General features: G+C 69.3%; 39 protein-coding genes. 21 read left to right on the plus strand and 18 right to left on the minus strand.

From position 1 onward, the window contains the following. Both AC6LJ5_RS17270 and AC6LJ5_RS17275 read left to right on the plus strand, forming a co-directional pair. The coding region (locus AC6LJ5_RS17270) for a M24 family metallopeptidase (protein WP_498141116.1) at window positions 1-1,252 on the plus strand (1,252 nt) is incomplete at its 5' end. A gap of 61 nt (window positions 1,253-1,313) precedes the next feature. Beyond that, window positions 1,314-1,961 carry a CerR family C-terminal domain-containing protein gene (locus AC6LJ5_RS17275; protein ID WP_498141117.1) on the plus strand — a complete coding sequence of 216 codons (648 nt, stop codon included), beginning with the start codon at window positions 1,314-1,316 and terminating at the stop codon, window positions 1,959-1,961. A 16-nt stretch (window positions 1,962-1,977) separates the two neighbouring features. Here the strand turns inward: AC6LJ5_RS17275 and AC6LJ5_RS17280 are convergent, their stop codons facing one another. After that, window positions 1,978-2,790, minus strand: a complete 813-nt coding sequence (locus tag AC6LJ5_RS17280) for an AraC family transcriptional regulator (protein WP_392412360.1) — start codon at window positions 2,788-2,790, stop codon at window positions 1,978-1,980. Between the two features lie 88 nt (window positions 2,791-2,878). Here AC6LJ5_RS17280 and AC6LJ5_RS17285 point away from each other — a divergent pair, with 88 nt between their 5' ends. Together AC6LJ5_RS17285 and AC6LJ5_RS17290 are read left to right on the plus strand one after the other, a co-directional pair. After that, window positions 2,879-4,039: an FAD-dependent oxidoreductase gene (locus tag AC6LJ5_RS17285; RefSeq protein WP_498141118.1), complete on the plus strand. Its 1,161-nt coding sequence runs from the start codon at window positions 2,879-2,881 to the stop codon at window positions 4,037-4,039. A gap of 131 nt (window positions 4,040-4,170) precedes the next feature. Next, on the plus strand, window positions 4,171-4,806 hold the full coding sequence (locus tag AC6LJ5_RS17290) for a DUF2625 domain-containing protein (RefSeq protein WP_498141119.1): 636 nt from the start codon (window positions 4,171-4,173) through the stop codon (window positions 4,804-4,806). A gap of 46 nt (window positions 4,807-4,852) precedes the next feature. Here the strand turns inward: AC6LJ5_RS17290 and AC6LJ5_RS17295 are convergent, their stop codons facing one another. From AC6LJ5_RS17295 to AC6LJ5_RS17325, 7 genes are all read right to left on the minus strand, one after another. After that, window positions 4,853-6,394 (minus strand): hypothetical protein, encoded by a 1,542-nt coding sequence (locus AC6LJ5_RS17295; RefSeq protein WP_498141120.1) that lies wholly within the window; start codon window positions 6,392-6,394, stop codon window positions 4,853-4,855. A gap of 190 nt (window positions 6,395-6,584) precedes the next feature. Next, complete coding sequence (locus tag AC6LJ5_RS17300) at window positions 6,585-7,403, minus strand: ABC transporter ATP-binding protein (RefSeq protein WP_392412354.1); 819 nt, start codon at window positions 7,401-7,403, stop codon at window positions 6,585-6,587. Beyond that, complete coding sequence (locus AC6LJ5_RS17305) at window positions 7,400-8,257, minus strand: ABC transporter ATP-binding protein (RefSeq protein WP_498141121.1); 858 nt, start codon at window positions 8,255-8,257, stop codon at window positions 7,400-7,402. Before AC6LJ5_RS17305 ends, AC6LJ5_RS17300 begins: the two co-directional genes overlap by 4 nt. Next, window positions 8,254-9,117 (minus strand): ABC transporter permease, encoded by an 864-nt coding sequence (locus AC6LJ5_RS17310; RefSeq protein ID WP_233772559.1) that lies wholly within the window; start codon window positions 9,115-9,117, stop codon window positions 8,254-8,256. The genes AC6LJ5_RS17305 and AC6LJ5_RS17310 overlap by 4 nt, the downstream gene beginning before the upstream one ends. Continuing rightward, window positions 9,114-10,070 (minus strand): ABC transporter permease, encoded by a 957-nt coding sequence (locus AC6LJ5_RS17315; protein WP_498141122.1) that lies wholly within the window; start codon window positions 10,068-10,070, stop codon window positions 9,114-9,116. The genes AC6LJ5_RS17310 and AC6LJ5_RS17315 overlap by 4 nt, the downstream gene beginning before the upstream one ends. Window positions 10,071-10,080: 10 nt before the next feature. Further along, the gene (locus AC6LJ5_RS17320) at window positions 10,081-11,634 is read right to left on the minus strand and encodes an ABC transporter substrate-binding protein (RefSeq protein ID WP_392412348.1); all 1,554 of its coding nucleotides are present in this window, start codon (window positions 11,632-11,634) and stop codon (window positions 10,081-10,083) included. Between the two features lie 46 nt (window positions 11,635-11,680). Beyond that, entirely contained in the window at window positions 11,681-12,886 is a 1,206-nt protein-coding gene (locus tag AC6LJ5_RS17325; protein WP_392412346.1) for an aminotransferase class V-fold PLP-dependent enzyme, read from the minus strand. 209 nt (window positions 12,887-13,095) lie between these two features. Between AC6LJ5_RS17325 and AC6LJ5_RS17330 the strand changes: the two genes are divergently transcribed. Together AC6LJ5_RS17330 and AC6LJ5_RS17335 are read left to right on the plus strand one after the other, a co-directional pair. Further along, the gene (locus AC6LJ5_RS17330) at window positions 13,096-14,025 is read left to right on the plus strand and encodes a LysR family transcriptional regulator (protein WP_233772561.1); all 930 of its coding nucleotides are present in this window, start codon (window positions 13,096-13,098) and stop codon (window positions 14,023-14,025) included. 332 nt (window positions 14,026-14,357) lie between these two features. Further along, on the plus strand, window positions 14,358-19,724 hold the full coding sequence (locus AC6LJ5_RS17335; protein ID WP_498141123.1) for an autotransporter domain-containing protein: 5,367 nt from the start codon (window positions 14,358-14,360) through the stop codon (window positions 19,722-19,724). A gap of 69 nt (window positions 19,725-19,793) precedes the next feature. Here the strand turns inward: AC6LJ5_RS17335 and AC6LJ5_RS17340 are convergent, their stop codons facing one another. Genes AC6LJ5_RS17340 through AC6LJ5_RS17360 form a run of 5 tightly spaced genes read right to left on the minus strand, consistent with a single transcriptional unit; the run spans window position 19,794 to window position 24,844 of the window. After that, window positions 19,794-20,867 (minus strand): alpha/beta hydrolase family protein, encoded by a 1,074-nt coding sequence (locus AC6LJ5_RS17340; RefSeq protein ID WP_498141124.1) that lies wholly within the window; start codon window positions 20,865-20,867, stop codon window positions 19,794-19,796. A gap of 14 nt (window positions 20,868-20,881) precedes the next feature. Further along, a complete protein-coding gene (gene mhpA / locus AC6LJ5_RS17345; protein ID WP_103276120.1) occupies window positions 20,882-22,531 on the minus strand; it encodes a bifunctional 3-(3-hydroxy-phenyl)propionate/3-hydroxycinnamic acid hydroxylase MhpA in 1,650 nt (549 codons plus the stop codon). 56 nt (window positions 22,532-22,587) lie between these two features. Beyond that, the gene (locus tag AC6LJ5_RS17350; protein ID WP_498141125.1) at window positions 22,588-23,649 is read right to left on the minus strand and encodes a maleylacetate reductase; all 1,062 of its coding nucleotides are present in this window, start codon (window positions 23,647-23,649) and stop codon (window positions 22,588-22,590) included. A gap of 11 nt (window positions 23,650-23,660) precedes the next feature. Continuing rightward, on the minus strand, window positions 23,661-23,963 hold the full coding sequence (locus AC6LJ5_RS17355) for a Dabb family protein (protein ID WP_103276122.1): 303 nt from the start codon (window positions 23,961-23,963) through the stop codon (window positions 23,661-23,663). Then, window positions 23,960-24,844, minus strand: a complete 885-nt coding sequence (locus AC6LJ5_RS17360; protein WP_498141126.1) for an intradiol ring-cleavage dioxygenase — start codon at window positions 24,842-24,844, stop codon at window positions 23,960-23,962. Before AC6LJ5_RS17360 ends, AC6LJ5_RS17355 begins: the two co-directional genes overlap by 4 nt. A gap of 118 nt (window positions 24,845-24,962) precedes the next feature. On the opposite strand from AC6LJ5_RS17360, the gene AC6LJ5_RS17365 reads away from it, so the two are divergent. The 6 genes from AC6LJ5_RS17365 to AC6LJ5_RS17390 all read left to right on the plus strand — a co-directional run bounded on the left by AC6LJ5_RS17365 (window position 24,963) and on the right by AC6LJ5_RS17390 (window position 30,871). Continuing rightward, complete coding sequence (locus tag AC6LJ5_RS17365; RefSeq protein WP_103276124.1) at window positions 24,963-25,886, plus strand: LysR family transcriptional regulator; 924 nt, start codon at window positions 24,963-24,965, stop codon at window positions 25,884-25,886. Between the two features lie 178 nt (window positions 25,887-26,064). Then, entirely contained in the window at window positions 26,065-26,973 is a 909-nt protein-coding gene (locus tag AC6LJ5_RS17370; protein ID WP_498141127.1) for a SphA family protein, read from the plus strand. A 127-nt stretch (window positions 26,974-27,100) separates the two neighbouring features. After that, window positions 27,101-28,012 (plus strand): DUF4261 domain-containing protein, encoded by a 912-nt coding sequence (locus AC6LJ5_RS17375; protein WP_498141128.1) that lies wholly within the window; start codon window positions 27,101-27,103, stop codon window positions 28,010-28,012. A gap of 80 nt (window positions 28,013-28,092) precedes the next feature. Next, window positions 28,093-28,599 (plus strand): hypothetical protein, encoded by a 507-nt coding sequence (locus AC6LJ5_RS17380; RefSeq protein WP_498141129.1) that lies wholly within the window; start codon window positions 28,093-28,095, stop codon window positions 28,597-28,599. Window positions 28,600-28,629: 30 nt separating this feature from the next. Beyond that, window positions 28,630-29,517: a LysR family transcriptional regulator gene (locus AC6LJ5_RS17385; protein ID WP_103276128.1), complete on the plus strand. Its 888-nt coding sequence runs from the start codon at window positions 28,630-28,632 to the stop codon at window positions 29,515-29,517. 148 nt (window positions 29,518-29,665) lie between these two features. Continuing rightward, window positions 29,666-30,871, plus strand: coding sequence for an MFS transporter (locus AC6LJ5_RS17390; RefSeq protein WP_498141130.1), 1,206 nt, complete (start codon window positions 29,666-29,668; stop codon window positions 30,869-30,871). A gap of 17 nt (window positions 30,872-30,888) precedes the next feature. Here the strand turns inward: AC6LJ5_RS17390 and AC6LJ5_RS17395 are convergent, their stop codons facing one another. After that, a complete protein-coding gene (locus AC6LJ5_RS17395) occupies window positions 30,889-31,380 on the minus strand; it encodes a winged helix-turn-helix transcriptional regulator (protein ID WP_103276130.1) in 492 nt (163 codons plus the stop codon). Window positions 31,381-31,536: 156 nt separating this feature from the next. On the opposite strand from AC6LJ5_RS17395, the gene AC6LJ5_RS17400 reads away from it, so the two are divergent. From AC6LJ5_RS17400 to AC6LJ5_RS17415, 4 genes are all read left to right on the plus strand, one after another. Then, the gene (locus tag AC6LJ5_RS17400; RefSeq protein ID WP_498141131.1) at window positions 31,537-32,331 is read left to right on the plus strand and encodes an SDR family NAD(P)-dependent oxidoreductase; all 795 of its coding nucleotides are present in this window, start codon (window positions 31,537-31,539) and stop codon (window positions 32,329-32,331) included. A 38-nt stretch (window positions 32,332-32,369) separates the two neighbouring features. Beyond that, entirely contained in the window at window positions 32,370-32,786 is a 417-nt protein-coding gene (locus AC6LJ5_RS17405) for a tautomerase family protein (protein WP_103276132.1), read from the plus strand. Between the two features lie 213 nt (window positions 32,787-32,999). Then, window positions 33,000-33,686, plus strand: a complete 687-nt coding sequence (locus AC6LJ5_RS17410) for an NUDIX hydrolase (RefSeq protein WP_498141132.1) — start codon at window positions 33,000-33,002, stop codon at window positions 33,684-33,686. 144 nt (window positions 33,687-33,830) lie between these two features. Further along, the gene (locus AC6LJ5_RS17415; RefSeq protein ID WP_498141133.1) at window positions 33,831-34,454 is read left to right on the plus strand and encodes an FMN-dependent NADH-azoreductase; all 624 of its coding nucleotides are present in this window, start codon (window positions 33,831-33,833) and stop codon (window positions 34,452-34,454) included. Between the two features lie 12 nt (window positions 34,455-34,466). On the opposite strand, the gene AC6LJ5_RS17420 is transcribed toward AC6LJ5_RS17415, so the two are convergent. Beyond that, window positions 34,467-35,120, minus strand: a complete 654-nt coding sequence (locus AC6LJ5_RS17420; protein WP_498141134.1) for a response regulator transcription factor — start codon at window positions 35,118-35,120, stop codon at window positions 34,467-34,469. Beyond that, the gene (locus tag AC6LJ5_RS17425; protein ID WP_498141135.1) at window positions 35,117-36,946 is read right to left on the minus strand and encodes an ATP-binding response regulator; all 1,830 of its coding nucleotides are present in this window, start codon (window positions 36,944-36,946) and stop codon (window positions 35,117-35,119) included. The genes AC6LJ5_RS17420 and AC6LJ5_RS17425 overlap by 4 nt, the downstream gene beginning before the upstream one ends. Window positions 36,947-37,335: 389 nt before the next feature. Here AC6LJ5_RS17425 and AC6LJ5_RS17430 point away from each other — a divergent pair, with 389 nt between their 5' ends. Both AC6LJ5_RS17430 and AC6LJ5_RS17435 read left to right on the plus strand, forming a co-directional pair. Then, window positions 37,336-38,553, plus strand: coding sequence for an MFS transporter (locus AC6LJ5_RS17430; RefSeq protein ID WP_498141140.1), 1,218 nt, complete (start codon window positions 37,336-37,338; stop codon window positions 38,551-38,553). Window positions 38,554-38,608: 55 nt separating this feature from the next. Further along, entirely contained in the window at window positions 38,609-39,649 is a 1,041-nt protein-coding gene (locus tag AC6LJ5_RS17435) for a hypothetical protein (RefSeq protein WP_498141136.1), read from the plus strand. Window positions 39,650-39,677: 28 nt separating this feature from the next. On the opposite strand, the gene AC6LJ5_RS17440 is transcribed toward AC6LJ5_RS17435, so the two are convergent. Then, window positions 39,678-40,451, minus strand: a complete 774-nt coding sequence (locus AC6LJ5_RS17440) for a Crp/Fnr family transcriptional regulator (protein WP_498141137.1) — start codon at window positions 40,449-40,451, stop codon at window positions 39,678-39,680. A 147-nt stretch (window positions 40,452-40,598) separates the two neighbouring features. Here AC6LJ5_RS17440 and AC6LJ5_RS17445 point away from each other — a divergent pair, with 147 nt between their 5' ends. The 3 genes from AC6LJ5_RS17445 to AC6LJ5_RS17455 are packed head-to-tail and all read left to right on the plus strand — an operon-like array spanning window position 40,599 to window position 43,556. Further along, window positions 40,599-41,804 (plus strand): ABC transporter substrate-binding protein, encoded by a 1,206-nt coding sequence (locus AC6LJ5_RS17445; protein WP_498141141.1) that lies wholly within the window; start codon window positions 40,599-40,601, stop codon window positions 41,802-41,804. A gap of 28 nt (window positions 41,805-41,832) precedes the next feature. Further along, entirely contained in the window at window positions 41,833-42,747 is a 915-nt protein-coding gene (locus AC6LJ5_RS17450) for a beta-keto acid cleavage family enzyme (protein ID WP_392412072.1), read from the plus strand. A gap of 32 nt (window positions 42,748-42,779) precedes the next feature. Then, a complete protein-coding gene (locus tag AC6LJ5_RS17455; RefSeq protein WP_498141138.1) occupies window positions 42,780-43,556 on the plus strand; it encodes an SDR family oxidoreductase in 777 nt (258 codons plus the stop codon). A 96-nt stretch (window positions 43,557-43,652) separates the two neighbouring features. On the opposite strand, the gene AC6LJ5_RS17460 is transcribed toward AC6LJ5_RS17455, so the two are convergent. After that, window positions 43,653-44,369 (minus strand): autotransporter outer membrane beta-barrel domain-containing protein (locus AC6LJ5_RS17460; RefSeq protein ID WP_498141139.1); only part of this gene is annotated, 717 nt, incomplete at its 5' end.

Genomic DNA, 44,369 nt, shown 5'->3' on the forward strand with positions numbered 1-44,369 from the left:
CACCCCTCCCGCCCCCCTGTCGATGGCGGAAAGAAGCCGGCGCTGGGACCTGGCCCGCGACATCATGCAGGCCGAGGGCCTGCGGGCCCTGGTTGTCTACGGCGACCGCGAAGCGGCCGCGCCGGCTGGTTTTTCCCCCGATTGCTACTTCAGCAACGACCGCCCCGGATCCATCGTGGTCTTCATCGGCGACGAAGCGCCCAGGGTCTATACCTTCGCCTCGCTGATGATCGCGGACCACATCCAGGCCGCGTTGCGCGGCGACCAGCAATGGATCGCGCCGGAACAGCTGTACGTGGGCAAGACCGGCCGCGACGTCGGCGCCTGGCTGGCCGAGCGGGGGCTGGATGGCAGCCGCATCGGCATCATCGGGCTGGAGCCCTATCCGCCCTTCTACTTCGACGGCGCCGTGCCCGCTCGCACGCTGCAGGGCATGGCGCAGGCCCTGCCCAAGGCGGAATTCGTGCCGGTGTACAAGGCCTTCTTCCGCCGCGCCTCGGTCAAGAGCGAGGAAGAGCTGGGCCTGGTCCGTTACGCGGCCGCCATCGGCGAAGCCATGAGCGAAACCCTGCGAGCCACGGCCAGGCCGGGCGTGAGCGAGGCCGAGCTGGTGGCCGCCGTCACCGCCACCTGCTTCGCCATGGGCGGCTACACCGCCGAGGTCCTGCTGGGCACGGGCCCGGAATATGTGGGCTGGGGGCCTCCGGCCTGGCAGTACCGCTCGCAAGCGCCCAGGATCCTGCGCGAAGGCGACATCGTGCTGTCGGAAATCTTCGCCCTCTACGGCCTGATGGAAACCCAGCACCAGGCGGCCGTCGCGGTCGGCGACGTACATCCTGACATCCTGCGCGCCGCCGACGTCGCCCGCGCGAGCTATGAGGCCGGCGTGGCCGCGTTGCGCGCCGGCAATACCTTCGGCGACCTGGTCGACGCCATGGAAGCTCCCCTGCTGGCATCCGGCGGCTGGCATGTGCATCCGCTGGTCCACAGCATCAACCCCTACGGTCCGGTAGGCTTCGGCACCGCGCCCGGCATAGAATCGCTGCCTGAGGCCGCCCGCTATCCGCAGCTCAGGCCGCTGCCGACCGTCGGACGGGAACTGCCCCTGCAGCCCGGCATGTGCTTTGCGTTCGAACCCAATTGCGGCTTCGGGCGCCATCTGGCCAATATCGGCGGCACGGTGATCGTGGGCGAACAGACCGGCATCGCGCTGAACGAGAACTCGACCCGGCTGATGCGCGCCGACGGCTGAGGACACGGCCGGGCCGCCCCACGGCGCCCGGCCCATGACGTAGCAGGAAACGAGACCGACCATGAAAACATCGACGACAGAACCCGCCAGCCCCGACCGCGCCGCCGACACGCGCGAGCGGCTGCTGCTGGCCGGACTGACGCTGTTCAGCCAACTGGGGCTGGAAGGCGTGCGCACGCGCCAGCTGTCGGAGGCGGCGGGCGTGAATCAATCCGCCATTCCCTATCATTTCGGCGGCAAGGAAGGCGTCTATGCGGCCGTGCTGGAACAGACCGCGCAGGACATCGCCGCGCGCCTGGACCTGCCCGACGCGCCGCCCGCCACGGCCCGTGTAGCGGCGACGCAGCTGGAGGCGCTCATGCGCGGTTTCGCCACCGCCCTGCTGGATTCCGAGGCCTCCGCCGCGCGCAGCCTGCTGCTGGCGCGCGAACAGCTGCAACCCACGCCGAAGTTCGAGGCGATCCACGCCGGCCTGTTCATGCCCCTGCACGAAGCCGTGACGGAGCGGGTCGCGGCCAGCCGGCGGTTCCCGGCGGACAGCCGCGACAGCATCCTGCGGGCCCATGCCATCCTGGGACAGGCCATAGTCTTCGCCGTCGCGCGCGAGGCGCTGCTGCGGCGCCTGGGCGCCAAGCGCCTGACGCGCGCCATGGTCGGAGAGATCGCCGACATGGTCGGCAAGACGGCGCTGGCCGCGGCCCGCGATTGAGCAATCCGCGCGGCGCTCATTCCTGCCGCTGCGCGAAGTACCTGCCCGGCGATGCGCCGAACGCGCGCCGGAACATGGCGATGAAACCGCTGGGCGAGGCATAGCCCAGCGCGTCGGCCACCGTCGCCACCGCCTCGCCTTGCGCCAGGCGCTCCAGCGCGTGGATCAATCCCGCCTGCTGCCGCCAGCGGCCGAAACTCATGCCGGTCTCCGCCGCCATCAGGCGTCGCAGCGTGCGCGGCGAGACCGCGCCCCATCGCGCCCAGTCCTCCAGCGAACGGGGATCGTCCGGCCGTTCGTAGACCGCGCGCGCGATGCGCGCCAGGCGCGGGTCCGACGGCATGGGCAGGTGCAGCGGCTCGCGCGGCGCGCGCTGGATCTCGTCCAGCAGGACGTCGGCGATGCGGGCCTCGGGCGGCGCCAGTTCGCGCCGGTCGGTCCACGTCACGGCCCGGCGCACCAGCGCCTGCATCAGCTCGCTGATGCCGATCACGCAGGGCCGCGCCGGCAGCGCCGCGCAGGCGGCGGGCGCGACGATGACGCTCCAGCCGCTGGCCGCGCCGCTGACGCCGGCCCAATGGCGCTCCCCCGGCGGAATCCAGCCCGCGCGCTGCGGCGGCAGCAGCCAGGACCCATGCGAGGTGCGCACATGCACCAGCCCGCTCTCCACGCAGAACAGCTGGCCGCGCACATGGCTGTGCCAGTCGTACTCGCGCGAGCCCAGCCGATAAGGGCTGTCCGGATCGTCGCCGCCGCGCAGCGCGATCAGCGCCGGCCCGCCGGCGTCTTCGATGGGCTCGATGGAAGGAGGAATGCGAGATTTGGCCATTTCTCGCTATTTTAAGGCTCAATAGCATTACCGTGATTCCGGCGGCCGGACCTACGCTGTCTCCATCGACATCCACTGGAATCCCCCCATGACCCCTTCCCCCTTCCACATCGCCATCGCCGGCGCCGGCCTGGGCGGCCTGTGCCTGGCGCAGGCCCTGAAACGACGGGGCATCGCCTTCGACGTCTATGAACAGGACGCCGCGCCCGACAGCCGCACCCAGGGCTACCGCATCCGCATTGACCGGACCGGCCAGGCCGCGCTGGCCGACAGCCTGCCGCCCGCGCAATATCAGCTGTTCCTGCAGACCTGCTCGCGCTCGCAGTCGGCCGGACAGTTCCTGGATCCGAGGCTGTCGCCGGTCGCGGGTCGCCCATCCGACACCTGGAGCGATACGGACGCCGGTGACGACGGCGACGATGGCGACCGCAGCGCGCACCGCCAGACGCTGCGCCAGATCCTCATGCTCGGCATCGAGGACCGCGTGCATTTCGGCCAAGGCGTGAACGGCTATCGGGAACCGGACGACGGCGGCGTCCTGCTGACGCTGGCGGACGGCGCCACGCGGCGGACCGATGCGCTGGTCGGCGCCGACGGCGTGAATTCGGCGATCCGCCGTCTGCGCCTGCCCCACGCCGCGCCGGCCGACACCGGCTCGGCCTGCATCTACGGCAAGACGCCGCTCGACGCCGCCCTGGACAGCCGGCTGACAAGCGCCACAAGCGTGATCTTCGGCCCGGACTACGCCATCGTCGTGGACCCGATGCGATTCCGCTTTCCGACCCAGGCCGGCGCGCTGACGCCGGTGGCCGACTACCTGTACTGGGCCGTCATCGGCGGGCGGGACGCGCTCGGCCCGGACAGCCGCGACGGCGCGGCGCTGCTGCGGCGCATGGGCGCGATGCAGGAACCCGGCGCCGATGGACTGAGCGCCATGTTCAGCCAGGCCGACGCCGCGTCGGTCTCCATGCTGCCGGTGCGCAGCGCGCCGGAACTTGCGCCCTGGCCCGCCAGCCGCGTGACCCTGCTGGGCGACGCCATCCACGCCATGAGCCCCGCCGGTGGCGTCGGCGCCAACACGGCGCTGGACGACGCGGCCAGGCTGGCCCGGCATCTGGCTCGCGCGGCGCGGGACGGCGATCTGCCGGCCGCGCTGGCCGCCTACGAGACGGACATGCGCGCCCGCGCCAACGCCGCCGTCGCGGCCTCGTCGCAAGGCGCGCGCAAGCTGGCCGGCGTTCAATCCTGAACCAACGGCCCCGAAGGCCGGTTGAGCTGGCAAGGCGTAAGGGCTATCCTGCGCCCCAACCCCATTCACCGGCCCGGCTTGCGCGCCTGCCCGCAAGCAACCGGGCCCACACGACAAGCCCGCCTCCATCGATGAAACCCCTGCAAGCATTGATCAACCACGAAGAATCCGCCCTGCCGCTGGTCCAATCCTGGGTCGCCGAGGCGAGAACAAGCTGCGAGATCCTGCCGCCCTCCGAACGCAGCGGCGACGTGCTGCATCGCCTGCAAGTCACCACCCGCTCGCCCATGGGCGCGGTCGCCCACGGCACGGGCGGCCTGCTCATCGATGGCGGCTGGCTGCGCGTGCTGGGGTCCGGGCATCCCCGGCTCACGCGCGACATCGCCAGTTGGAATTCCGGCCGCTCGAACGGCTTCCTGCTGATCGCCGACGATGCCGTCGGCGGTTTTTTCGCCATCAATGGCGGCGGCCTGGGCGCGGACGCGGGCGCCCTGTACTACCGGGCGCCCGACACCCTGGAATGGGAACCGCTGGAACTGAGCTACACCGACTTCCTGCGCTGGGCGCTGGGCGGCGGACTGGAGGAGTTCTACGAAGGGCTGCGCTGGCCCGGCTGGCAGACCGATGCGCAGGCCCTGGCGGGGGACCAGGGCTTCAGCTTCTATCCATTCCTGTGGACGCGCGAAGGCTCGCCGTCGACCAGTTCGCGCAAGGCGGTGGACGTGGCGGAGCTGTATGCCATGAATGTGGAGCAGGCCGGCGCTTGAGACCGCCGGCCTGCCCCGCTGGAAAGGGCCTTGCGCCCCTCCATGATTACGCCGCCTTGGCTCCCTTGGCGTCCTTCGTCCCCTTGGACGAGTCCGCCTGGCCCTTGCGCTGCGCCTCGCTCGCCGCGGCGAGCAGTTCCGACATCAGGCTCTTCGTCTGCGACGTCACCGTGGGCAGCGTGTCGTCGCTGACCAGCTTGCCCTTCGCGTAGGTCTTGACGCGGGTGGACAGGACGCTGGATTCCGTGCGGTTGGCCTGGCTCAGGTTGCCCAGGCGGTCATAGGCCAGGTCGGTCTTGCTGTTCTCCACATCCTCGATCAGGAAATACCGGTAATTCTGCGTCTCCGGATCCAGCGTCAGGTTCAGATCCTTCACGCCCGGCAGCGGCTTGTGGAAGCTGGCGACCAGGTTGGTCTCGCTTTCCTGCGACACATTCACGCCCAGGCCCTGCACACCGCTGATGCTGGTGCGTTGCGTGGCCAGGAAGGAGAAACTGTCCTGCTCGCCCGTCCGGTAGGGATTGCTCGCCACCGGGCCCTGCGTGATCGAGGCCGAGAAGTCCGCCATGCCCGACAGCGCGCCGCGATGCGACAGGGGCACCGCGTCCTTGCTCTTGCCGATAAGGCTCAGCGGCGACGGTGCGGCCGTCTCGTAGCTCTGGTGCAGAGCCGAGAACGCTTCCTTGAAGAAGGACATCAGGGTCTGGTCGCCTTCGCCACGGCTGCGGGCGGCGTCGAACTTCTGCAGATAGCTGGCGACCGCGGCGTCGCGCTGCTGGGCGCTGCCGACCACCGTGGGCTGGCTGGCGTCCACATTCACCGTGACCACGCCGGTGGCGTTCTTGATCGTCAAGGAACGCTGCGCGGCGTCGGCCTGGAAGCTGATCGAGGCCATGCCCGAATCTCGGGTGGCGATGGCGGTTTCCAGCGACACCGAGGCCAGCAGCTTGGAATCGAACTTGGCCAGTCCGGCGACAGCCAGGCGCGGCGGCACCGAGCCCAGGCCGTCGACCGCATCCTGGAAGGACTTGGCCAGGCCGGCGATGGCCAGGCGCTCGTCTTCCGACAGCTCGCCCTCGCTGACGCCGATGTCCACGGCAATGCCGTCGGCGCTGGCGCCCAGCTTCACGTCGACCTGCGTGCCGCTGGCGGTCATGATGCGCAGCGACACGCCGGTGCCCGGCGCGCCGCGCAGCTGGCTGCTCAGGGCGGACGCCGACACGCCTTCGGTCGCGGCGGACGGCAGGATCAAGGATTGCGAGTAGCTGCCGCCTTCCGTGCGGAAGCGGCTCAGCACGGCGTCGGCCAGCCCATTGAAACGGCTGCTGACTGAATTGCGGCCATTGGTCGCCATCGTCGCGGAGATCGCGTCGTTGGCTTCGCGCTGCCAGATGGCGCCGGACGGCGCCATCTCCGCGATGCTGTCGCGGGTATAGGTCAGAGGCTCCTGCTTGCCACCCAGCGTCACCGTGGTGGACGGCTGCGGCGGATCGACCGGCTGGTTGGCCATTCTCACGCGCGACAGCGCCGGCGACGGCGTCTGGGGCGCGATGACCATCGGCAGGGAGCCCGAGGAAATCGTAGTCATGTCGACAATTCCGGCAAGCCAGGGGGCCAGGGTTGCCCGCTGCCGCCTCCGGAGGCCTCTCGCCTGCTAACGGCAGGCCGGAACCAGAACTTAAGCCCGCGCCGCCGATCCCGCCCCTTTTTTTGACACCCCTTTTTAGCTGGTCCCCAGCCTCCTGCCTGCCGGGAAGACGGCGCCAGCGCGCGCCGCGTCACCCCCGCCGCAGACGCCTGCGCGCCGGGTCCGGCCGGGGCACGGCGGCGATCAGCTGCCGCGTATAAGCCTGCGCGGGACTCTCGAAGATCTGGTCGCAGTCGCCTTCCTCGACGATTTCGCCGGCGGCCATGACGGCCACCCGGTCGGCGAAATGCCGCACCACGCCCAGATCATGCGAAATGAACAGATAGGTCAGGCCATGCTCGGCCTGCAGATCGGCCAGCAGGTCCAGCACCTGGGCCTTGACCGACACGTCCAGCGCCGACACGGCCTCGTCGGCCACGATGAAGCGCGGCTCCAACGCCAGCGCGCGCGCGATGGCGATGCGCTGGCGCTGCCCGCCGGAAAACTGGTGCGGATAGCGCCGCGCGTGATCCGGCTGCAAGCCGACCCGCGACAGCAGCGCCAGCATGCGCGCCTGGCGTTCCTCGGCGCCGCAAAGCTTGTGGATGACCATGCCGTCCATGATGGCGTCGCCCACCGTGCGACGCGGGTTCAAGCTGGAATAGGGATCCTGGAAGATGGTCTGCACCTGGCGGCGGAACGCCAGCAGCGCGGCGCCGGACAGGCGCTGCACGTCATGGCCGGCCAGCTCGACGCTGCCGGACGTGGGCCGCAGCAGGCCGGCGATGCAGCGGCCCAGCGTGCTCTTGCCCGAGCCCGATTCGCCGACCAGCGCCAGCGTGGCGCCGCGCTCGATCGACAGGCTGACGCCGCGCACGGCCTGCAGCACGCGCGTCGGCCGGCCCAGCAGGTTGCGGGCCAGCACGAATTCCTTGGACACCGCGTCCGCGCGCAGGATGGCGTCGCTCATCGGGTAGCCTGCGCGGCTGTCCCGCGTCCCAGCCGCCGCGCCGGATCGCGCGGCGCGTCCACATCGGGCACGGCCGCGAGCAGGGCCTGCGTATAGGGGTCGCGCGGCTGCGCGTAGATCTGCCCGACCGCGCCCTCCTCCACGATCCGGCCCGCCTGCATCACCACCACGCGGTCGGCGATCTCGGCCACCACGCCCAGGTCGTGCGTGATGAACAGCACCGCCGCACCACTCTGCGCCTGCAGGGTGAACAACAGTTCCAGCACCTGCGCCTGCACGGTCACATCCAGCGCGGTGGTGGGTTCGTCGGCGATGATGAGCCTGGGCGTCAGCGCGCAGGCGATGGCGATCATCACCCGCTGGCGCATGCCGCCGGACAACTCATGCGGATAGGCCCGGGCGCGCTGCGCCGGCTCGCGGATGCCGACGCGTTCCATCAGGTCCACCGCCCGGGCCCAGGCCTGACGGCGGCTGATGCGCTCGTGGATCAGGAAGACCTCGGCGATCTGCGCGCCCACCGTGCGCCCGGGGTTGAGCGCCGTCATCGGCTCCTGGAACACCATGGAGATGTCCCTGCCCCGCAGCGCGTCGCGCTCGCGTTCCGTCGCGCGCAACAGGTCGCGGCCGTCGAAGCGCAGCTCATCGGCGCTGACGCGGCCGGGAGGATCGATCAGCCCCATCAGCGAAAAGCCGGTGACCGACTTGCCCGAACCGGACTCGCCGACCAGGCACACGACCTCGCCGCGCCGCACGCTCAGATCCACGCCCCGCACCGCGTGCACGGGGCCGTCGCGACCATCGAAGCTGACGGCCAGGTTGCGCACGGTGAGCAGCGCGTCGGCGTGGTGGCTCATCGCCGCAGCTCCGGATTGAGCGCGTCCTGCAACCAGTCGCCCAGCACGTTGACGGCCAGCACCGTGAAGAACAGCGCCAGCGCCGGCACCAGCACGGGCCAGGGATTGGTGTAGAGATAGTCCTTCAGCGAGCCGACCATCTGGCCCCAGGATGGCACCGGCGGACGCACGCCCAGCCCCAGGAAGCTCAGCCCGGCCTCCAGCAGCATGGCGAAGGAAAACGTGAACGAGGCCTGCACCGCGATGATGGAACGCATGTTGGGCAGCACCTCGTGCCAGATGATCCAGGCCGGCCCCGCCCCGAGCGAGCGCGCCGCCTGCACATGCTCGCGCGCGCGGATGCCGCGCGCCACGCCCCAGGCCACGCGCGCGAACTGCGGCGCGTACAGGATGCCGATGGTGGCGACCAGCGTCGGCAGATTGCCGCCGATGAAGGCCAGCACCACCAGCGCGACGAAGATCTCGGGCAGGGACACGAACACATCCACCACGCGGATGGCGGCGGCCTCGGCGCGGCGACCCAGGAAGGCCACGCCCACGCCGACGGCCACGCCCAGCACGCCGGCCAGCGCCACGGCGGCGGCCGCCACCGTCAGCGAAACGCGCGCGCCATGCACGGCGCGCGACAGCAGGTCGCGGCCCAGTTCGTCGGTGCCCAGCCAGTGCTTCCAGGTGGGCGAGGACAACAGATTGGCCGCGTCGATCTGGTACGGATCCTGCAGGCCCAGCATGGGACCGAAGGCGGCGGCCAGCGCCACCAGCAGCAGGAAGGCCGCCGCCAGCCAGGCCGGCAGCGCGGCGGACAGCCAGCGCGGCGAACGGCGCGGAGCGGCGTCGACGGAAACGGGACGGGCACTCATGCCGGCGGCCTGCGGATGCGGGGATCGACCAGCCCCTGGGCCAGATCGATGGCCAGGCTGATCAGGATGAAGATGGCGAAGATGGCCAGCAGGCTGCCCTGGATGACGGGGTAGTCGCGCGCGAAGGCCGCGCTGACCAGCAGCGAGCTGAGGCCGGGCCAGTCGAACAGCGCCTCGATGATGACGGTGCCGCCCAACAGATTGCCGGCGCGGATGCCGACGATGGCGATCACGGGCACCAGCGCGTTGGGCAGCGCGTGCCGCAGGATGGCGCGGCCGCGCGTCAGGCCCTTGGCGCGCGCCAGCTTCACGTAGTCCTTGCCCATCACGTCGGTCAGGCTGGCGCGCGTCATGCGCGCGACCACGCCCATGAAGTTCAGGCCAATGGTCATGGCCGGCAGGATCAGCGACAGGCAATGCTGCAACGGATCGTCGGCGAACGCGACAAAGCCCGAGGACGGCAGCCAGCCCAGCCCCAGGCTGAACACCAGCACCAGCAGGATACCCAGCACGAACACCGGCGCCGAGAATCCCGCCACCGCCAGCATGCCCGCCGCCATGCCGGCCAGCCGGCCGCGCGCCCGCGCGGCGATCACGCCCAGCGGCACTCCCAGCGCCACGGCGGCCAGCAGGCCGGCGCCGATCAGTTCCAGGCTGCGCGGAATGCGTCGGGCCAGCTCGTCGGCCACCGGTTCGCCCGTGCGCAGCGAGACGCCCAGGTCGCCATGCGCCAGCGCGCCGATCCAGCGCGCGAACTGCGCGCCCAGCGGCTGGTCCAGTCCCAGCTGCGCGCGCACTTTCGAGACCGCCAGCGGATCGCTGCCAGCCTGCTCGCCCAGCATGATGGCGACGGGATCGCCCGGCAGCAGATGGATGGCGATGAACACCACCCCGGTCGCCAGGGCCAGGGTGATGAAGGCCGAGGTCAGCCGCCGGGCCAGGAATGGCAGCATCCGTGGCCGCTCAATCCAGCCACATGGTGGGCAGGGAAATGCCCGGGCTGCTTTCGCTCAGCGCGCCGCCCAGCTGCGTGTAGCCGTGCACCTTGCGCAGATAGGCCTGCGCCTGCTCGCGCCAGTTCACGAACAGCCAGGGACTGGTTTCCAGGATGCGTTTTTCGGCCTCGTGGTAAATCGGCTGGCGCGCCTTGACGTCGGTCTGCGCGCGACCGGCGGCCAGCAGCTTTTCCAGCTCGGCGTCGCGGTAGCCGATGGGCTTGGCCCAGTAGCTGGAATCACCGCCCAGGTAATAGGCGTAGGCGTCGGGATCCGGCAGCTTGACCGACACGCCGTAGATCATCGATTCATAGTCGCCGCGATTCTTGCGCTCGACCAGCGTGGCCCACTCCACCGGCTCCAGCTTCAGGTTGATGCCGGCTTCCTTGAGGTTCGCCTGTATCACCTGCGCCATCGTGGTGTAGATGCCCAGGCCCTGGAACACCACCATGCTCGCGTCCACGCCGTTGGCGTGGCCGGCCTCGGCCAGCAGCGCGCGGGCGCGCGCCAGGTCGCGCTTGTAGGTGCCGTCCAGGTCCTTGTTGAAGTAAGGCGAATCGGCGGCCGTCGGCGCGCCGTAGATGGGCTGACCATGGCCGAAGAAGGCGGCCTTGGACACGGCCTCGCGGTCGATCGCGTAGGACACGGCGCGGCGCACGCGCGCATCGTCGAAGGGCTTCTTGGACGTGTTGAACCAGACGCTCATGAAGGCGCCTCCGGCCATGTCGACCTTCATGCCGGCGTTGCGGCGCAGCGCGTCGATGTCCTTCCAGGGCACGAAGTCGATCATGTCCAGCGACTGACTGCGCAGCGCGTTCACGCGCGCGTCGTCGCTCTTGATCATGCGGAAGTCCACGCCGTCCAGATAGGGCTGGGCGTCGACGAAATAGGCGGGATTGCGGACCAGGCTGGCGCGCACGGCAGGCTCGTAGCTCTTGAGCACGAAGGGGCCGGTGCCGTTGGCGCTGAGCTTCAGATTGGCGCCGCTTTCCACCCACTTGCGCGACACGATGGCCGCCTCGGGCATGGCCAGCACGGCCAGCAGGGTCGCGTCCGGCGAGGGCTTCTCGACCTTGACGGTGGCCGCGTCGACCACCGTCACCGTGGCGCCCAGCAGGTTCGAGCGCAGCGTGGCGCCGGCGGCGGGATCCAGGATGCGGTCGAGCGAGAATTTCACGTCGTCGGCCGTGACCGGCGTGCCGTCATGGAACTTCGCGCCGGCGCGCAGATGGAAGACGATGCTGCGGGCGTCGGGCTGCTCCCAGCTCTGCGCCAGGCGCGGCACCACCGCGCCGGTCTTGTCGTAGCCGACCAGCGGGCTGTACAGCGCCTCGATCAGCACCTTCCAGGCATTGCCGCCGTAGACGTGCGGATCCAGCGACACGATCTCGGACACGGTGCCGTAGCGCAGCGTGCCCCCCTTCTTCGGCGCGCCGGCGGCGTGGACGCCGCTGGAAACCGCCACCAACGCGCTCACGCCCAGGCCCAGCGCCAGGCGGCGCATCGTATGCAACATCGTCATCACATTCCTCTCGCTCTGATAGGTCCGCCGGCGCGCGGCCCGGCCGTCAGGACGGCAGGGCTTCGACCAGGCGGTCGATTTCACTGGTGTCGTTGTAGTACGTGGGCGAGATGCGCAGATTGCCGCCGCGCACCGCCAGGTCCACCCCGGCGTTGCGCAGGCGGACGGCGATTTCCTGCGCGTCATAGCCAGCATGCTTGAACGACAGGTTCCCCGAGGCCTCGCCCTGCGCCCGCGAGCTGACGATCTGCCAGCCCTTGCGTTGCAGCGCGGCGCCAGCATAGCCTGTCAGCTCCAGAATGTGCGATTCGATGCTCTTGGGCGTCAGCGCCAGCTGGATGCGGACGGCGGCGTCCAGGCCCCAGATGCCGGTGAAATTCGCCAGCGCCTCCTCGAAACGGCCCGCGTTCTGGCGGTATTCGAGCAGGTAATGCATATGGTCCTCGGTGCTGTCGACGCTGTGATAGCCCACGTTGGGAGGATCCAGCACGCCCAGCACGCTCTTGCGGCAATAGAAGAAGCCGGTGCCCACCGGCGCCAGCATCCATTTGTGGCCGCCGACCGACAGGAAGTGGATGCCCAGCTTTTCCACGTTCAGCTGCAAGGCGCCGGCCCACTGGATCGCGTCCAGGTTGAGGTACACGCCGCGCTCGTTGCACAGGTTGGAGGTGGCCTCCAGGTCATGGCGGAAACCGTTGGAGAACTGCACGGCGCTCAGCGACACCAGCCGCGTGCGGTCGTCCATGAGCTTGCGGATGTCGTCCACCAGGATGCGGCCATTGCGGTTCTTGACCCAGCGGATGGTGACGCCGCGCGCGGCCAGCTTCATCCAGCAGTACACGTTGGACGGGTACTCGATGTCGGGCAGGATCAGGTTGTCGCCGTCGCGCCAGGGAAAACCATTAGCGACGTTGACCAGGCCCTCGGTGGTGTTCTTGACGAAGGCGATCTCGTCGCGATGCGCGCCGATCAGGCGGCCGATGCGGGCCTTGATGGTCTCGTCGGCGTAGCGGCACCACTCGGGATAGGAATTGCGTCCATGGTCGCGCACGTCTTCCATGTACCGGTTCACCGCGGCCACCACCGGCAGGCTCAGGGCGCCGATGGACGCGTTGTTCAGGTACGCGCGCTTGTGCTTGATGGGGAACGCCAGGCCGATATTGCTCCAGTCGAGCAGTTCGATGCCGTTGCGTTCATCGGGGAACAACGCCGCGGGGCTGCCCACGGATACCTCTTTCTCTTGGATATTCACGCCGCGCCTCTTTCATCGAAAGTTGAGCCGATCCTAAGATCGCGTGAATTCATGCGTCAATTTCGTTCGGAGTATTGATTCATGCGGATTTGTAATGGATCATCGTCGCGCTGCCTGCTTGCCCAATCAGGGCAAGGCTTTGCGCTTTTTTGCGTTCACGCCTGATTCGCGCCTGATTCACACCTGACCACGGGTTTTCCCCTATGCGAATGAACCGCCTGCAAGCCCTGCGCGCCGTGATGGAGACCGGCAGCGTGACCGAAGCCTCACGGCGCATCCACCGTACCCAGCCCCAGATCAGCCGGCTGATCTCGGCGCTGGAAGCCGAGGTCGGCTTCACGCTGTTCCTGCGCCAGGGGCGCGGCCTGGTTCCCACCCAGGAATGCCTGCGCTTCTATGAAGGCACGCGCCATATCCTGGCGGGCTTCGAAGAGGTGTCGCGTATCGCCAGCAGCATCCGCAACCAGCAGGACGCCTGGCTGCGCATCCTGACGCAGCCCTATCTGGCCTACAGCGTCACGCCCGCCGCCATCGCCGAGTTCTCGCGCCTGCATCCGCGCGTGAAGGTATCGCTGGAAGTTCGTTCGCGCGTGGAGGTCGGCCTGTGGATGTCCGGCCAGCAGTTCGACCTGGGACTGGCTGCCCTGCCCATCGATTTTCCCGGCATCCGCTCGCGCAGTTTCGCCGACGTGCGGCTGGTCATCGCCATGCCCGAGCGCCACCGGCTGGCGGCCAAGTCCGTGGTCACGGTGGACGACATCAAGGACGAACCCTTCATCGCGCTGCGCCCTTACACGCTGCTGCGCAAGCACATCGACGACCTGATGGAGCAGCGGCGCCTGCCGCTGCACATGGTGATGGAGACTTCGTCCGGCCAGTCGGCCTGCCAGCTGGCCGCGCTGGGCGTGGGCGTGGCGCTGGCCGACCCGGTGCTGGCCGCCAACGTGCCCGGCATCGTGCTGCGGGATTTCGAGCCCAAGCTGACCCTGCCCTACGGGTTCCTGCTGCCCAACGCCTATGCGCCATCGGAACAGGCGCGCGAGTTCGCTCGGATCTTCGTGCGGCTGGTGAAGGAAACCGCGCCGCAGCGGGTGGAACTGGGCGAATGCAGCCTGGATGGGAACGCGCTGCTGCCCTGAGGCGGGCGATCGAAGCGCGGGCTTGTCGACGATCGACTGTCTCCAGGCCACAACATACGGCTCGCGCGGGATGGAACCGACGGCGCCACCGGGCGCGGTGTTTGCCGGCGATTTGCCCGACATCTTCTTCTTATATCCGCCTATCGCACGGCAATCCGTTCATGCCCGCCCGGGCTTGACGATTTGACGAAAGAATTCGTCAGAATCATCCTTAATCCGCTAATTACAATTTTTAATAATTTTTGCAACCTGCCGTCAACCATGGCGGGCAACACGGCCAGCACCTCATTCTGCGGCAGCGGCCAACATTATTAAAACTTGGGAGCGGGGTCTTGAATCACATCTACCGGCTGGTATGGAACAACGCTGTGCGCGCATGGCAGCCAGTTTCGGAATTCGCCGCGCAAGCGCGCGGCGGCATGTCTTCGGCGGGGCTGTTTGCCCCGGTGCGCTGGCAACGCCATGCGCTGGCCGTGGCGCTGGCGCTGGGGCTGACAGGCTGGAATGGAACGGCATCCGCTCAGGTTGCCTGTACTCCGTCCGGGCCGAACAACGTCACCTGCAACCTGCGCGGCTCGCCCATGACGCCGGGCTACACCAACAGCGCCAATGATCTCACGGTAACGTTGACCTCCAACGGCACGGTGAGCTCCCCGGTATCCACGGGCGGCCCCGCCATGAGCCTGGGCGGCCACAACATCACGGTGGACAACAGCGGCACGATCGATCCCTACGCGCTGAGTTCCCTCCTGCCCGCCCCGTCGACCGGCCTGGAACTCACCGGTAGCACCGCCGGCACGAACACGATCACCAACAGGACCGGCGGCTTCATCGGCGGCGCGAGCGGCGAGTTCGCCGCGGCGATGCCCTCGCTGAACGGCCTCGCCCTGGTGGTGCGCAACGGCACTGGCGGCGTCACCACGATCACCAACGAGCAAGGCGCCGTCATACGCGCGCAGCTCAATCCCGGCACCACCCGGACCCAATGGGATGCGCCCGTCATCGTCACGTATGGCGGCGCCAACGCGACCATCACCAACTCCGGCCAGATCGTGGGCCGGGTCGCGATGGCGGCATCTGGCACGCCCGGCGGCGGCAGCACCTTCATCAACGCGGGCTCCATCAACGGCAGCGTCTGGATGGGCGCCAGCCCGTTCGCCAGAAACACCTTCATCGTCCGATCTGGTTCGTCGGTGACGGGCACCGGCAATGCGGCGCAAACCGTCACCGGCGAGCCCAGCCTGCTGTTCGCCCAGCCGGGCGTGGTCGACGGCGGTGGCGGCTTCGGCGGCACCCTGGTGCTGGAAGATCCGGCGAATGTCGGCAGCAACACCGACGTCTCGAACAAGACCTATCTCAACTTCAAGACCCTGAACATCAACAGCGGTAACTGGACCTTGAAGGACGGCTCCCTGGTGCAGCCGGGCGGCTTCGTCACGATCAGCGGCGGCAAAACGCTCCTGGAGGTCGGCAACGCATTCGGCAATGGCGCCATCGATGTGGCGGGCGGCGCCATCGGCTCGACCACCGCGCTGACCATAAGCAACAACATCACGATGGGCACCGGCGGCCTGACCACGGTCGGCAGCAACGCCCTGACCCTGAGCGGCGTCCTGTCCGGCGCCGGCGGCCTGACGGTGGACGATACCAGCATCCTCACGCTGACCAACGCCGGCAATAACTACAACGGCACCACCACGATCAAGCACGGCGCGACGCTCGTCGGCTCCGCGAACACCCTGCGCGGCGATATCGTCAACAATGGCGCGCTGACGTTCGACCAGGACACCGACGGCACCTTTTCCGGCATGACCGTCGGCAACGGCGCCACCATCAAGGCCGGCACCGGCAAGCTGACGCTGACCGGCACGCAATCCACCACCGGCCCCATCCAGATCAACAGCGGCACGCTGGCCATCGGCTCGGGCGGCATCCTGTCCGGCAACGCCGACGTGATGCTCGCGTCCAGCGGCACCCTGGACATCAGCGCGAGCGGCCCACAGGCCATCAGCTCGCTGTCCGGCGCAGGCGCCGTTGAACTGGGCAGCAGCTCCCTGGCCCTGATCGGCAACAGTTCCACCAGCTACGGCGGCATCATCTCCGGCAGCGGATCGCTGGCCAAGTGGGGCACCGGCACGCTGACGCTGACGGGCGTCAACGCCTTCACCGGCGATCTGTCCATCGCCGACGGCACGGTCAAGCTGGACATGGGCGGCAGCCTGGCCGCGAACACCCCGGTCGTGATCAACGGCGGCGTCTTCGACATCAGCGGCGGCGCCGACCAGACCCTGGCCTTCCTCGGCGGCGCGGGCGGCGAAGTCAAGCTGGGCGACAAGATTCTGACCCTGGCCGCCGGCAGCTATGACGGCACCATCTCGGGCGACCCCGGCCAGGGCGCCCTGAGGAAGACCACCAGCGGCCTGCTGGAACTGAACGGCGTCAACACCTATGGCGGCGGCACCGTGGTCACCGCCGGCACGCTGATGGTCGGCGGGGCGTCGGCCAATTCGACCGCCCGCGTCGGCAGCAACGTCTACGTGCTCAACGGCGCCGCCATCGGCGGCTTCGGCCAGGTCGATGGCAATGTGGCCGTGGCCAGCGGCGCGCGCCTGGCCCCCGGCGCGTCCGGCGGCGTATTCACGGTCAATGGCAGCCTGACGCTGGCGCAAGACAGCATCCTGGACTACAGCTTCGGCGCGCCCGGCTCCGACTTCGGCACGCCCGGCGCCGGCCACAGCGTGTCGGTCCTGGGCGACCTGACCCTGAACGGCGCTCGCCTGAACATCTTGAACGGCGGCGGCTACGGCCCCGGCCTGTACCGGCTGTTCGACTATACCGGCGCGCTGACGACAACCAATGGCGGAATCACCTCCACCGTGGCCGGCCAGACCATCCAGACGCTGTCCGCAGCCAAGCAGATCAACCTGATCAACACCGCGGGCATGCCGCTGGCATTCTGGAACGCCGACGGACTGGCCAGCCCGACCCGGACGGGCGGCGGCTCCGGCGCCTGGTCGGCCACCAACCCGAATTGGAGCAACCTCAACGGCAGCGCGACCGGCGCGCGCTATCCCGTCGACGCCTTCTCCATCTTCGGCGGCGCCGCCGGCACCGTCACGATCGACAACACCGCCGGCGCGGTGCAGGCCCAGGGCATGCAGTTCGCCAGCGACGGCTACCGCCTGAACGGCGGCCCGCTGGAACTGGTCGCGCCCGGCGCGGGCCAACTGAGCGAAATCCGCGTCGGCGACGGCGGCGCCACCTCCGCCGGCTGGACCACGACCATCGACAACGTGCTCACCGGCAACGGCCTGAACAAGACCGGCGCCGGCACCCTGGTGCTCAACGGCGCCAACACCTACACCCAGGACACGCGCCTGAGCGCCGGCACGCTGTCGGTGTCTTCCGACGCGAACCTGGGCGCCGCCTCCAGCGGCCTGGACTTCCAGGGCGGTACGCTGCGCGTCACCGGCACCGCCATGCAAGGCACGCCCCGCATGATCACCTGGGGCGCGGCCGGCGGCGGTTTCGACATCGCCGACGCGGGCAACACCTTCTCCGTGTCGCAAACGCTGTCCGGCAGCGGCGGCCTGACCAAGCTGGGCGCCGGCACGCTGGCGCTTCTGTCAAACAATGACTACACCGGCGTCACCCGGGTCGCCAGCGGCACGCTGCAACTCGGCGACGGCGGCTCGTACGGCAGCATCGCCGGCGACGCCATCGTCCAGGCCGGCGCCACCCTGGCCTTCAACCGCTCCGGCTCGCTGGTCTACGGCGGCACGCTGTCCGGCGCCGGCGAACTGCGCAAACAGGGCCTGGGCACCCTGATCCTGACCGGCAACAACACCCTGACCGGCGTCACCCGCATCGACCGCGGCACGCTGCAGATCGGCAACCGCGGCAACACCGGCTCGCTGACCGGCGACATCGTCAACAATGGCGAGCTGCTCTTCAGGCGGTCGGACAACTGGACCTACGCCGGCTCGCTGTCCGGCTCGGGCGCCACCAAGGTTCTCGGCGACAGCACCCTGACCTTGCTCGGCAACAGCAGCGCCTATACCGGCACCCTCACCGTCTATCCCGATAGCGCCCTGCAGGTGGAAGGCAAGCTCGGCGGCACGGTGGAGACCAGCGTCCGAACCGTCCTGTCCGGCACCGGCACCCTCAACAACGTGGTGCTGACCAGCGGGATGCTCGCGCCGGGCAATGCCGCCAGGCCCATGGGCACGATGAAGCTGCGGGGCGACCTGAGCTTCGGGCAGTATGCGTCCTACCGCGTCGCCGCCTCGCCCGACGGCCAGCACAGCAGCGTCCAGGTGGGCGGCAAGGCCACGCTGGCCGGCTCCGTGGTGCACGTGGGCGCCAACGGCAGCTACGCCCCGTCCACCACCTACACCATCCTGACCGCCGACGGCGGCGTGCAGGGCCGCTTCGGCAAGGTCTCCAGCAACCTGGCCTTCCTCAACCCCACGCTGGCCTATGACGACCACCGCGTGGACCTGGTCATCAAGACCAAGGAAGTACCCACCGACGACGGCGGCACCCGCCCGATCGAGTTCGCCGACGCCGGCAACACCAGCAACCAGCGCGCCGTCGCCCGCGCGCTGCAAAGCCTGCCCAAGGACAGCCCGCTGTACCGCCGCGTCATGAACCTGCCCAACGGCGCGCCGGCCGGCGCCTTCGACGGCCTGAGCGGCGAGACCCACTCGACCTCCGCCACCATGCTGCAAGGCGCCGCCAACACCTTCGTGCAGGTGCCCATGACGCGCCTGCGCGCCAACCTGAACGCCGGCATGCTGCCTGGCGTGCCCACCGCCCAGCTCGGCCTGGGCGACGCCGCCGCGCTGCCGCAGGCCGCCGCGCAGCCGCTGTGGACACAGGTCTTCGGCAACTGGGGCACCATGCGCGGCGACGGCAACGCCGCCAAGACCACGCAAACCGACAGCGGCATCACCATCGGCGGCGACCATGCCATCGGCGGTGGCTGGCGCCTGGGCGGCGCGCTGGGCTACACCAACAGCCGCAGCAGCACCGGCGAGCGCGGCGCCAGCGCCAAGGCCGACAGCTACAGCCTGACGATCTACGGCGGCAAGGCCTTCGACCTCGGCTCGGCCAAGCTCAACTTCAGCCTGGGCACGGCCTACACCTGGCACGACATGTCGACCCGTCGCAACACCGACGCCGCCGGCCTGCCGCAGACGCTGGAAGCCAGCTACCGTGGCAACACCGCCCAGGTCTTCACCGAGCTGGGCTACGCCATCCCGGTCACCGAGCGCGTCACGCTGGAGCCGTTCGTCGGCGCCGGCTACAGCAGCCTGCGCACCCGCGCCTTCACCGAGTCCGGCGGCGACGCCGCCCTGCGCGGCGACAGCAACCGCAACAACGTCGCCACCACCACGCTGGGCCTGCATGCACGCAGCGTCTTCGAAAGCGCCGGCGCACGCGGTCAGGTGCATGGCACGCTGGGCTGGCGCCATGCCTATGGCGACGTCAACCCGGCCAGCACGCTGTCCTTCGTGCAGGGCGGCGGCTCGTTCACGGCCAACGGCGTGCCGGTGGCCCGCGACGCGGCCCTGGTCGAGCTGGGCGTGAACATGGACGTGAGCAAGCGCACCACCGTCGGCGTGACCTACGGCGGCCAGTTCGGCAGCGGCAACCGCCAGCACACCGGCACGCTGGACGTGCGTTACCGCTACTGATGGCGGCAAGGCGGCCGGCGCCTGCGCGCTGGCGGCCCGTCTGCCTGACGCAGCACGGGCCGCCGGCTTTCAACCCGCCTGATCCAGGCGGTCGGCAAACCAGTCGCACACGAACGCGGTTCTTTCGGCCGCGTGGTTGTAGATCGTGTGCTCGCCATACTCCCAGACCTTGAGCGTGCCCAGCGCGGGCAGCGCGGCATCCAGGAACGGTTGCTGGTCCGCCAGCTTGATCAGCGGGTCCGCGCCGCCGTGTATCACCAGTAGCGGGCAGCCGATGCGGTCGCGCCGCGCATCGAAGCGCATGCGGACGAAGTTGGCGGCCACGGCATCCAGGTCGGCGCTGCCCAGCATCGCGGCAGCCTGTTCGACGAAAGTGCGGAACGGCAGCAGCGAAGGCGCGGCCAGCGCGCCGTTCACGCAGCAGGCGGCAATGCGCGGATCGGCAGCCGCCGTCGACGCGGCCCACAGGCCGCCCACGCTATTGCCCCAGATGCCGGCGCGGCCCAGCGACGGATCGCCCACGACGCGATCGACAAAGCAGCGATACGCCGCCGCCATGTCCACGTCCACGTGGATACGCTGCTCCAGCCGTGTTTCCCCCTGGCCCGGCCCCTCGGCCAGCAAGGTGGCGAGTCCCCTGGCCGCCAATTGGCGCGCGATCGGCCAATAGGCCATGCCCCAGCCGCTCTGCCCGCCGAATACGATGACCGTGCCGCGCGCGGCGCGCGCGGCGGGGCGGACCAGCCAGCCGATCAGACGCGCGCCGTTGAACGGCAGCTCCACCCGTTCCACCGGCAATTCCGACAGCCCGGCCAGGCGCCGCGTGGCCGCGCTCAGCCGTGCATACAGCTGCCGCTTGCGCGGCGTGTCGTCGTTGTAGGCCATCTGCGCGAACAGCAGGCAGGCGATCGCCTTTTCCTGCGCATCGCGGGCGGTGACGGGATGTCCGGCCCGTTCGGCCTGGCCGGCGCGCGCGAACTGGGCCTCGGCCAAGGCCTCGGCCGCCATGTCCCAGGGCTCGCCCTGCGCCGTGCGCGCGTGCAGCGCGATGGCGTCGGCGTAGTCCATGCCGCAATCGAGCAGCCGGGTCACGGGCATGGCCCGTTGCAAGGCCTGCGCGGCGGCGGATATCTCGGTGCTCATGCTGGCTCCTTCCTTCATGCCGCGCGCGCGTCCGCCGCCGATTGCGTCCGCCCGTCCGCCCGCCAGTGCAGCTGGCGGCGCAGGTCATCGACCAGCGCGCCCAGGTCGTCCAGCGTCGCTACCGACCCGAACACCGCGAAGTCCGGCCGGCTGAGATAGGCCTGGATGCCATGCGCATCCAGGAACGCCTGCTGGTCGCCGTCCAGGTCGACCACCGCGTCGCGACCGGCGCCATCGACCGACAACACCGCGTAACGGCACCCGAGCTGCTCCAGGAAACGCAGCTGGCTCTCATCCAGATGACGGGCCGGATGCTCGCGGGCGACGAGCTGGAAGCCGTAGCCGATCACTTCGTCCAGGCAGCCTTCCGCCGCGCCCTGGCGCACGCGCCCCTGCGGCGCGGGCGCTCCCGTCGCCGCCGCCAGGCCGCCGTCGCGCCCGCGTCCCAGCACGCCGTGCTCGATCCTCGGAAACGGCGGCATCGGCGGCACCTGGCCGGCGCGGAACGCCGCGTCGCGCTGGGCGACCTTGTCGAGGTCGTCCTCGTTGACCACCTGCCCCAGGAACAGGGACATCTGCGTGATCGCGGTCACGTGCGGGCGACGCTCGGCCTCGTAGCTGTCCAGCAAGTCCTCGGAGGCGCGCCCGCTCAAGACCAGGTCCAGTTTCCACGCCAGGTTGATGCCGTCGCGCATGCCGGAACAGGCGCCCTGCCCCATGTACGGCATCATGGTGTGCGCAGCGTCGCCCGCGAGGAACACGCGCCCCTCGCGCCAGCGCTCGGCGATGCGCGTCTCGAAGGTGTAGACCACGTGGCGCAGCAGCTTCAAGTCGTCCGGCCCCAGGCCATAGCGTTCATGCAGCCAGCGCCAGCCGGCGTCCTCCTGTTCCCAATCGGCCGTTTCCTCGCCGGGCAGCACACGCAGCTCGAAACGGGTGCGCCGCGTGCCGATAGGCATGTGCATGTAGGCGCGCGCCGGATCACAGTAGATCGTCGTGAGGGCGCAGGCCGCGCCCAGGTCGCGCTTATTCTCGGAATCCAGGTTGAGCCAGCGCTCGTTGTAGCCGAAGTCGCTGCGCTCGATGCCAAGCGTGCGGCGCACGAAGCTGTTGGCGCCATCGGCGCCGATGACGTAGCGCACGCGGAATTCGCGGGGCGCGTCCGTCCATTGCGCTTCCTGGCCGCCGCGCCGGGGATGAGCGGACAGCGTCACGCCCTGCTCGTCCTGCTTCAGCGTGTCGACTTCCCAGCCGCGCAACACGGTCACGTTCGGGTAGCCCTTGGCGCGCGCCTCGACGGCATCCTCGATGTCGGGCTGGTAGATCGAGATGTGCGCGGGATAGCCGCAGGCCCGCCCGCTCCAGTTCAGTTCCAGCAGCAGATCGCCGGCCGCGTCGCGATAGTGATAGGTGTCGACCGCCTTGGCGCTGCGCAGCGCCCGCTGGATCTCGCCGCTGGCCTGCACGATGCGCGCGGTCTCGCCATCGATATGCGTGAGCCTGGGCAGGCCATAAGGCGTGGGCCAGCGCTCGATGACCATCACGCGATAGCCCGCGCGTCCCAGCATCGAAGCCGCGACCAGGCCGGTGGGCCCGTATCCGACCACCGCCACGTCGTAGCGCGCGGCCTCGTCCGCGCCATGCGCCTCTTGTTCTGACGTCATTTCCGTCTCCTTGATTGTCTGTATTGTTGTCTCCCGCCATTCGCGCGGGATCGTGTTCAGTATTCGCGCGGCGGCGCCCCGTCGAAGGCATCCTGCAGCAGCGCGCGCAACGCGCCGCGCTCGACCGGACGCGGATTCCGATACGGATTCGCGACGGCGAGGTCGGCGGCCCGGTCCAGGTCGGCCATGCGCATGCCGATGTCGGCCAGCGACAGCGGCGCGCCCACGGCGCGCGCAAAGGCGTGCATGCCGCGCGCCGCGTCCTCGGCGCCGAGTGCGCGCGCGATCCGGCGCATCGCCTCGGGCGCGGCGGCCGTGTTGTAGGCCAGCGCATGCGGCAGGATGATGGCGTGCGTCTGCGCATGCGGCAGATTGAAGCTGCCGCCCAGCGTGTGGCAGAGCTTGTGATGCAGCGCCATGCCCACATTGCCCAGCACCGTGCCGCACAGCCAGGCGCCGTACAGCGCGTCGCCGCGCGCGCGCGGATCGGCGGCGTCGCGCCGCAGGCCCGGCAAGCCGCGCGCCAGCGCGGCGATGCCTTCCTCGGCCATCAGGCTCATCACCGGATTGGCATCCACCGCGTACAAGCCCTCGGCCGCGTGCGCCATGGCATTGATGCCGCTGGCCACGGACAGGTCCACCGGCAGGCTCAACGACAGCTGCGGGTCATACAAGACCGTCCGGGGCAGCACGCGCGGATCGGTGCCCGTGCGTTTGAGGCCGTTCTCGGTCACGCCGTAGATCGGCGTCATTTCACTGCCCGCATAGGTGGTCGGGATGGCCAGGATGGGCAGGCTGCTTTCCAGCGCGATCGCCTTGCCCAGCCCGACCGTGGAGCCGCCGCCCACGGCGACGGCGCAGTCCGCGCCGCGCGAGCGGGCGAACTCGCGCGCGTCCCGCGCCACTTCGATCGGCACGTGCATCGCCGCCCGGTCGTAGACGCCGACGGCACGCGCGCCCAACCGCTCGGCGACCGATTCGGCCATGGCGCGCTGCTCCGGCGTGCACAGCACCAGCGCACGCTGCGCGCCCAACGCCTGCACTTCGTCTTCCAGATGGCGCAGGCTGCCCGCGCCGAAGATCACGCGCGCGGGGCGCGCCTGATAGATGAATTCCATGATTCCCCCCGTCACCGCGTGACGTAGTCCACCTGGTGGCGCGCGATCCGCAGGCCCGCCAGTTCCTCGCGCACCCGCGCATGCGCCGGGTGCTCCGCATAGGCGCGCAGCGCCTCGTCCGATTCGAAGTCCGCCACCAGCACCAGGTCGCAGGCATAGTCCACGCCGCTGACGTCGGCGCCGATCTCGACCCGCGTCATGCCCGGAATGCGGCCACGCAGCCCCTCGAAGGCCGCCTGCACGCGCCGGCGCGCCTCGCTCCGCTCGTCGGCGCTGCGGCCCGCCACTTTCCACATCACGACGTGCCGGATCATGCCGACGGCCTTTTGGGGTTCAGCACGAAGTCATAGTCCAGCGTGTAGTACGGCGCGTCCAGGCGCGAGCCGTCCGGCGCCAGGCCCGCGGGATGCCGGACCCAGTCGGCGACCAACGTAGAACGCACGCCGAACACCGCGTCGGATTCCAGATAGGGATCGCCGTCGCGGAACACATGCGTGATCAGCGTCTCGCAGCCCGGCGCCTGGATCATGAAATGCAGATGCGCGGGCCGCCACGGATGCCGGCCCAGCGCGGACAGCAACGCGCCGACCGGACCATCGTGGGGGATCGGATAGGGTTCGGCCAGTATCGAGCGGAAGGCATAGCGCCCTTGCGCGTCCGTGCGCAGCTTGCCGCGCGCGCGGTGCGTGATGCTGCCGTCGGCCGCCGGCGGCGACTGCACGTCATAGTGGCCCTCCTGATCGGCCTGCCAGACTTCCATCAGGGCATGGGCCACGGGCTTTTCGTCCACATCCAGCACCCGGCCGCGCACGAAGCAGGGCTCGCCTGGGGCGCCATTGGCGATGTCCGCGTCGCATGCGTACTCCGGACTGCCCTCGACATAGAACGGGCCGAACACCGTCGCCTCGGTACAGCCCGCCGGCTTGGCATGGTTCTGCGCCGTGACCAGCGTCGACAGGCCGAGCACGTCCGACAGCAGGATGAATTCCTGACGCTGGTCATCGGTGATGTGGCCCACGCCCGTCAGGAAGCCGATGGCAGCCTGCCATTCGGCTTCGCTCAGGCGGACCTCGCGGGCGAAGGAATGCAGATGCTGGACCAGACTTGTGAAGACGGTCCGCAACCGCTCGTCGCGGCAACCGCCGAGTGACGCGATCACGGCCTGCGTGATCGTGTCTTCGTTGAGATTGCGCATAGGGGTAGTCTCCGGATGTAGTTCTGCGATCGGTTGCGATAACATTAATTCCGTCTCGCCAAGGAAAAAAGACAGGTTTGCGGAGTTTTGTTCTCCGCTACGCGGAGAAATCACCAGCATGGACAGATGGGCCCAGATCGAGTTCTTCATCCAGGTCGCGGAACTGGGCAGCCTGTCCAAGGCCGCCGAACGGCTGGGCATGTCCAGCGCGGCGGCCAGCCGATGCCTGAACGCGCTGGAAGAACGCCTGTCGGCGCGGCTGGTCGAGCGCACCACGCGACGCCTGTGGCTGACCGACGTGGGCCGCGAATACCACCGGCGCTGCGTCGCCATCATGGGCGAGATGGCGGAAGCCGACGCCGCCGTCAACGCCGCCACGCTCAATCCCAGCGGCACGCTGCGCGTGACAGCATCCGTGTCCTTCGCCTCGATCTACATCGCGCCCGCGCTGCCGGAATTCCACAAGCGCTATCCGAACCTGGACGTGCAGATCGTGGCCGCGAACCGCTATCCGGATTTCATCGAGGCCGGCATCGACGTGGCCATCCGCACGCGCGAGCATGAAGGCGATTCCAGCATCACCGTGCGCAAGCTGGCCGAGACGCGGCGCGTGCTGGCCGCCTCGCCCGGCTACCTGGCCAAGCGCGGCGCGCCCGCCACGCCGGACGCGCTGTGCCAGCACGACCTGCTGGTCTACAACCTGGCCAACGATCCCTATGTGCTGCATTTCCAGCGCGGCGCGCGGACGCAGTCGGTGCCCATCAAGAGCGTGCTCGACGCCAACGAAGGACAGGTGATCCGCGCGGCGGCGCTGGCCGGGCTGGGCATCCTGATCCAGCCGCTGTACATCATTCACGCCGACATCGTCGCCGGCAAGCTGGTGCCGGTGCTGGCCGACTGGCGCCTGCCCGCGCTCACCATCAACATCGCCTACCAAAGCCGGCGCCATCAGCCGGCGAAGATCCGCGTGTTCACGGAGTTCCTGATGGAACGCTTCGAACGGCTGGGCTTTGCCCGCAAGTGGAACGAGATCGCGCGATAGCGCAGCCCAGCCCCCTGCGCCAACAACTCCTTCGCCACGCGAAGAACTGTTCTTCCCCCACCGGACTTTTTCCGCTCCAGACACACGGCCACCATTGCGTCTGCCGAAAAACGCGGGCTCCGCGCCCGCGCATCGGCAACCACGACAACGCAAAAAAACAACCTGGCCTGGAGACGCCATGACATACCCCATCACGCGCCGGCTCGGCGCCGGCCTGCTCGCCTGCGCGGCCGCCAACCTTGCCCACGCCACCGAGAACGGACAGATCAGCTATCCGGTCGGCGTCAACACGGTGCTCAACGGCCTGCTGCCGCCGCCGGGCGCCACGCAGTTCTTCAATTACTCGATCTATTATTCCGCCGACAGATTCGCCGGTCCGCACGGCGGCAGCGCCGTTCCCGGCTTTCGCCTGGACGTGGTGGCGGAGACGCCGCGCATCGTGCACACCTGGGAGCGTGGCCTGGGGCCCTTCACGATTTCCAGCAGCGCGATCGTCCCGATCCAGCGCGCGCGCCTGTCCACGCCAGCCGGAACGGGAGCCAGGACCGCGCTGGGCGACGTGATACTGGAGCCGTTCATGCTGGGCTATGCCAGTCCTGCAAAAGACTTCCACGCCTTCTTCTCGCCCTCGTTCGCCGTGCCCACCGGCGCCTATTCGTCCAGCCGGATCGCCAATACCGGCCTGAACACATATGCCTTCCTGCCGTACCTGAGCATGAGCTGGTTTCCAAGCCCGCGATGGGAAGTCTCCACCACGACGCTGATCGAAGCCAACACGCGCAACCGCGCGACCGGCTACCAGTCCGGTTCGGTCGCCGTGCTGGACTACCTGGTGGGCTACGCCGTCAGCCCGCGCCTGCAGCTGGGCGTGCAGGGCACATTGCTCAAGCAGTTCACGGACGACAGGAAGGACGGCGTCAAGGTCGGCGCGGACGGCTTTCGCGGCCAGGCGGCGGGCATTGGTCCGCAGCTGCGCTACATGTGGGGTCCGGCGTCCGGCATCGCCGTGAAGTACCAGCATGAATTCGCGGTGCGCAACCGGCCCCAGGGCGGCAAGCTGTGGGTGCAGTTCAGCTTTCCGATCTGAACGACCGGCGACCGCCCCGGCGCAGCATATGGACGTCAGACGTCATGAATTGAAACGAATGCGCAACCCGTCCCGCGAGGCGGGTTGCTAGCATCCCGGCTTTCCGTTCACTTGACGCATTCCGCCCATGAGCATCATTTCGCGTTTCTTCGGCCGCAAGGAACCGGCCGCCGGCCAACCCAACGCCGAACCCGCCGCGCTGGTTTCCAATCCCGATCAGAAGGACGGCATGAGCCTGCAGGTCGCCTTCGCCGGCCCGCTACCGAACCAGGCCGATGTGCTCACGCGCGCGCTGCAGGCCTATCACCCGTCCATGGCCGACGCGCGCGCCGAACTCGATACAGGCGGCGACCATTGGCTGGGCCTGGCGGGCTGGGGCGAGCATGTGGTCCGCATGGTCGGCTTCAACGCGCCGCTGCCCGAGGCCACGGTCGAGGTCTGCGTGGCGCCGGCGCACTACCCCGCCGAGGTCAAGGCCGAGGTGCGCGCGCACGCCAGCCATGTGCTGCTGTACTACACCGGCCACGATGCAGATCCGCTGGAGCAATACGTGGCCGTGGCCGCGGTGGCGGGCGCGCTGGCCGAGGCCGGCGGCGTCGCCGTCATGAACGAGCATGCCCACACGTCGCTGCCGGCCGGCGTGTTCACGCGCGCCTCGCTCGGCGACGAGAGCCTGGAGCTGCTGCGCTCGCTGCCGCTGACCATGCTGTACTGCGGCTTCGTGAAGTACGAGGTGGAAGGCACCGAAGGCGTGTGGATGCGGACCTACGGCGCCGACCGCTTCGGCCTGCCCGACTTCGCCGCGCTGGCCGAGGGGCATCACCAGGGCGAGTTCTACTCGAACATCTTCAACAACATCATGGCCTATCTGCTCCAGAGCGGCGCCGAGATGGACGCCGGCCACACCATGCAGATCGGCGAGAACGCCTACCTGAAACTGCGCGAGCCCGACGAGCCCGAGTACTTCCTGCAAGGGCCGGGCCGCACGCTGGTCGCGGAGATCATCGCCGAGGACCAGATCAACCGGCCGGACGCCTGAACGCGACCGCGCCCGGCCTGCCGCGCCGGCCGGGCGAGCCCGTGTACTATCACCGCCGGATGACTTCAGGATGGACACCGATGGAACTGACCCTGCCCGGCAAGCTGCACAAGGCGCTGGAACGCGAGGCCCAGGATGCCAAGCGCACGCTCCACGCGCACCTGGTCCGCAAGCTCGAGAACGTCACGCCTCCGATCGACACGATCGACCCTCGCCCCCTGCATGCCAACCTGCCGCGCCTGACGGCGTATCTGGACCGCGTGCCCGGCGTGCGCGTGCTGTCCTCCGAAGTCACCCCCGACGCCTACTGGTGGGTCAAGCTCACCATCGACATCGCCGATCCGCTGGCATGGCGCGTGGTGCAGGAACTGGGCTTCGTGCTGAATGACCTGTCGCTGCAGGACAAGCTGCCCACGGTGTTCAAGCCGGTCTCGCCGCCGCCGTATCTCAATGGCGGTCCCGAGGAATGCCTGGCCTGGGTGATCGAATCCAGCTGGAACTACATCGATCCCGGCTGGATCGCCGACACGCTGGAAGGCTATCTGCCCCGCCCGGTGGACCAGCCCGGGTCCTGGTCGGCGCAATAGACGCTGACGGCAGGCGACGCGGCAATCGCGATGAACCAGCTCCTGGCAATGCGCGCCTTCCTGCGCGTGGTGGAAACCGGCACCTTCGGCCATGCCGCGGACCAGCTAGGCGTGCCGCGCTCAACGGTCAGCAAGCTGATCGCCGACCTGGAAGCGCATCTGGGGGTGCAGCTGATGCACCGGACCACGCGCCGGCTTTCCGTCACGGCGGAAGGCCAGGAGTATTACCAATCCGCCGCGCGCCTGGTGGTCGAGCTGGACGCGGCCGACGGCGCGGTGCGAGGCCGCAAGCTCAAGCCGCGCGGCCATGTGCGCATCGACGCGCCGACCTCCTTCGCCAATTGCCTGCTGATACCGGCGCTGCCGGACTTCCATCAGCAGTACCCCGACGTGACACTGGCCATCGGCATCGACGACCGGCCCGTCAACATCGTGGGCGAAGGCGTGGACTGCGCCATCCGCGCGGGCGAGCTGCGCGACCTGGGCCTGGTGGCGCGGCGCATCGCCGAGTTCGGCTATGTGACCTGCGCGTCGCCCGCCTACCTGAACCGCAAGGGCATCCCCGGGTCGCCCGCTGGCCTGGCGCAAGGACATGCGCTGATCGGCCATTTCTCGGCGGCCACCGGCAAGCTGCAGCCGCTGCTGTTCGAACGCGACGGCGAACGCCATGAAGCCGGCGACTGCGCGTTCTCCGTCAACAACGGCGATGGGCTGACGCGCCTGCTGCTGGCAGGCCTGGGCATCGGACAGCACCTGCGCCCCTTCGTGCAGCGCAGCCTGGACGCGGGTGAACTGGTGGAGATCCTGCCCGACTGGACGCGTCCCGCCGCCGCGTTCCATGCGGTCTATCCGCCCAACCGGCATCCCAGCGCGCGGCTGCGCGTCTTCCTCGACTGGCTCGCCAGCCGGTTCGGCTGAGAGGCGCGCTCGCTGCGCGCTCCGCCGGCCGCGCGCACTATCCATGGACGTGGATGATCCTTCCACGGGCGGCGCTTTTTCCGCATGGGCGGGGCCGATAGAGTGGGCGAACGGTGCCTGTGCGCCGCCCACCCGATACGGAACCTCCATGAACGACAACGCCCAGCCCGCCGCCCGCGCCAGGAAACCCCGGCCGGCGGTGTTTTCCATCGCCGTCAGCAGCTTCAGCCTGGTCAGCGCGGAGTTCCTGCCCGTGGGCCTGCTCAACGCGATGGCCACCGACCTGGGCATCTCCGTCGGCACGGCGGGCCTGCTGGTGGCGGCGTCCGGCCTGCTGGCGGCGATATCGGCGCCCACCCTGACCATCCTGGCGGGGCAGCGCGACCGCCGGCAGGTGCTGCTCGCGCTCAGCCTGCTGCTGACCCTGTCGAACCTGCTGTCCATGACGGCCACGGGCCTGCCGGCCATGCTGGCCGCGCGCGTGCTGCTCGGCATCGCGGTGGGCGGCTTCTGGAGCCTGGGCGCCAGCACGGCCAACCGACTGGCGCCGGCCGGATCGGAAGCCCGAGCCACATCGGTGGTCTACGCCGGCATCTCGGTCGGCATCGTGCTCGGCGTGCCGCTGGGCACGCTGATCGGCCAGGAACAGGGCTGGCGCAATGCGTTCGCGGCCGCCAGCGTCGTCTCGGCGCTGGCCTATGCGGTCCAGTATGTCAGCCTGCCCACCGTGACGCAGGCGACGCGCATCAGCGCCCGCCAGCTGTTCCGCCTGGCGGCGCGGCCGGCGATCATGCAGGCGCTGCTCATCACCGTGCTGGCCAAGGGCACGCAGTTCGCGACCTACACCTACGTCGAACCCTATCTGTCCGACGTGACGGCCGCGAGCGGCTATTTCATTACCCTGGCCCTGCTGGTGTATGGCGGCGCCGGCGTCATCGGCAGCCTGCTGGGCGGCATGGGCGCCGACCGTACGCTGCGCGGCACGCTGGCCGTGGTGCTGGCCGCCGCGACCTCGGCGCTCGCGCTGCTCTGCGTGGCCGGTTCGTCCTCCGCCGTGGCGCTGTTCTGCCTGCTGGTCTGGGGCGCGGCGTTCGGCGCCCTGCCGCTATGCCTGCAGCTGTGGATCATGCGGCTGGCGGGCGACGAGCTGGAAGGCGGCGCGGCCCTGTTCGTGACCTGCGTGCAGAGTTCGATCGCGATCGGTTCCGCCCTGGGCGGCCAGCTGGTCAATCACTACGGCGCGGCCGCGGACATGGGCGCCGGCGCGGCGCTGTTCCTGGCGTCGCTGGCGTTCGCCTGGCGCGCCATGGCCGCGCCCGCCATGCGCGGCCGCGTCCCCGCCGGCGCGGACTGATCAGGCCGGCGCGCCGTCTATTCCTTCCGCCTGGCCAGGCGCCAGCGCATCAGGTCATCCGCGCCGGGGCCGGCCTCCACCCTCAGATCCTGGTAGGGCACCGGCGCGCCGCTGCCCTCGTCCACCAATCCCAGCCGCACGCGCCCGCCGGTCTGCGCGCTGACGATGCACAGCGGCGGCTCCTCGGACTCCTGCGCCCGCCATTTGTCGCCGACCTGGACCAGCGCCTGCAGCACCAGCGCCACGTCCAGGCCCTTGGCCGTGGGCAGGTATTCGTAGCGTTCCGGCGCGCTCTGGTACAGCGAGCGCTCGATCAGGCCGTTCTGCTCCAGCAGCTTCAAACGGTCGGCCAGCGTGGCGTTGGTGATGCCGGTGGACCGGCGCAGATCGTCGTAGCGCCGCAGGCCCAGCACCAGATCCCGCAGGACCAGCATGGCCCAGCGGTCGCCCACGGCGTCCAGCACCATGGCGATGGAGCAGGCCATGCCTTCAAAACTCTTGGCGCGCATCGTTTTCCCTTCATGTCGTATGGCAATCGCCGCCAGTATCGCAACCGCGCTGGAATCGCTCAAGTGCCTGGCGGCAGGTCGTCACTTTACAACTTCAATAATTGAAGTCAATAATTGTACTTAAAACCTCGCCACCACGATTCAAAGGAGATCCCCATGAACATCGAAGCAGGCACCGCGCTGGTGACCGGCGCCTCGTCCGGCATCGGCGCCGCCTACGCCCGCCAACTGGCGGCGCGCGGCCATGACCTGATCCTGAGCGCGCGCCGCCAGGACCGCCTCGACGCGCTGGCGCAGCAGCTGCGCGCGGCCCATGGATGCAAGGTCGAGGCCTGGCCCGCCGATCTCGCCAACCCGCAAGACCTGCTCCGGCTGGAAGAGGCGCTGTCGACCAGGGAAGACATCGCCATGCTGGTGAACTGCGCCGGCCTGGGCGCGCTGGGACCGGGCGCGACGGCCGACACGGATGCCGTCGACCGGATGGTCAAGGTGAACGTGCTGGCGCTGACCCGGCTGTCCCTGGCGGCCGCCCGCGCCTTCGCGCGGCGCCAGCGCGGCGTCATCGTCAATATCGGTTCGATACTGGCCCTGATGCCGGTGCCCGGCGCGTCCGGCTACAGCGCCTCCAAGGCCTATGTGCTGAATTTCAGCCGCGCGCTGCAGGCCGAGCTGGAGCCGGCCGGCGTCACCGTGCAGGCGGTGATGCCCGGCATGGTCCGCTCCGAGTTCTTCGGCGGCAAGCCCGCGCCCTTTCCCGACCACCTGTTCATGGAGGCCGACACGCTGGTCGCCACGGCGCTGCGCGCGCTCGACCAGGGCGAGCGGGTCTGCTTTCCCACCCTGTCCGATCCGGCCGGCTGGAGCGGCCTGGAAGCGGCGCGCGGCGCGCTGGTCAAGGCGCTGACACACAGCGGCGAGCCGGCCGCGCGCTACGGCGTGGCCTCGGCCTGACGTTCCCATCCCCCAACCACACCCGCAGGAGCATCCCCATGCCGCTCTGGAAAATCTACCACCCCGAAAACGCCTTCTCCGACGACGACAAGCAGGCTATCGCCGAACGCGTCACCGCCCTCTACACCGACCTGCCGAAGTTCTATGTCGGCCTGGTGTTCCAGCCCGTGCCCAAGGCGTCCTTTTTCATCGGCGGGCAACGCGCCGACGATTTCGTGCGCATCTCGGTCGACCATATCGCCCGGCAGATACACGAGGACGAGATAAAACGGCGCTTCCTGGGCGCCGTGGGCAGGCTGCTGGCGCCCTATATCGCCGAGCGCGGACTGCGCTGGGAAATCCACATCGACGAGACGCCGTTCAGCCTGTGGACCATCCAGGACCAGCGCCCGCCCGTGCCCGGCACGCCCGAGAGCGAGCGATGGCGCGAGCAGAACCGGCCTGTCCCGGCATAAGCGAAGCGCTCACAGCCCCAGGCGCAAGTCGGGAAAAACGCGGCGCAGCAGCGCCGCGACGCGGACGCCCCGCTTTCCCCGCCTGTATTCGAGCCACGGCGAACCCGCGCGCGGACCTATACTCAAGCGCAGCCCTGCGCGGTCCTCGGCGCTCCCGGCCCAAGCCGGCGCCGGTTTGGATCCGCGGGCCCGGCCTCAACGCGGGAGGACAGCGTGAAACGCGACGACAAAGCCTGGAATGCCAGCCATCCGATCACGGCAATGCCGACCGGCGGCGACCGCTCCCTTCCCGTCCTGCAAGCCATCGCGCGCGGCGTGGCGGACCTGCGCATCCCGGCGTCGACGGACTGGCCCGCCGCCCAACAACATCTGACGGACCTGGACGGGCAATGGAAACTCTCCGCCGTGCTGGTGGCGATCGTGGCGCGGCGCGAGCCGACCATCCTGCTCACCAAGCGTTCGTCGGGCCTGAGCGAATACTCATCCCATGTCAGCTTCCCCGGCGGACGCCCGATGGCATCCGACGGCAGCGTGGGCGAGACCGCGCTGCGCGAGGCATTCGAGGAAATCCGCCTGGCCCCCGATGCGGTCCGGCTGCTGGGCTGCCTGCCCTTGCACCGGACCCGCAAGCGCAATCACGCCATCTTCCCGGTGATCGGCATCGTGCCCGACACGGCCGCCTGGGAAGCGGCTCCCGCCGAAGTCGCGGAGATCTTCGAATTCCCGTTCAGCGCGCTGCTGGATCCCGCGCTGCCCCGGCAGTATGCCGACGGAGAGCGCTCAGGCGCCTGGTACTGGGCGGGGCAGCAGCAGGACATCTGGGGCGTCACCGCCGTCATGCTGAAATCGCTGGCGGCGCTCGCGCTGGCCGAAAAGCACGGCGGCCAGCGCGGCGACTGACCATCACGCCAATCCGATCTGTTGCCATGCGACGCGCAAGCGGAATACACTGCGCCATATGATTGCAATTGCAATCATTAAACACTCCGTCGTCGCGCGCAACCAGCGTCCCGACGGCACACCGTCCGATCCAGATCCAACGCCATGCGTTTATTGCATATCGTCTCTTCCCCGCGCGGCCCGCAGTCCGCCTCCATCGCGATCGCCCATGCATTCCTGGACGCCTGCGCCCAAACGCACGCCACGCTCGAAATCGATACGCTCAACGTCTGGGAAGAGGACCTTCCCGAATTCGACAGCCGCACCATTGGCGCGAAGTACAAGCGCGTGTCCGGGACGCCGCTGGACGCGGACGAGGCGTCGGCCTGGGAGCGGATCGAGTCGCTGGCGCGGCGTTTCCAGCAGACAGACCGGATCGTGCTGGGCGTGCCGATGTGGAACTTCGGCTTTCCGTACAAGCTCAAGCAGCTGATCGACCTGGCGAGCCAGCGCAACATGCTGTTCACGTTCGACGGCCAGTCCTATGGGCCCCTGCTGAACATTCCGCGGGCCTTGCTCGTCTGCGCTCGCGGCCAAAGCCATGATCCCAGCGCGGGCGCCGGCAGCCCCGGCTTCGAGCACCAGGCCGCCTATCTGGAGTTCTGGCTGAAGTTCATCGGCGTGGGCGAGGTCCGCCGTGTCATGGCCGAACACACCTGGGACGCCGGCGCGCCGCAAGCCATCGAGCGGGCCAAGGCGCAGGCGGTCGAAATGGCCCGGGATTTCTAGCGCCGCCGGCGCTCACCTGGGCTTGCCCAACAATCCGCCGCGCCGCGCGACCAGCGTGGCCTGGGTCCGGTTGACCACGCCCAGCGTCGCCAGGATGGCGGTGACGTGGGTCTTCACGGTCTTCTCGGTCATGCTGAGGCGTTCGGAGATCTCGCGGTTGCGCAGGCCGTCGCACATCAGCCGCAACACCTCGCCCTGGCGCGGCGTCAAGGCGCTGAGCAGGGCCATGTCGTCCACCGGCGCCGGCATCGGCGCGGGCGGCTTGCGCGGCGCCGCCGCCGGCGCCAGGTCGGCGCGTGGCGGCTGGCCGATCTGCTCCAGCGCGTCCAGCAGCGCGCGGCAGTCGGCCGATTTGTGCAGAAAGCCCTGCGCCCCCGCCACCATGACCCGCTCGCGGTCGTCGGGATCCTCGGACGCGCTCAGCACCAGTACGCGGATGCCCGGGCGCAACTGCTTCAGGCGCTTGAGCAGCGCGCTGCCGCCCAGGTCGGGCAGGTAGTAGTCCATGATCACGCTGCCGATCTGCGGCTGCGCCTGCAGGACCGCGAGCGCCTCCGCGCCGTTGGACGCCGGATGGACCGTGACGCCGGGCAGCGCCTGCGAGAGGCTCAGCAGCAAGGCTTCGCGGAACATGGCGTGGTCGTCGATCAGGAGTACTGCGGTCATGGAAAGGAATCCTCGGAATCTGTCTGCCGTGGCCGATGCAGCAACGCGGTCACATGCGCGCGCAAGTCCTCGACCTCCACCGGCTTGTGCAGCAGGGGGATGTTTCTGTCGGCCGCCTCGATCAGGCGGCCCGGATCGGTGTCGCCGCTGACCAGCAGCGCGGGAATCGGCGGATCGCTGTATTCCTCGCGCAGCCGCTCGATCACATGTATGCCGGTTTCGTGTTCGCGCAGACGGTAGTCGCTGATGATCAGGGCGGGCCGCTCGGGCTCGTGCACCACCTTGGCAAACAAGGCGTCGCCGCTGGCGGCGCCCACGACGCGGTAGCCCCAGCTTTCCAGCAGCAAGGTCAGGCCGGCCAGGTTCTGCGCATCGTCGTCGACCACCAGCACCATCCGCCCGCGCCCGTGGTCCGGGATCGCGTCGCCGGCGGCGGGCGCTGGCGGCGCGGGCTCGGGCGCCGGCGGCGTCGCGGCCAGCGCCTCCTCGGCGGAGCGCGTCTCCAGGCCCAGCGAGAACAGGGTGCCGCGCCCCTCCTGCGATGCCAGGACCAGCGGATGGTCCAGCAGCGCGGCGGTGCGCCGCACGATGGCCAGCCCCAGTCCCAGCCCCTTGCTGCGATCCCGCTCCGGGTTGTTCAGCTGGTGGAACTCCCAGAACACCCGCTCCTGTTCGGACGGCGGGATGCCCGGCCCGGTATCGCAGACCAGGATGCGCACGCCGCCGCGCCGATGCCGGCAGCCGACCAGCACGCCGCCGCGCCGGGTATGCGCGATGGCGTTGCTGATGAGATTGCGCAGGATGCGCTCCAGCAGCACCGGATCCGAATTCACCACCGCCTTGCTGGGCCTGACCCGCAGCGACAAGCCTTTCTGCACCGCCTGCGGCGCATACTCGGCCCGCAACTGCTCCAGCAGCGGATTGAGCGGGAACCACTTGCGCCGGGGCTCGATCACGCCGGCGTCCAGCCTGGAGATATTGAGCAAGGCATCGAACAGATGTCCCATCGCCGCCGTCGCGCTGGCGATGTTGTCCACCAGGTAGCGGCCATGCGCGGTGAGTTTCTCGTTGGTCAGCAGGCCCAGGAACAGGCTGACCGCGTGCACGGGCTGGCGCAGGTCATGGCTGGCGGCGGCCAGGAAGCGCGATTTTTCCAGGTTGCTGCGCTCGGCCGCCTCCTTCTCGCGCCGCACCTGCTCCAGCAGCGCCAGGTTCTCGTAGCCCAGCCGCAGGGCGTCCAGGTGCGTGCGATGCATGTGGTGCGTGAACGCCAGCGTGGAGGCCACATAGGCGACTCCGCTCGCCACCATGGCGATGTGCAGCGGCGAAGGCTGCGCCGCCAGCGCGATGAAGGGCGGCGCGAGCGCCGGGATCTCGAAGGCGTAGACGACCGGCAGGACGATGTAGTTGGAATAGATCGCCCCCGTGCCCAGCCCGATCAGGATCACGATGCAGAACAGCTGGTACTCGACGGGCAGGAAGAAACTCCAGTAGGCGATCGGTGGCCCCCACAGCATGCCCGAGGCGAGATTGCCCAGGAACATCCGGCGCAGCCAGCGTTCGGCCGCGTCCGGCCGCGCCTGATGGCGATCGTAGGCCAGCATGGCGGCGCAGCGCAGGGCGGCCACCAGCAGCATCACAGCGATCCATGGCACCAACTCGCGGTCCGGCAGGATGCCATACAGGGCATAGGCGCTGAAACAGGCGACGATGACCGAGCCCGACAGGGCAAAGGGGAAGCTGCGGCGCAGCACGGCCACCTGCACCGCCCGGACGCGCGAACCGTCGGGAAACGCAGCGGCCAGGGTTTCGGAAGTTGGATCCATGAACGAGGGCGGCGCGAGCCTGTGAGGATCCCGGACGCGACCCCGTTCGGGAAAATAGGGGAAAGGCAACGGCGATGGCCACGGCGGCTGCCGGGCTGGGGATGCGCGGAAAAATTTAGCAATTGCCAACCAGCGGGTCAATAATCCGGACACGGCGCCAGCCTCCCGTCGTACATGCGTGCAACCCCTCCGCGCCCGCGACGGGAGGACAAATCCGCATGCCATACAGGTAACAGGCGGCGGCGGGCCGCGCATCGGACTTTGGTCTTAGGCCGCCACGGGCGGCCGGGCGCAAACAGGCTACATTCCCAGGACAAGCGCGGCGCCCGAGGGCAGCCCGCGATCCTCCGACGCGCCGCCTGGCGCGCCGGACCGACTCAACGAGGGGCATCTTGTCTATCAGTGCAACCACGGCGCCCGCCGCCGAGCTTTCCCCGCGCGAGCAGCGCGGCAATATCGCCCGCCTGACCATCGCCCAGGCGCTGGCCGGCGCCAATGCCGTCGTGGTCTACGCCACCGGCTCCATCGTGGGCAACATGCTGGCGCCGGACAAGGCCCTGGCCACCCTGCCCCTGTCCATCTTCGTGGTCGGCATGGCCGCCTGCATCCTGCCGGCGGGCGCCATCGCCCGGCGCCATGGCCGCCGCGCCGCCTTCCTGGCCGGCACCGGCTGCGGCGTGCTGGTCGGCCTATTGGCCGCCCTCGCCGTGGTCCTGGGATCGTTCTGGCTGTTCTGCCTGGGAACCTTCTTCGGCGGCGCCTACGCGGCCGTGGTGCTGTCGTTCCGCTTCGCCGCCGCCGACGGCGTGTCGCCCGCGCGGCGCGCCCGCGCCCTGTCCTTCGTCATGGGCGGCGGCGTGCTGGCCGGCGTGGTCGGGCCGCAGCTGGTCACGCACACCATGTACCTGTGGCCCGCTCACATGTTCGCCGCCACCTTCATCGTGCAGGCGGCGGTCGCGGCGGCGTCGGCGCTGGTGCTGCTGGGCGTGCGCCTGCCCATGCCCGGCCCGGCCGAAGCCGCCGGCGGCCGGCCGCTGGCCGTCATCGCGCGCCAGCCGCGCTTCGTCACCGCGGTGGTCTGCGGCGCCGTCTCCTACCTGCTGATGAACTTCCTGATGACGGCCGCCCCGCTGGCGATGCATCTTTGCGGCCACTCCCAGGAAGACGCGAACCTGGGCCTGCAATGGCACGTGATCGCCATGTACGCCCCGAGCTTCTTCACGGGCCGGCTGATCATGCGCTTCGGCGCCGGCCGCATGGTCAGCGTCGGCCTGGCGCTGACCGGGATCTCGGCGGCGATCGGCCTGATGGGCCTGGACGTGGCGCATTTCTGGGTCACCCTGGTGCTGCTGGGCGTGGGCTGGAACTTCGGCTTCGTGGGCGCATCGGCCCTGGTGCTGGAATGCCATCGCCCCGAGGAAAGGACCAAGGTGCAGTCGCTGAACGACTTCATCATCTTCGGCATCATGGCGGTCGGCTCGTTCGCGTCGGGCGGCCTGCTGGCCGCCTACGACTGGCGCACGGTGCTGTGGGTCTCGTTCATTCCGCTGGCGCTGGCGGTCATCGCGCTGGCCAGGAGCGCCGCGTACACGCGGCGTGCGGCGTGACGCCATGGCGCGCCTGTCACCCCAAAAGATCCCGCCAGGCCGGCTGACATGCCTGATGGCGGCCGCGCTCTGCGCCGTCCCGGTCCTGGCGGCCGAACGCGTCGACATTCCCGACTATGAAGCCCGGGCCGGCGCGCAATACCGCTACCGCGTCCAGAAGACGACCGAGACGGACATGTCATCCTGGCCGGGCGCGCCGGTCGCCGCGCCGGTGGTCATGCGCGGGGATTTCCTGCTGTCGGCGACCGTGCTGACACGGGATGAGACCGGGCTGCGGATGCGCTGGGACCTGTCCGCCGACCTGCCCGCCGATGCCACGGGCGGCGCCGGCGCCTATCCGCTCAATGCCCTGTACGGCGGCACCTTGGCCGCCTATGGCCTGCGCCAGCTGGAGATCGACACCGATCCGACCGGCACGCCCACGGCCGTGCCCGGCGCCGACGCGATCATCGCCACGCTGGAACGGACCCTGGCCGCGACCGGACCGGGCGGAGCCGTCGCGCCGCCGGACAGCGCCGCCCGGCGCGCGCTGGCAACGATCAAGGCCAACCCGCTGGCCATCGTCGGCGTGCTGGCGCCCGAAAGCGCGACGCTCGCGCTGGCGCAATCCTCGCAGGCCTCGGCCTTCGCCATCGGCCAGGAGTGGACCGTGCCGGGCAGCGAAGACATCCGGGGCGTTCGCATCGCCACCGCCACGACATGGCGGCTGGACGCCTACGACCCGGCCAGCCGGCGCGCTACCTTCAGCGCGCGCCTGGCCTATGACCAGGACGCCTTCCGCCAATCGCAGCGCGCCACGATCGACGCCATGGTCGCTACCCTGGGCGAACGGGCGAAATCGCTGACGGACGCGCAATGGGCCCGCATCCGCGACGCAGAAAAGCAGCGCGCCATGCGCTTCGTGATCTCGACCCGAGATGGCGCGACCGTCGAGGCCCTGGAAAACATGACGATCAGCGTGGGCGGCATGACGATGACGTCGGCCTGGCACATCTGGCGCGATGACCAGCCGCCGCTACTGCCCGCGCCGCCCGCCTGGAGCGCCGCCGCGCCGGACGGCCAGGGGCCCGACGCGCAACCGGCGACAGGCCGATAAGCTCGCCGCGAACGCCGGAGGCGACCGCTCAGGCGTCCGGCTCGCGCTCGGGCGCGGCGTCGCCCTTGAGCTTGGCGTGCTCATGCAGGGCCTCGCTGTCCAGAATGGTCAGCCCGCCATAGCGCGTCTGCAGCACGCCGCCGCGCGCCAGCCGCGTGAGCGCGGCGTTGCAGCGCTGGCGCGAGACGCCGCACAGGCTGGCGATTTCCTCCTGCGATATCTTCAACCGCCCATTGGTGCCCGAATGCGACTCCGCCGCCAGCTGCGCGGCGACGGCCCGCGCCACCATGGTGTCCACGTCCAGCAGCACGTTGCCGCTGTAGCTGGCCATCAGCCAGTCCACCCGCTGCGCCAGGTGCATCATGAGCGCCTGGGTGAACGCGATGTTGTGGTTCCACAGCCGTTCGCAGATATCGCGCGGCAGGATCACCACGCGGCTCGGCCGCAGGGCGACCACTTCGTAATCGAAAGGCGCGGCGCGCAGCATGGTGGCCTCGCCGAACCAGCTGCCGGTGCTGAAACCCGCCAGCGACAGGGTCTTGCCGTCGATGCCGGGCGAGGACCATTTCACCAGCCCGTCGACCACGCCGTACCAGCCGGGCGAGCGCGCGCCCATGCGGAACAGGTACTCGCCCTTGCGCAGCGACACCAGCCGCAGGCCGGCGCGAATCTCGGCGCGCTCCGGCGCCGGCAGGCCGTTGTACCAGGGCACCACGTCCAGCATCCGGTCCACCGCGCCCTGCGCCTGCCGCCCGCGCGCGCTCGACGGTCCTTCCCCTGTACTCGCAGGCGCTGTGCGCATGGTGTCCTCATTGCCGGCTGCGTGGCCGCGTCCAGGTAAACCCTAGGATTCTTTGTCACCATGGTGACTGTCCGCGCGACAGACCCGGCCACAGAATAAGAGAGCCCATCGGGTCAAAAAACATAAGAGGAGACTGGAATGTTGTCAATGTCGCGCGCCTTGTCCGCCGCCCTGTGCGGCGCCGCCTTGTCCGTCGGTTCCGGCGCCGCCCAGGCGCAGTTCTCGGACGACGTCATCCGGATCGGTTTCATCACCGACCTGTCGGGCGTGTACTCGGGCCCCGACGGCCCAGGCGGCGTCGAGGCCATCCGCATGGCCATCGAGGAAATGGGCGGCTCGATCGACGGCCGAAAGATCGAGCTGATCACCGCCGACCACCAGAACAAGGCCGACATCGCCTCGGCCAAGGCGCGCGAGTGGTTCGACCAGAAGGGCCTGGACATGCTGATCGGCGGCACCAACTCCAGCGCCGCGCTGGCCATGTCGCGCGTGGCCGCCGACAAGAAGAAACCGATTATCGTGGTCGGCGCCGGCGCGCCGGCGCTGACCAACGAGCAGTGCACGCCCTATACGCTGAACTATGCCTACGACACCGTGGCGCTGGCGCGCGGCACCGGCGACGCGGTGGTCAAGGCCGGCGGCAAGAGCTGGTACTTCCTGACGGCCGACTACGCCTTCGGCGCGGCGCTGCAGGCCGACACCACCAGCGTGGTGCAGGCCGGCGGCGGCAAGGTGCTGGGCTCGGTCAAGCATCCGCTGTCGTCCAGCGACTTCTCCTCTTTCCTGCTGCAGGCGCAAAGCAGCAAGGCCGAGATCCTGGCCCTGGCCAACGCCGGCGCCGACGCCACCAACGCGATCAAGGCGGCCAACGAATTCGGCCTGACCAAGACCATGAAGCTGGCCGGCCTGATCATGTTCATCAACGACATCCACGCCATGGGCCTGCCGGCCACGCAGGGCATGTACCTGACCGACAGCTGGTACTGGAACAGCTCGGACGCCGCCCGCGCCTGGAGCCGCGAATTCTTCAAGCGGCACAAGAGCATGCCCTCGTCGCTGCAGGCCGCCGACTATTCCGCCGCGCTGCAATACCTGCGCGCCGTCAAGGCCACCGGCACCGACGACGCCGACAAGGTGCTGGCCTATCTGCGCGCCAACAAGCTCAACGACCTGTACCTGAAGGACGGCGTGGTGCGCCCGGACGGGCGCGTGGTCCACGACATGTACCTGCTTCAGGTCAAGACGCCGGAACAGTCCAAGGAACCCTGGGACTACTTCAACGTGGTGCAGACCATCGACGGCAACGAAGCCTTCACCAAGCAATCGGAAAGTCGCTGCGCGCTGTGGAAATAAGCCGCGCCCGACACTCAAGAGACCAGCCATGGCAAAACGCAAAGTGATCGTGACCATCGCCCCCACCGGGGGCATGGCCTTCAAGAGCCAGAACCCCCACCTGCCCACCCAGCCGGCCGAAATCGCCGAAGACGTCTACCGCTGCTACAACGCCGGCGCCAGCGTGGTCGCGCTACACGCGCGCCGGCCCGACGACCAGGCCACCTGCGACGCGGCCATCTACCGCGACATGAACCAGCGCATCCGCGAGCGCTGCGACATCGTGCTGAACAATTCCACCGGCGGCGGCGTGCATGGCGACATGATCCGCGAGACCTCGCCCGGCAACTGGGAGATCGCCTGGGAGGAACGGCTCAAGGGCATGGACGCCGGCGCCGAGATGTGCACGCTGGACGCCACCACGCTGAACCTGGCCTTCGGCGACCGCGAATACCTGATGAACACGCCGCTGAGCAAGGCGCGCGAGCTGGCCGCCGGCATGAAGGCGCGTGGCATCAAGCCCGAGTGGGAGGTGTTCAGCCCCACCCACATCATCCAGGACGCCACCACGCTGATCGAAGAAGGGCTGGACGACGGCCCGCCCTTCATCAACCTGGTCATGAACGTGCACCGCAACTTCCAGAACGCCATGCCCTTCTCGCCGCGCCACCTGCAGATGATGGTGGACCTGCTGCCCAAGAACAGCGTGTTCTGCGTCAGCGGCATCGGCCCGTCGCAGCTGGAGGCCAATATCAGCGCGCTGCTGCTGGGCGGCCACGCCCGCGTCGGCCTGGAAGACAACCTGTACTACCGCCACGGCGAACTGGCCACCAATGTGCAGCTGACCGAGCGCATCGTGCGCATCATCCGCGAGCTGGACATGGAGCCGGCCACGCCGGCGGAAGCGCGCCAGATCATGGGCCTGCCGCGCACGGACGGCCCCCGGCCCGAGTTCGCCGCTTGAGCGCGCCCCGCCACACGCAACCTGAGATTCCCATGAGCCTATCCCTGCAAGACAAGCACATCCTCGTCACCGCCGGCGCCAACGGCATCGGCCTGGCGATCGTGCGCAAGTTCCTGGCGTCCGGCGCCCGCGTGCATGCCTGCGACGTGGACGCCGACGCCTGCCGCGCCCTGGCCGGCAGCCATCCGAACCTGAGCGTGAGCGTGGCCGACGTGTCGTCCGAAGCGCAGGTGCTGGACCTGTACCGCGACCTGGCCGAAAGATGGGGCAGGCTCGACGCGCTGGTCAACAACGCCGGCGTGGCCGGCCCCACCAGCCGGCTGGAGGACACCACGCTGGACGCCTGGCGCCAGACGCTGGAAGTCAACCTGACCGGCGCCTTCCTGTGCGCGCGCGGCGCGGTGCCGCTGCTGCGCGCGGCCGGCGGCGGCGCCATCATCAATATCTCGTCGGTGGCGGGCCGGCTCGGCTTCTCGCTGCGCACGCCGTACAGCGCCAGCAAGTTCGGGCTGGCCGGCCTGACGCAGACCTGGGCCATGGAGCTGGGCCCGTCCAACATCCGCGTCAATTCCGTGCTGCCCGGCGTGGTGGCCGGCGAGCGGGTCGAGCGCGTCATCGCCGCGCGCGCCGCCGCCGGCGGCGTCAGCAACGACGCGATGCGCGCGCAGCTGGTGTCCAGCGTGTCGCTGCGCCGCATGACGCAGCCCGAGGACGTGGCCAACCAGGTCGCCTTCCTGTGCTCGGACGAAGGCGCGATGATCAGCGGCCAGAGCATCTCGGTCTGCGGCAACGTGGAGCATCTGGGCTAGCGGCTGTCCCGCAGAGACACCCGCACGAAATTCCCCCTGGCCGCCCGGGACGACCCATCGACGCCTTGCCCGGCGCCGGCGACGCGCTTCGGTGCGTCAGAACCGCCAGCGCAGGTCCAGCGAGCCCGTGTGCTGGCGGCTGCCGCCGCCGAACTCGCCGGCGTAGCTCAATCCCGCCGTCAGGTTGCGGACCACCACCAGGTCCGCCCCCAGCTCCACCCGCGCCGCGTCGCGCGCGATCGGCGCGCCCGCCACGCTGAATGCCGGCCCCTGGTCGAAGGCCAGCGTGGCCGAGGGCCGCAGGCCGCCAAACGCATGACGCCAACCCAGCATGCCGCGCAATGCGATGGCAGTGCCCTCGGGCTGCCACTGGCCGCGCACGCCCGCCAGGCTGGTGGTCAGGCGCTGCTTCTGCGCCTGGCCCGACAGCGCCGCCGAGCCGCCCGATTCATTGAACCCCCGCACACGCAGATCGCTCCAGGCCAGGCCCGCGAACGGCTCGACCGCCACCGCATCGCCCAGCTTCATCGCATAACCCGTCTCGGCGAAGAGCTGCGTGGTGCTGGCGTGGTAGCCGGCGGTCAGCTTCTGGTCCAGGCTGCCGTAGCGCACCTGCCGGCGCGAATCGATGTCGTGCCAGCTGTAGGCGCCGCCGAACGTGAGGTTCAGCGTGCCCGCGCCCAGCGCATAGCCCTTGCCGCCGTATAGCGTAGCCGTGTAGCTGCCGATCTTGGCGCTGGCGGCGCGGTCCCGCGCGCTCAGGCGGGCATCGGTGTAGCCGAACGCGCCGCCCAGGCGCCAGCCGCCGCCCAC

It is taken from the genome of Achromobacter sp. 1011791174 (genome assembly GCF_059760925.1).

Excerpts from the sequence above, each read along its gene's own strand:
- AC6LJ5_RS17275 (WP_498141117.1), top strand. The coding sequence starts at position 1,314 with ATGAAAACATCGACGACAGAACCCGCCAGCCCCGACCGCGCCGCCGAC.
- AC6LJ5_RS17280 (WP_392412360.1), bottom strand. The coding sequence starts at position 2,790 with ATGGCCAAATCTCGCATTCCTCCTTCCATCGAGCCCATCGAAGACGCC.
- AC6LJ5_RS17285 (WP_498141118.1), top strand. The coding sequence starts at position 2,879 with ATGACCCCTTCCCCCTTCCACATCGCCATCGCCGGCGCCGGCCTGGGC.
- AC6LJ5_RS17290 (WP_498141119.1), top strand. The coding sequence starts at position 4,171 with ATGAAACCCCTGCAAGCATTGATCAACCACGAAGAATCCGCCCTGCCG.
- AC6LJ5_RS17295 (WP_498141120.1), bottom strand. The coding sequence starts at position 6,394 with ATGACTACGATTTCCTCGGGCTCCCTGCCGATGGTCATCGCGCCCCAG.
- AC6LJ5_RS17300 (WP_392412354.1), bottom strand. The coding sequence starts at position 7,403 with ATGAGCGACGCCATCCTGCGCGCGGACGCGGTGTCCAAGGAATTCGTG.
- AC6LJ5_RS17305 (WP_498141121.1), bottom strand. The coding sequence starts at position 8,257 with ATGAGCCACCACGCCGACGCGCTGCTCACCGTGCGCAACCTGGCCGTC.
- AC6LJ5_RS17310 (WP_233772559.1), bottom strand. The coding sequence starts at position 9,117 with ATGAGTGCCCGTCCCGTTTCCGTCGACGCCGCTCCGCGCCGTTCGCCG.
- AC6LJ5_RS17315 (WP_498141122.1), bottom strand. The coding sequence starts at position 10,070 with ATGCTGCCATTCCTGGCCCGGCGGCTGACCTCGGCCTTCATCACCCTG.
- AC6LJ5_RS17320 (WP_392412348.1), bottom strand. The coding sequence starts at position 11,634 with ATGACGATGTTGCATACGATGCGCCGCCTGGCGCTGGGCCTGGGCGTG.
- AC6LJ5_RS17330 (WP_233772561.1), top strand. The coding sequence starts at position 13,096 with ATGAACCGCCTGCAAGCCCTGCGCGCCGTGATGGAGACCGGCAGCGTG.
- AC6LJ5_RS17340 (WP_498141124.1), bottom strand. The coding sequence starts at position 20,867 with ATGAGCACCGAGATATCCGCCGCCGCGCAGGCCTTGCAACGGGCCATG.
- mhpA (WP_103276120.1), bottom strand. The coding sequence starts at position 22,531 with ATGACGTCAGAACAAGAGGCGCATGGCGCGGACGAGGCCGCGCGCTAC.
- AC6LJ5_RS17350 (WP_498141125.1), bottom strand. The coding sequence starts at position 23,649 with ATGGAATTCATCTATCAGGCGCGCCCCGCGCGCGTGATCTTCGGCGCG.
- AC6LJ5_RS17355 (WP_103276122.1), bottom strand. The coding sequence starts at position 23,963 with ATGATCCGGCACGTCGTGATGTGGAAAGTGGCGGGCCGCAGCGCCGAC.
- AC6LJ5_RS17360 (WP_498141126.1), bottom strand. The coding sequence starts at position 24,844 with ATGCGCAATCTCAACGAAGACACGATCACGCAGGCCGTGATCGCGTCA.
- AC6LJ5_RS17365 (WP_103276124.1), top strand. The coding sequence starts at position 24,963 with ATGGACAGATGGGCCCAGATCGAGTTCTTCATCCAGGTCGCGGAACTG.
- AC6LJ5_RS17370 (WP_498141127.1), top strand. The coding sequence starts at position 26,065 with ATGACATACCCCATCACGCGCCGGCTCGGCGCCGGCCTGCTCGCCTGC.
- AC6LJ5_RS17375 (WP_498141128.1), top strand. The coding sequence starts at position 27,101 with ATGAGCATCATTTCGCGTTTCTTCGGCCGCAAGGAACCGGCCGCCGGC.
- AC6LJ5_RS17380 (WP_498141129.1), top strand. The coding sequence starts at position 28,093 with ATGGAACTGACCCTGCCCGGCAAGCTGCACAAGGCGCTGGAACGCGAG.
- AC6LJ5_RS17385 (WP_103276128.1), top strand. The coding sequence starts at position 28,630 with ATGAACCAGCTCCTGGCAATGCGCGCCTTCCTGCGCGTGGTGGAAACC.
- AC6LJ5_RS17390 (WP_498141130.1), top strand. The coding sequence starts at position 29,666 with ATGAACGACAACGCCCAGCCCGCCGCCCGCGCCAGGAAACCCCGGCCG.
- AC6LJ5_RS17395 (WP_103276130.1), bottom strand. The coding sequence starts at position 31,380 with ATGCGCGCCAAGAGTTTTGAAGGCATGGCCTGCTCCATCGCCATGGTG.
- AC6LJ5_RS17400 (WP_498141131.1), top strand. The coding sequence starts at position 31,537 with ATGAACATCGAAGCAGGCACCGCGCTGGTGACCGGCGCCTCGTCCGGC.
- AC6LJ5_RS17405 (WP_103276132.1), top strand. The coding sequence starts at position 32,370 with ATGCCGCTCTGGAAAATCTACCACCCCGAAAACGCCTTCTCCGACGAC.
- AC6LJ5_RS17415 (WP_498141133.1), top strand. The coding sequence starts at position 33,831 with ATGCGTTTATTGCATATCGTCTCTTCCCCGCGCGGCCCGCAGTCCGCC.
- AC6LJ5_RS17420 (WP_498141134.1), bottom strand. The coding sequence starts at position 35,120 with ATGACCGCAGTACTCCTGATCGACGACCACGCCATGTTCCGCGAAGCC.
- AC6LJ5_RS17425 (WP_498141135.1), bottom strand. The coding sequence starts at position 36,946 with ATGGATCCAACTTCCGAAACCCTGGCCGCTGCGTTTCCCGACGGTTCG.
- AC6LJ5_RS17435 (WP_498141136.1), top strand. The coding sequence starts at position 38,609 with ATGGCGGCCGCGCTCTGCGCCGTCCCGGTCCTGGCGGCCGAACGCGTC.
- AC6LJ5_RS17440 (WP_498141137.1), bottom strand. The coding sequence starts at position 40,451 with ATGCGCACAGCGCCTGCGAGTACAGGGGAAGGACCGTCGAGCGCGCGC.
- AC6LJ5_RS17445 (WP_498141141.1), top strand. The coding sequence starts at position 40,599 with ATGTCGCGCGCCTTGTCCGCCGCCCTGTGCGGCGCCGCCTTGTCCGTC.
- AC6LJ5_RS17450 (WP_392412072.1), top strand. The coding sequence starts at position 41,833 with ATGGCAAAACGCAAAGTGATCGTGACCATCGCCCCCACCGGGGGCATG.
- AC6LJ5_RS17455 (WP_498141138.1), top strand. The coding sequence starts at position 42,780 with ATGAGCCTATCCCTGCAAGACAAGCACATCCTCGTCACCGCCGGCGCC.